Genomic DNA, 57,671 nt, shown 5'->3' on the forward strand with positions numbered 1-57,671 from the left:
TATCAATCACCGGACAGCGGCTTTCACCAACTACCGAGTAATACCAGTTCCAGGCTTCCGGGTTAATCGGCTCACCGACCGAACCTAAAATTCTCAGGCTGCTACGATCACTTTCCCGCACATAAGCATCCCCCTCACGCATCATGGCACGAATGGCTGTCGGTGCAGTATAGAGAATGGTCACATTATGCTTGTCGACAATATGTCCGGTACGTGCCCAGCTCGGATATTGCGGCACCCCCTCAAACATGACCGTAGTTGTACCATTAGAGAGCGGACCATACAGTACATAGGAATGCCCGGTAATCCAGCCGACATCGGCAGTACACCAGAACACATCATCCTGTTTGATGTCAAAAACTTCACGGAAGGTGCAATTCACATAAGTCAGGTAACCACCTGTGGTATGCAGTACGCCCTTAGGTTTTCCGGTTGAACCCGAGGTATACAGGATAAATAAAGGATCTTCCGCATTCATCGGCTCAGGCGGACAGATCTCATTGACGGTCATAATTTCCATGTGATACCAGAGATCACGCCCCTGTTGCATTTCTACCGGATTGCCGGTGCGATGTACAACGATGACATGTTCAACCGATTCGGTGCCAGCAATTTTCAGGGCTTCATCGACATTGGCTTTCAGTGGAATAGCTTTGCCACCACGCATGCCCGAATCTGCGGTAATCACCATTTTGGCCTGACTGTCTTCAATCCGGCTGGCCAGAGAATCAGGTGAGAAACCACCAAATACCACACAATGCACTGCACCAATCCGGGCACAAGCCAGCATGGCAATTGCGGCTTCCGAGACCATTGGCATATACAGCACCACCCGGTCGCCTTTTTTAATCCCGTTCTTTTTCAGGACATTGGCGAAACGGCAGGTTTCATCATAAAGCTCGTGAAAAGAAATAATCTTGTGACGGGACGGATGATCCCCTTCCCAGATAATCGCCGGTTTATAAGGATGTTCCTTAAGATGGCGATCCAGACAGTTGGCACTGACATTGAGCTGGCCATCTGCAAACCATTCAATTTTAAAATTGTCTTTATCAAAACTGGTATTTTTAACCTGGGTAAAAGGTTTGATCCAGTCCAGGCGCTGTGCCTGTTCAGCCCAGAACTGATCCGGTTGTTCAATGGATTGCTGATAACGCTCAAAATACTCTGTATCAGTGGTACGTGCGGTTTTCTTAAATTCTGCTGGTACTGGATAGATTTCTTTCATTGTTCGCTTCCTTGATCTTGTTCTATCTCATCACGAGAGCTTGATGGCATTTTGTTGATTGTTTTTTATGCATAATGGCAGTATGTACTGCATATTTCAAATCCGACAATCATGCTTTCGTCGTAGATTATTTATTCAAATTCAATCAGAATAACTTCGGATAATGCTCAACTATGGCCAAAGTCAGCTAGATATTGCTATCGTCAAATAAAATGAGTCTCCCACTCTCGCTGTATTTTATACAGGCTTAGGATCTTGCCCATGAATTCAACTGAACCTTCCTATTTCCCTCCTCCTTTTCCTGCAGCAGATCATCCCTTATCGATCAGGGGCCGATTTGGACGTTTGAGTTTTATTGCCTGGTCTGCATTTTTACAGTTTATTTTCTTATGCAGCAGTATTGCGCTAGGTTTAAGTATTGATATTGTGAACATTGCCAGCCTATCGGTAGATTCGAACTGGCAAATTTCCCTACATGGCCTGTCCAGCCTGTTTGCCTTGGCAATCATGCTGGTCTACCTGTATTTCGGTATTGTGATTACGGTACGGCGCTTACACGATCTGGACCGTAGTGGCTGGTGGATGCTGCTATTCTTTGTGCCTTTGATCAATCTGTTTGTCTGGATCTATATCCTGCTTTTTCCAGGAACAAGAGGCAGCAATCAGTATGGCCCAATACGTACAAGCCCCGTCTGGGAAAAGATTGTAGCTTGGCTGGTAATCATTTTTACCGTATTGAGCCTGTTGGCGACGACTGCATTATTCTCTTATATGAGTGAAGGTGAACCTTCAAGAATCCCAAGTGAAGTGAAACAAAAAACGACTGAGTTCTTTTAAACCAATTGTGTCTGTTTTGCATAAATATATTGTGTATAAACTTCGCTGTTGTTAATTTTTTGCTGTAGTTGAGGCAAAATAAGCGAAATTTAAATTGTGGAGTTTTTGTGGCTGAGCAAGAGAATACTTTAAGCCAGGTAACTGAAGGGACGACTGAGCTCCTGCATCAGGCGACTGAAAAAACTGCCCAAACTGTGATCGAACATACCTCCAAGTACAATGATGCCTATAGCACCATTGACAAGATCATGGAGGGTTTCTGGGAGCGTGTGCCTTATTTCTGTATTGCGCTAACAGTCATTGTCATTTTCTGGTTACTGTCAAAACTGTTTAAGTTTTTTGTCCGTAAGACTTTAGAAAACCGTACTTATACCCGACAGAATCTGGTGCTGGTGCTGAACCGTGTCGGTAGTACCGTGATTGTTTTCTTCGGTGTTTTAATCGGGCTGGTGATTGCGATTCCAGGTTTCACCCCAGGTCAGCTGATGAGTGCGCTTGGGATTGGTTCGGTGGCGATCGGTTTCGCATTTAAGGATATTTTCCAGAACCTGCTCTCAGGTGTACTGATTTTGCTGGGTGAACCTTTCAAGATTGGCGATGACATTATCGTGAATGGTCTGGAGGGTACCGTAGAAGATATCCAGATTCGTGCAACCTTTTTACGCTCGCCAGATGGTCGTCGTATCGTAATTCCAAATGCTACGGTCTATACCAGTGCAGTCACAGTGAATACTGCTTATACCCGTCGCCGCTGTGAATTTTCGGTCGGGATCGGTTATGAAGATGATATCCAGAAAGCCAAGGATATTATTACTGCAATTCTGGATAAAGATCCGACCATCCTGAGTCAACCTGCATTTAGCGTCAATGTGATTGCACTGGCAGACTTCTCGATTACCCTCAAAGCCTTATGGTGGGTCAATACCACTGAAACAGGCATAGGCACCTCAATCAGTGCCGTTCAGGAACGGGTGATTCAAGCCTTTGCTGAACATAACATTTCGATTCCATATCCGGTGCAGGAAGTGAAAGTCTATCGTGGCGATGGCCATGAGGATGCCTCAGCTCGCGCTAAACAGTCGACCTAAAACATACGAAATCGCCGTTTCAGTACGGAGAATACGGTTGCCAAGGCTCACTGCCTGGCAGCCGTTTTTTATGAGCAAATCGACCTCATACGGAATAAAGCCACCTTCCGGACCAATGACAATCGTGCAAGGATGCTGAAGTGCATATGGCATCGGCTGTTCGGCATAAGGATGTGCAACAAAGGCTGGACAGTCTGCTGTAATGAGTCCAGACAAGATATCTTCGACAAAAGGTTTAAAGCGTTTATACAGCTCAATTTTCGGAGCAAGCGTATCTCCTGCCTGTTCTAGCCCAAGATCTACATAATGGTTTAATTGCTGCAAAAATGGGGTCTGCCAATAGCTTTTATCCACCCGATAGCTATGCAATAAAATGATTTTCTCTACGCCCATGGTGACAGCATCCATGATCAGACGGCGCAAAACTTTAGGGCGTGGCAAGGCCACAATCAAGGTAACAGGCAGCTTTGCAGGGACTGATTCTTCTTGAATCGGTTTCAATAAAACTGCTTTTTCAGAAATTTCGACAACTTCAGTTAAATACCGTTTCCCTTCCCGAATCCCAACTTTTAATGTGTCACCAACCTGAATCTCAAGATGCTGTTGCAAATGCTCCAGTTGTCGCTTTGAGCTAATCGGCCATAGTTCAGATTCGGTTTGGCGGGGATCAAGCAGGACGATATTCATAAAAAATTAACTCAACAAATCCATCACTGGATACGCGGAAACGTCATCCACAACTGTCCGAGGCAGGACTCTTTTTGCCTTATATAGGTTCTGCGATATCTCTGCAAAAAGATGGTATATGACGAGTTTTGTGGATGACAAATGGTTTTGTTACTTTTGCCGAAACAAAAGTAAAAGAAAGAAGAGTTCCTAGCATTAAATCTATAAAGATAAAGCCTAGTTTTAACCTTATACAGTCAATCCATGAAAATCGGCTTCTTCACAAATCAGAATATAATCAAAGATATTGATCAATCACTTGAATATGCCTTTCAAGTGAACCCTGATTTTGCTGCATAATCTTTTGTGCGTCGGCATTCAAACTTTCAGCTTTAGCTGAATTATTCAGAATTTCTAGCAAAGTCTCAGCAGCTTGCTTGGCATCCTGCACCACTTCTATCGCATGCGCCTGAGCAAACTCATCCACAATCGTCTGAAAGTTAAAATAGTTTTTACCCAGAATCGTTGGAACATTCAGCGCAATCGGCTCCAGAATATTATGACCACCACCCGGCTCATTTAGGGAACCGCCGACATAACAGGCTTGGCTCAAGGCATACCAGAGCCACATCTCGCCCATGGAATCCGCCAGATAAACCTGAGTATCTTCTTCGATACGTTGCCCCAGACTACGACGTTGGGTTCTTAAACCTAAGGACTGTGCAGCTTGGAACACCTCATCAAAACGTTCCGGATGGCGCGGCACCACGATACAAACTAATGCTGGATTTGCATCTAACGCAGCTTTAAGCTCAGCCATTAATTGCTGTTCTTCAGGCGCATGCGTACTGGCGAGAGTAATGATCTTCCGGCCTTGCAGAGACCATTCCTGTTTCAATTGGGCAGCATGATTAATAAATTGCTGCGGTGCCGTGATATCAAACTTGATATTGCCCAAGACCTGAGTTTTTTCTGAAGCTATACCTAGATCAATATAACGCTGCTGGGTTGCTGTATCCTGAGCCAAAAGGCCGGTTAAATTCTTAAGCATGCCACGGGTTAGGCCTTTGACTTTGCCATAGCCTTTGGCAGATTTTTCAGAAAGACGGGCATTCAATAATAGGCAACGCACATTAAAATTCGGTGCCTGGTCAATCAGATTTGGCCAGAGCTCAGTCTCCATCAATAACAGCAATTTAGGCTGATATTTTTGATAAAAATCACGAATCAGGGTTTTCTGGTCAGCTGGCAAATATACAGCTTGGAATAAGTCTAAATAAGGTTCTTTTAAGAAGAGAGATTTGGCACGTGCCTGTCCGGTCTTGGTGGTATTGGTCACTAGAACCGGATGCCCAAGTTTTAAGTAATGTTCAATTAAAGGTTGAGCGGCATTGGTTTCCCCTACGGATACTACATGAAACCAGATCGCCTGCAGATTTTTAGGGGACTGGAAAGGACCAAAACGTTCCAACAGTTCTTGTTCTAATTGTTCCGGACTGGTCGCACGTTTACGTATACGGGATTGATAAAGCGGTTTCGCTAGCGCCAAGGCTGCGTTATACCAGAATGGAGTAGCCACATTGCGCCCCAAAACAGATTCAATCGGCAAAATATAACAGAGCCACATCGACATGTTAATCGATGTGGCTCTTATTTCGAATTATTCTATGGTGCTTAATACTCTAACTTCTGCCAAAGTTGGATAATCAATATAACCTTCAGCCACCTGACTGCCGATCATATTTTCCATTTTCAGCTCATTAAGCGGTGCATTATCAAGCAGACGTTCGTATAGATCAGGATTTGCAATGTAGGCTTTACCAAATGCGACTGCATCTGCCTTTTCAGCTGCCAACAGCTCAATCGCATCTTCACGACTCAGTTGCATATTGGCAATATAAGGTACTCCACCTGAACGCTCTTTCATATATTCGGAAATACTGTCTTCAGCCAGATATTCACGGGTAAAGAAGAAGGCAATCTTGCGCTTGCCCAGCTGCTCCATGGCATAGCCAAATGTTTCACGTGGATCATTATCCCCCATGTCATGGTCATCACCACGCGGCGCAAAATGTACCCCTACACGATCCGCACCCCATACTTCAATCAGTGCATCAGTTGCTTCTAGCAGGAACCGTGTACGGTTTTCAACTGAACCGCCGTATTCATCTTCACGCTGATTGGTTTTGCTTTGCAAGAACTGGTCAATCAAATAACCATTGGCAGCATGTAATTCAACACCATCAAAACCGGCTTCTTTAGCACGAATCGCGGCTTGCTTATATTGCTCGGTAATCGCGTGAATTTCAGAAACTTCCAAGGGACGTGGCGTAACGTATGGACGTTTTGAACGTAACAAGCTGACATGACCCGCCTGTTGTACTGCACTTGCAGAGACTGGTGTTTCACCATTTAACAGATCCGGATGTGATACACGACCAACATGCCAAAGCTGGGCAACGATTAAACCGCCCTTCTCATGAACCGCTTGAGTGACCTTTTTCCAGCCTTCGACCTGAGCATCGGTAAACAGTCCTGGAGTATTTAAATAGCCATTGGCTTCTTCAGAAATCACTGTAGCTTCAGAAATGATCAGACCAGCACTTGCACGTTGCGCATAGTACTCAACCATCATTGGGGTTGGAACACGATCAGCAGTTGCACGGCTACGGGTCAGCGGCGCCATGATGACACGGTTTTTAAGCTCTAACGCACCGAGCGTTAAAGGAGAATTTAATTCAGCCATCGTTACTCCCACCTGTTAAAGGTGTTGTTGTAGGTGTTCGATAAATTGCTGAATCAAAGTTTCATTGCGGGAGAAATATGACCACTGTCCATGCTTGGTCGCAGTGATCAGGCCAGCCTGCTGTAATACCGACAGGTGATTGGACATGGTGGACTGTGAAACCTGGCCTAAACGTTCAATTTGACCTGCACAGACCCCACGTTGAAAGCCACCACACTCTTCCGCAGACAGATATTGCTCCGGCGATTTTAACCATTCCAGAATTTGTCGACGGGTCGGATTGGCTAAGGCTTTAAAAATTAGATCAAGGTCCATAGGCACATCACAATCAGTAGCGCAACGAAACTTCATTCAGCATCTGCGACTATTATATCGTATTTTTTCGATTTATATATCGAATAATTTAGATATAAGAGTCACAGTCTGTTAAAGCTTTATTACGCCAGCTTTTAAACGATTTCTTACAGGCCCTGTTTCAGGCTTGCTTCGATAAATTTGTCCAGATCACCGTCCAAGACTGCGCCAGTATTGGAGTTTTCTACCCCTGTACGCAAATCCTTGATACGTGAATCATCCAGGACATAAGAACGGATCTGGCTACCCCAGCCGATATCAGACTTGGAATCTTCCAATGCCTGTGCAGCTTCATTACGTTTATTCATTTCCAGCTCATATAGCTTGGCACGCAATTGCTTCCAGGCATGGTCACGGTTGGCATGTTGTGAACGCTGGTTCTGACATGCCACCACAATACCGGTTGGAATGTGGGTTAAACGCACTGCAGAGTCAGTTTTGTTAATGTGCTGACCACCCGCGCCTGATGCACGATAAGTATCGGTACGGACATCTGAAGGATTGATTTCAATTTCGATATTGTCATCTACTTCAGGTGAGACAAACACGGCAGAAAATGACGTATGACGACGGTTGCCCGAGTCAAATGGTGATTTACGCACTAAACGGTGTACACCAGATTCGGTACGTAACCAGCCATAGGCGTACTCACCTTCCACACGAATCGTCGCAGATTTAATCCCGGCAACATCACCGTCAGATTCTTCCATCAGTTCAGCTTTAAAACCATGACGTTCGATCCAGCGCATGTACATACGTAGCAGCATAGACGCCCAGTCCTGTGCTTCAGTACCGCCGGAACCTGCCTGAATCTCCACATAGCAAGGGTTTGGATCCATCGGGTTGCTGAACATACGGCGGAATTCAAGCTTCGCCAGTTCTTCTTCAGCCGTATTCAGCTCAGTCTGTACATCTTCCAGCATGGCCTCTTCATCTGCTTCAACCGCAAGGTCAAGCATTGCCTGGGCATCTTCAAGCTGGGTGGTTAAGCCGTCCAGTACATTGAGTACATTCTCAAGCTCGCCTTTTTCTTTGGCCATGGCCTGAGCACGACTCTGGTCATTCCAGATCGCCGGGTCTTCTAATTCACGCAGGACTTCTTCTAAACGCTCTTTTTTCAGATCGTAGTCAAAGATACCCCCGTAGTGTTTGACCACGTTCGTTTAAGTCTTTTAATTGGTTTAGATACGGATTAATTTCCACGTGAATTACTCTCAATCAAAATTAGGTATAAATTCTTAGGTCAATATTATATCACAGTCTATTTCGCCAATTTATAGCGATAAATCCATCTTTAAGGCTAAGCAAGAAAATGTCACTAGCACATTTTTTAATTACAAAATTTGTCAGCCCGATAAAATAGCTAAATATTATTTTTAATACTTTCTCATTCTATTCTTAAATATATTTCGCTGTATTTTTATACTCAATTTTTTATTCATTTTAAAACCCTAAAACCCCTACAAAATAAGATAAAAAATAGCATTTTCAATACATTCCACAATATCTACACACTTTTAATAAAACAAAACATTTCATTTTTAGTTTTTGAATTCAATTAGTTATTAAATGAAAATTACATAATATTACCTTACTCACAATGTAGTAACTTTCCTTTGATTGACGATTATTAGAATTGGTCTAGACTTAAAGTTGTAACAAAAAGTGTATTAATTTTAGCCATATTTTTCAGAGGGGAGTATCCGCATGAAAAAACTAGCAATCGCTTCAGCATTACTTTCAGCCGTAGCTCTTACAGGTACAGCAGCTCATGCTTATCAAGTAGAAGTGGGTGCATCTGCAGGCCTAACAGACCCGGATAATGGTAGCTCAAGCGGCTCTTTTGGTGTTGATGGCACATACTACTTTAATCCAGTTGAAACACGTAATGCACCATTAGCCGAAGCAGCTTTCCTTGATCGTGCAAGTAATGTGAAAGCTCAATATCAATATGATGATTACGACTCTTCAGAACGTCACCGTTATGGTGTAGGTGCTGAATACTTCGTACCAAACTCAGATTTTTATTTGAGTGGTAGCGTAGGTCGTGATGATTCTAAATACGACTATGCACCTGATTTTGACGAAACCGTTTATAGTGCCGAAGTCGGTTATTTACCTGCACCAGGTCTGTTAATTGCAGCAGGTGTAAAAGGTTATGACAATGACTATGATGACGGTGTAGATCCAACTTTACGTGCTAAATATGTGACCACTTTAAGCAATGGTAAAGACATTAACCTTGAAGCTGGCGCTGCCTTTGGCGACCTGGATGAGTACAACTTAAAAGCTGACTACTTCATCGACAAAACTTTAAGTGTTGGTGCTGATTATCAAAGCAAAGACAATGGCCCATATGACTCAAATGAATTTGGTGTAAGTGCACGTAAATTCTTTAATGAACAAGTGAGCTTGGAAGGTCGTGTAGGTTTTGGTGAAATTGGTAACCAAGACTACAACAAATTTGGTCTAGCTGCGAAATACCGCTTCTAATCCCTACAAAAAGTAAGTCAATCTTAAAAAGCCCATCCTCGCATGGGCTTTTTGCACTTTTAAAAAGCATTTAGGTAGTTTTTGCACATTGACGGGGCGGATATAAACTGTACAATTTGTTACAACTGTTCATGAAACAGTCATATTTTTATAACAAAGAGAGAAATCTAAATGCTTAAAAAACTTGCTCTTGCGACTGCACTTATTGCTAGCCTAGGAACTGCACACGCTTACCAAACCGAAGTTGGAGGTACAATTGCTTTTGTAGATCCAGATAATGGGGATACTTCTACTGGTTTTGCAATTGATGGCACTTATTACTTCAATCCAGTTCAAGTAAAGAACTCGCCTCTTAATGAAGCAGCTTTTTTAAACCGAGCTAGCAATATTAACGCAGAAGTTTCTTATATCGATTACGATGTAACCGATGTCACAACTTTCGGTGTAGGGGTTGAATATTTTGTTCCAAATTCAGATTTCTATGTAAGTGGCTCTATTGGACAAGCATCTACTGATACACCAGCTGGCGATTTTGACACTACATTTTATAGCGCAGAATTAGGTTATTTACCCGCACCAGGTTTATTAGTTGCGCTTGGTCTTGCTGGTGTTTCTGAAGATGATGCAGATGATGAAATTGATCCAACTTTACGTGCTAAATATGTGACTCAATTCGGCCAATACGACATGAACTTTGAAGGTGGTGCAAGCTTCGGTGATATTGATGCTTATAATCTAGGTGCAGACTTATACCTCGACAAAACTTTCAGTGTCGGTCTTGGATTCTCTGATTCCGACGTCGAAGGTACTGATGTATTTACCATTCGTGCCAAGAAATTCTTTAATCAGCAAGTTAGCCTAGAAGGCTCAATTAATTTTGGTGACAATGCTGATATCTTCGGTGTACGTGGTGCATACCGCTTCTAATACCTCCGATGAAAAGCAAAAAAAACCGCTCACTTGAGCGGTTTTTTATGGTCTATTGTTCTAAATATATAATTCGCATCTGCAAGCTGACATTACCATTAAAGACATTTTTATCCAGCTCATAAACCAAACGCGTGTCTTTCATCGGGTCAAATTGATATTTATCTGCTGCATTGAAGGCGATCGCATCTACGACCTGGCCATTTTCCAAAGCCACGCGTAATTTAAGATGCACATCTTTGAGCCAGCGATAGTCCATGATTTTAAACACGCCGTCAAAAATCGGTTGCGGAAATTTTTGTCCCCATGGACTTAAATTCTGCAATAAATCGACTGTTTCGATTTGAAAAGCAGAATCTGGCAGTGCGCCATCGGTCCATAAAGTGGCAGTGAATAAATCCTCATCCATCGCAGCAATCAGTGCCTCAAAGACCTGCTTAAACTCAGCAAAATTTTCTTTTTTCAGGGTTAAACCTGCTGCCGCTGCATGGCCACCAAAATGGCTAACTAAATGTGGATATTGCTCCGCCACCTGTTCAATCGCATCACGGATATGAATCCCTTCGATGGAACGTGCCGAACCTTTGATATGAATCCCATCTTCATCTGCTGCAAACACAATACTTGGACGATGGAACTGTTCTTTTAAACGCCCCGCTACAATCCCGATCACACCCTGATGCCAGTGCTGTTCAAACATGATCAGTGCGGCAGGCAAAGTATTCTCATCGAGCTGGATTTTTTCCAGTTCAGTCAAAGCTTCCTGCTTGATTTTGCCTTCGACCTGACGACGTTCGACATTCAGTTTATTCAACTGTTCTGCGAGTGGATAAGCGGTTGCCAGATCCGGAGCGAGCAAACACTCAATCCCGATATCCATGGTTTCCATACGACCCGCTGCATTAATACGTGGACCAAGTACAAAACCCAGATCCTGCGCTTTGAGCGTGGCAGCATCACGACCAGCAATTTCCAGCAAAGCACTGATACCAGGTCGGCAAAGATGCTGCTGAATCCGTTTTAAGCCAGCATCCACCAGAATACGGTTGTTATAGTCCAGACTTGCAACATCTGCATAAGTACCTAAAGCGACCAGATCCAGATAATTGGTAATAACCGTTGAAGATTTACCGAGCTTTTTACGATGAGTCGATAGATTCGCCAAGACATAAAAAGCTACCCCTACACCCGCCAAGGCCTTACTTGGAAAATCACAGCCCAGCTGATTGGGATTGACCACAGCCTCTGCTACAGGGGTAGGCTTGGTAGTTAAGTGGTGATCGGTAATAATAACCTGCATGCCATGATCCTGCGCCTGCTTCACACCTTCATGACTGGAAATCCCGTTATCCACTGTAATTAAAAGATCCGGCGTAAAATTGGCAAAAGCCAGATCCGCAATCGCAGGTGTCAGGCCATAACCATACTTAAACCGGTCAGGAACCAGATACTCAACATGGGCACCCATATCACGCAGGGCGAGTACCATTAGTGTTGTACTGGTCGCCCCATCAGCATCATAGTCACCGACGATTACGATTTTCTGGCCAGTATCTATAGCCTGATCAATCAGCTGGATCGCTTCTGTTAAGCCTTTCATGGTCGGTGCCAGTAGATGCTTGAGTTTAAGCTCCAGCTCCTGTTCAGATTCCACACCACGGCGTGCCAAAATTTCGGCTACGAATGAAGGCACGCCCTGAAAAGATTCAGGGCGTGTCAGTAAAGGTCTTTGCTTGATTTCAAGTTTAGGCATTGTTATGGCATCAATCGTTGTAGTTTCCACGCCCCATCGATTTTTTCATAACTCAGGCGGTCATGTAAACGGTTGGGACGGCCCTGCCAGAATTCATAATAATCCGGCTGCAAACGATAGCCGCCCCAGAATCCCGGCTTATCCAGTTCTTCCTGATTAGCGACCTGCTGATGCAGATCCCAGAAACGTTGCTGTAATTCTTCACGACTCGCAACCACACCGCTTTGCGGGGTACTGATATGCGCAGCGATCTGACTTTCGCGCGGACGTTTATGATAATAGTCAGTTGATTCTTCTTCCGAAATTTTAATTACCTTACCGCTAATCCGGATCTGACGTTCCTGTTCCTGCCAGTAAAACAGCAGTTCAGCATACGGGTTTTCGGCCAGATCCAGACCTTTTTGACTATCATAATTGGTATAGAAATCATACCCTGCTTCAGTCGCACCACGCAGCAACACTGTGCGCACATGCGGACGACCTTGTGCATTTGCGGTTGCCAATGACATGGCATAAGGTTCATGCAGCTGTGCAGCAAGTGCATGGTTAAACCACTGCAAAAACTGCATATGCGGATTGGGATTGACCTGATCTTCATGTAGCTCGCCTTTTTGGTAGTTCAGACGCAGTTCACTCAGATCCTTAATCAGATCGCTCATTCACTCTTCCCCCATTTAAGCGGCGTTGGCACGTACCGCATCAGCCAATGAATTTGCCAGTGTGGTCACTTCAGCAAGATCCTCGCCTTCCACCATGACACGGATCACCGGTTCAGTCCCTGATTTACGGATCAGTAAACGGCCACGACCTTTGAGCTGCTCTTCAGCTTTGTTAAATTCTGCAGTCAAAGCAGGCACTGAGTACGGGTCAAACATGGTATTCAGACGTACATTCACCAACACATTCGGCAATAATTTAAAGTCAGCCACTAACTCGTGCAGTGCTTTCTTCTGCTCGACCATCACGGTTAAGACTTGCAGCGCAGCAATAATCGCATCGCCTGTAGTGCTCTTGTCTAAAGTCAGGATATGACCTGATGGCTCGCCACCAATCGACCAGCCTTTTTCTTCCAGACCTTGCAGTACATAACGATCACCGACTTTAGCGCGCAACAATTCTACTCCGGCTTTTTCGAGGGCCAGTTCTAGTGCCATATTGCTCATCAAGGTACCAACAATCCCAGCTGGCTTATTTTTTGCCTGAGTCGCGAGGATATACAGAATATGATCACCAGTAATTTGCTCACCGTTTTTATCGACCATAATCACGCGGTCAGCATCACCATCAAAGGCTATGCCTAAATCAGCACCATGCTCAACCACTGCTTTTTGCAGATTTTCCGGATGAGTCGAACCACAGTTCTCATTGATATTCAGACCGGTCGGTTCATCATAGATGGAAATGACTTTAGCACCCAGCTCACGGAAAACCGCAGGACCTACGCTATAGGCTGCACCATTGGCACAGTCAACGACAATGGTTAAATCATTCAGGTCTAAATGGTATGGGAAGGTCGATTTACAGAATTCGATATAACGGCCATTAGCATCCTTGACACGGAAGCTTTTACCCAAGTTCGCTGTATCTTCAATCACCAGTTCTTTTTCCAGTTCCTGGTTGATCTCATCCTGCAAAGCATCAGGCAGTTTTTTGCCTTCACTCGAAAAGAATTTAATGCCGTTATCAAAGTATGGATTATGCGATGCTGAAATCACAATCCCGAGATTAGCATGCAGAGCACGAGTTAAATGGGCAATAGCCGGCGTTGGCAACGGTCCAAGCAGATGCACATAAACACCTGCCGCATTGAGTCCTGCCTGTAGCGCAGATTCCAGAATATAACCCGATAAACGGGTATCTTTACCCAGTACTACCAATGGTTTGTTTTTTTTGCTATTTCGTTTTAATACTTTTCCTGCCGCAAAACCTAATTTCAGGGCAAATTCAGGTGTAATTGGTAACTCACCAAATTTTCCACGAATACCATCGGTACCAAAATAACTCATGCTTTGTCTCACTTCTTAGCGGGTGATTTACATCATCCTTTTTCATTGTGCAACACTGTACACCAAAACAAAAAAGCCGTCATGAGGATGACGGCTTTTTTAGAGTAAACAATCAGCGAAAGTTAGCCCATACGATAGTTCGGTGCTTCTTTGGTAATGGTTACATCATGCACGTGTGATTCAGACATACCCGCAGATGTAATTTTTACGAATTTCGCATTTTGACGAAGATCATCAATCGTTGCAGAACCGGTATAGCCCATAGAAGAACGCAGACCGCCCATCATCTGATGCACGATATTGCCCATTGGGCCTTTGTACGGTACGCGACCTTCAATACCTTCTGGAACCAGTTTTTCAGCACCAGCTTTAGAGTCCTGGAAATAACGGTCAGCAGAACCAGTCGCACCTGCCATTGCACCCAAAGAACCCATACCACGGTAAGCTTTGTAGTAACGACCCTGGAAGAATTCAACTTCGCCTGGTGCTTCTTCAGTACCGGCCATTAATGAACCCACCATGATGGTACTTGCACCAGCGCCAATCGCTTTGGCCATATCACCAGAGAAACGGATACCACCATCAGCAATTAATGGAATCTGCTCTTTCAATGCACGCGCAACAGAATCAATTGCAGAGATTTGTGGCATACCAATACCAGCCACAATACGAGTTGTACAGATTGAGCCAGGACCGATCCCTACTTTTACTGCGTCCGCACCCGCATCAAGCAATGCAAGCGCAGCATCACCAGTAGCGATGTTACCGCCAATCACTTGAACTTGTGGGTAGTTCTGTTTGACCCAGCGTACACGCTCAATCACACCCGCAGAGTGACCATGTGCAGTGTCCACAACAATCACGTCTACACCAGCATCAACCAGTGCTTCTACACGGCTTGGTGTTTCAGCGCCAGTACCGACTGCTGCACCTACACGTAGACGACCTAAATCATCTTTACAGCTATTTGGATAAAGTTCCGCTTTACGGAAATCAGTCACCGTGATCAAGCCTTTTAATTCGTTGTTTTCGCCGACAACGATCACTTTTTCAATACGGTTTTTTTGCAATAAGGCCTGAATGTTTTCTTTCGATTCACCTTCACGCACAGTCACCAGACGGTCTTGACCAGTCATGATATTGCTGACCGGCTGTTCCAGATTGGTTTCAAAGCGTGTATCACGGCCTGTCACGATACCAACCACTTTACCGTCTTTAACCACGGGTACACCGCTGATGTTATTCGCTTGAGTCACAGCGATCAGTTCACGTACTGTAGTTTCTGGAGTAACTGTGATCGGATCTTTCACCATACCGGCTTCAAATTTTTTCACACGGCGTACTTCTGCGGCCTGGGCAGCAATATCCATGTTCTTGTGCAGAATACCGATACCGCCATTTTGTGCCATCGCAATTGCCATACGTGACTCAGTCACAGTATCCATAGCTGCTGAAACAAGTGGGATATTCAGGTTAATGCCGCGAGTCAGGCGTGTCTTTAGAGAGACATCTTTTGGGAGAACAGTAGAGTAGGCAGGGAGTAATAGGACATCATCGAAGGTTAACGCGTCTTGAACGATGGTCAACATAACAGTCTCACTGGTAATTTCCGTGCGCTATTATAAACAAATTTAGCTCTAAATTTCATTGCAATTGCAAAATTTATTTTGTCTAAATCTGGACTTAGATTTAATCCGAATATCTAAACCTGTAAATTTGACTATTCAATCAACAATTTAAATATGCCAGAGTAGTCATCATATTTATTCGGTTTACAAAATCCCTTACTAATTTTTTCTCTCATAAAAAGCAGAGTCCATACCCTGCTTTTTAAATCTTGAGTTCGGAATTAGCTCACCCGTTCGAAATTATCATCATTTTCGGCTTCATCCGGCTCAATCTGGATGAATGGAATCATATTGTGTGCCATTCGTGCTTTATTGCACTGGGCATCAGCGATCTGAACTTCTTTACAGGATGAGCTACGTAGTTCGTACATGCCACAACTCACCTGTTCGCCAATGCTACCTTCGAGCGCAATACAACGCGGATTTTTTTGATTGGTTCCCACCATGCATGAATAGACGGAAGTGACAGGTTCAGTATAGTGCTCAGGCATGGGAATCCCCTCTGCCCAATAAAATGAAACCCTGAAATAGGCGCAACATGCGCCACAACTTAAACATGCATCTTGTGTAGGAACTTGAGACAACATTTCTTATAAATTCTCGTCATCAAAAACAGTTTTTTGCAGGCGGAAAATATAAAAAATGTTGTTTTTCTACTCAAGAAAAAATTTAAAATTTTCTTGAACTATTCAGGACAAGTAAAAACAGTTTCATCCATTAAATCAGTGCCGCATTCCAGTGTTTCAATCCAGTCCAGGAACTGGTTAATCTGTTCTTTACCCACGAACGGTGTTCCATGTTGCGGCACAATCATGTCTACCTCCATGGTACGTACCATTTGTACCCATAAACGAATCACCTTGTTATTGCACATATAGCGCTGGTGAAATCCCTTCATTTTCGGAATGTGCGCCGCAAAATTTTCCAGTGGTTTTGAAGCATCCTCGACCATTGACGCGCCCATATCACCAGAAAACAGGATCTTGGCAATGGGGTCATAAAACTGGAAATTACCGACTGAATGTAAAAAGTGCGCTGGAATAGCAATAATACTGGATTGACCGAGTGGAATGATCTGACCATGATCCGGCAATTCAACCAGACGATCCAGCCAGTTACCTTTCATACGGTCACTCATAAAGGCTGAATTCAGATGTGGCAAGAAACGCGCCCATAGCTTGGAAGCGACGACTTTGGCTTCAGTATAGACCAGCCAGCGCGGCATGGAGGTAATAATGTCCGGATCCTGATGCGATGCCATCACATAATCCAGATTGCTCAACCGGGTATAGCGGTTCAGTTCCATCGTCAACGGTACATAGGTTAAATCACCACCCGGATCAAGTACTGCAGCACGCTCATTGTCTAAAATCAGAAATTGGTTTGCCTGGACGCCTTCACCTTTAACGAGACTGGTAAAACTAATACATTTATGTGTCCCATTATCAAACAAGACTTGCGATGTGGTGCGCTCGAAGGCCATCAGTAATCCCCAATTTTATTCGTTTAGGATAGTTTTTCTATAGGCATATAACATATAGGGAATTAAATGAACTTACAATCAATAAAACTGGATATATCACTTTATTTATCAGCAAATTGAGCACAATTTATTAATAAAAAATCCCGAGTTTTTAGCTCAGGATTTATACGAAATTGATTTTTATTTTTAAAATAAATAATGTTGTGCCAAGGTGCCCACACCGATGATCAAGAAAATACTGGCGCCAATTTTATGAATCAGACCGATTGGAAGTTTATTCGCCAGTTTGTCACCGATAAATACCGCAGGTGCATTGGCAATCATCATTCCGACGGTAGTACCCATCATCACCCAAAGCACACTGTCAAAACGTGCTGCCAGTGCCACTGTCGCAATCTGGGTTTTATCGCCAATTTCAGCCAGGAAGAACAGCACAAAAGTCGCACCAAACACGCCGTACTTTTGCCATTTATTGATACTGTCGTTTTCATCCCCTAGTTCATCCGGAATCAGCATCCAGATCGCCATCCCAATAAAACCGACTGACACAATCCACAGCAAAATTTCTGGCCCAATAACGGTAGTGACCCATTGCCCCAGGGCTGCTGAAAGACCATGGTTAATCAGGGTTGCCAGTAAAATTGCAATTAAAATCGGTGTTGGTTTACGGAAACGTGCTGCAAGAAGCAAAGCCAGTAACTGGGTTTTATCACCCATTTCGGCAAGTGCAACGATGGCCGTGGAAAGCAGGAATTCGTACATGCGGTCTTTCTCTGGCTGGCATTTTCTACCGATGATTCACCCTTCCCGCCAGCCAAAATCTGCAGAATGGTAAATCAAAGGTCTTGCCAACAAAAGAAAACTTCGAGAAGCTCATTTGGTTCTTTGCTATGATGACCATGCCCTGTTGAGCAAATATGTTGACCATCACCCTTCTGCTTTGCGCAAAAGGCGGCTACTCCCCAATGAAGTGCGCCCATTATAGCCAACCGTGTTTATATTTACAAATTGTCATATAAAAAACCCTGCCGGAGCAGGGTTTTTATTTTCATACATTCATGAATCAGATCAAGAGCGTACGAATATCCTTTAACAGCTTGGTTAGCTTATTGGTAAAGCGTGCAGCATCGGCACCATTAATCACGCGATGGTCATAAGACAGTGACAGTGGCAGCATCAGACGTGGATCAAAGCCCTCCCCATTCCATACCGGTTGCATGGTTGCTGGAGAAATGCCCAGGATCGCCACTTGCGGCCAGTTCACCAACGGTGTAAATGCTGTACCGCCAATTGAACCCAAGCTGGTAATCGTGAAGTTCGCACCTTGCAGATCTTTAGGTGACAATTTCTTATCACGCGCTTTCTGGCTTAACTCACCCAGCTCAATGGCAATCTGCTTGATCGACTTCTGGTCCGGGTTACGTAATACAGGAACAGTCAGACCATCTGGCGTCGCAACCGCAATGCCCATATGGATCTCATTACGTAGCAATACCGATTTACCGTCATCAGACAGGTGACCGGCAAAATCGCGCTCTTCTTTGAGCAGATAAGCCACAGCCTTGATAATGAAAGCCATGATGGTCAGGCCAATACCTTCTTTCTTGAAGTTGCCTTTTAGCTCATTACGCCAAGCTTCCAGCTCAGTGATATCGGCTGCATCAAACTGGGTCACTTGTGGGATGTAGTTATTTAGCGATAACTGCGGAATCGAAACCTGTTGCAGACGCGTCAAGGCTTTCTCTTCTACCCCACCAAAAGCACTGAAATCAGGCAGTTTTGGTAAGCCAGCAGGAGCTGCAGTTGCCGCAGGTGCGGCTGTTGTTTGCGGTGCAGTCAGACGATCTTTCACATACGCAAACAGGTCTTCTTTCATTAGACGCTCATGCGGACCAGAAGCTTTCACTTCTGCCAATACCACACCCAGTTCACGAGCCAGTTTACGCACAGCAGGACCAGCATAAACTTTGGCATTGGCAGCGTTCTGCTCTTTACTAAGCTTGTCTGCACTATGCGTTTCAGGCGTCGCAGCAGCAGTGTCAGCTTTTGGAGCTGCCACTGCTGCAGGCGTAGCTTTAGCTGTAGGTGCTTCTGATTTTTCCGCTGGAGCAGCAGCATGTGATGTCTGTCCCTCAGCTTCAATCGTAATCAGTGCCACGCCTTCAGAAACATTCTGGCCCAGCTCAACATGAATCGCCTTAATCACGCCGGCAGTCGTGCTTGGCACTTCTACTGTCGCTTTATCTGACTCGACCACGATGATACTCTGGTCTTTCTCCACCGTATCACCGACCTGTACCAGAATTTCTGCTACAGCAGCCTTGTCGACACCCAAGTCAGGTACTTTTACTTCAATATCACCTACAGGGGCTGCCGCCTGTTGTGGTGCTGTTTCAGTTTTGGCCTCAGGTGTTGCTTGAGCTTTTGGCTTTTCTTCCGCTTGAGGCGCTGCTTGCTCAGCAGCTTGTGTCGAATCTGCAGTTTTCACTGTTAGAATCAGCACTCCTTCTTTGACTGAATCGCCCTCCTGAATATGAATCGCTTCCACAGTACCTGCAACCGTACTTGGTACTTCAACTGTCGCTTTATCCGATTCAACCACGACTAAGCTTTGATCAACTTCAACTTCATCGCCAACCTGAACCAGAATTTCACCCACCAGGGCTTTTTCTACACCAATATCCGGTAATTTCACTTCTACAGTAGATGCAGAAGCCGATTGAGAGGACTGTTCACTTTGGCTAGAGGCTTTAGACTGATGTGTCGCCACTTCCTGCAGGATTTCTTCATCAGGTAATTCAGTTGGAGTATTTTCCGAAGTTTTGTCAGCAGCATCAGCTTCCTGACTTTCTACCGTACTGGCATCATCTTCAGCCTGCAGTTCAATCAGGACAGTACCTTCAGATACTTCATCACCCTGATTGATCAGGATGCTTTTAACTACACCTGCTGAAGTGCTTGGTACTTCAACAGAGGCTTTATCTGATTCCAGCAGCACAATACTTTCATCTACAGCAATGGTATCACCCACCTTGACCAGGATTTCTGCCACAGTTGCCTTATCTACACCAATATCTGGAGTCGTAATTTGCATGATTAGTTCTCCTCTTTGTAGTCAGCAACTGGATGCAATTCAGGAGTCGCCTGAGGTGCCCAAGCCACCGGACGATCAGTATCTAACTCAAAGCTAGAGATCGCGTCTTTCACTAAACGTGCATCGACTTCGCCTTCATCTGCCAGCTTCTTCAAGGTTGCCACGACAATATGTGCGGCATCGACACCAAAGTAGCTACGCAGGTTGCCACGCGTATCTGAACGACCATAACCATCAGTACCCAAGGCTACGAACGGACGGCTATCTGGAAGATAGGCACGGATCTGTTCGCTATAGGCACGCATGTGATCGGTGGCCGATACTACGATACCGTCCTTGTCACGTAACTGCTGAGATACCCATGGCTCTTTGGCTTCTTCGGCCAGTGGATGCAGGCGGTTATATTCCTCACATGCCATACCATCACGAGCCAGTTCATTAAAGCTGGTCACGCTCCAGACATTGGCATGAATCTGATATTCCTCACGCAGGATTTTCGCGGCCTTGATGACTTCACGCAGAATCACACCTGAACCCATTAACTGAACCGTAGCTTTCTCGTCTTCTTCCAACAGATACATACCACGCTTAATGCCTTCTTCTGCACCTTGCGGCATTGGTGGATGTTCATAATTTTCGTTCATCAGGGTCAGGTAATAGAACACACGTTCCTGATTCACATACATACGTTGCAGACCATCATGCACAATCACGGCAAGCTCATAGCCAAAGCACGGGTCATAAGAGACACAGTTCGGAATGGTATTGGCCAGAATGTGTGAATGACCATCCTGATGCTGCAGGCCCTCACCATTTAAGGTAGTACGGCCAGCGGTTGCGCCCAGCAAGAAGCCTTGCGCCTGTGCATCACCTGCGGCCCAGGCAATATCGCCAATACGCTGGAAGCCGAACATCGAGTAGTACATGTACATCGGAATCATTGGCAGGTTATTGGTTGAATAACTGGTCGCCAAGGCTGCCCATGCGCTCATCGCACCGGCTTCATTAATCCCTTCCTGCAGCATATGTCCGTCTTTGGCTTCACGGTAATGCATCAACTGTTCCTGATCTTCAGGGGTATATTGTTGACCATGCGCTGCATAGATCCCCAATTGACGGAACATCCCTTCCAGACCAAAGGTACGTGCTTCATCCGGAACAATCGGTACTACACGGTCCTTGATTGCTTTCTCTTTTAACAAGGCAGAGATGAGACGGACCATGACCATGGTGGTGGACTGTTCTTTACCGTTTGAACCTTTAAGCACAGCATCAAAAACAGAAAGCTCAGGAATCGGTAAAGATTCGCTTTCTTTGCGACGTGCCGGCAGATAACCACCCAGTGCCTCACGGCGTGCCTTCATATATTTAATTTCAGGCGAGTTTTCACTTGGACGGTAGAATGGAATTTCTTCCAGTTGTTCATCAGTAAATGGCAAGTTGAAACGGTTACGTACGTATTTCAACGATTCCAGCTGCATTTTCTTGATTTGGTGGGTCTTGTTCACCGCTTCAATTTCATCAGACAGACCATAACCTTTTACGGTTTTCGCCAGAATCACCGTTGGCTGACCTTTGGCCTTGGTCGCTTCTGCATAGGCAGCAAAGACTTTGTACGGGTCATGACCACCACGGTTCAGATTATCAATATCTTCATCGCTCAGGTCTTTAACCAAAGCTTCTGCTTCTGGATATTTACCAAAGAAATGTGCACGTGCGTAGGCACCACCTTTCACCTGATAGCGCTGGTAATCACCATCCACTGCTTCTTCCATAATCGCTTTGAGTGCACCAGATTTGTCTTTATCCAGTAGTGGATCCCAATGACGACCCCAGACGACTTTAATGACACGCCAGCCGGCACCACGGAACAATGACTCAAGTTCCTGAATGATCTTGCCATTACCACGTACCGGACCATCCAGACGCTGCAAGTTACAGTTCACCACCCAGATCAGGTTATCCAGCTTCTCACGACCCGCCAGTGAAATCGCGCCCAAGCTTTCCGGCTCATCCATTTCGCCATCGCCCAGATATGCCCAGACTTTACGGTCTTCTTCCTTAATCAAGCCACGGTTCATCAGATACTTTTGAATATGCGCCTGATAGATCGACATGATTGGACCCAGACCCATCGATACCGTCGGGAACTGCCAGTAATCTGGCATCAAGTAAGGATGAGGATAAGAGGGTAAGCCTTTGCCGCCGACTTCACGACGGAAATTATTCAGATGCTCTTCAGTTAAGCGACCTTCTAAAAATGAGCGGGCATAAATCCCCGGTGCACAGTGACCTTGATAGTAAATCAGGTCGCCACCGAAGCTGTCGTTATTGGCACGGAAGAAATGGTTAAAACCCACATCGTATAAAGTGGCAGATGAAGCAAAGCTGGCCAAGTGACCACCTAAGTCATCACCAGTTTTATTTGCGCGAAGCACCATTGCCAAAGCATTCCAGCGAATCAGTGCGCGAATACGGCGCTCCATGTCCTGGTCGCCCGGCATCGCAGGTTGTTCTTCTACAGAAATAGTGTTTAAGTAGGGAGTATTTAAACGCTGAATAGGAACATGTTTGGCAATTGCGCGTTGATAAAGTTTTTCAAGTAAAAAGGCGGCGCGCTCGGTTCCCATGTGCTGCAAAACGGAGTCAAAAGCGTCTTGCCATTCTTGGGTTTCTTGAGCGTCGGTATCTCCATAAAACGCCATAATCTACAGTTCCTGAAAGCCAAATTGATCACTTATATGTATCATATTTACGGCTTATGCAGGTATGGCTCTGACTGAATGCGGTTCTGGAGTACTATTTATTATCTAAATATCCATTGACACTTTATTACACAAAGTAACAAAAAGAAGTCAATAATGGCGATTTTTTATACGACAGTTATAATTCCGGGTGATAATATAATATCTAAAAGCAATTAGACCGAACTCCTTCTCTACTCCCTGGAAGAAATGTTCAGCCTAATTGCCTTAAAAGCGTTTTGATTGATTTTTTATGAGTATCAAGTATCAGACGTATTAAAGTATTTCAGTTATTTTGAGCAAAGCTACGCTTAAGGCAACATTGCTAAATAAGTTGAAGGATTTTTACGTTGACCGTCTTTTACTACTTCATAGTGTAGATGAGGACCTGTACAACGACCTGTACAACCTACATTCGCAATATGATCACCAGCTTGCACCTGATCTCCCACACGTGCAATCAAGCGTGAAGCATGGGCATAACGAGTAAGGTATCCATTACCATGGTTAATTTCGACATACTGACCATAACCTGTACCCCAACCCGATTTGGTTACGATACCAGGACCAGTTGCGTAGATCGGAGTACCGCTTGCAGCAGCCAGATCTAGGCCTGAGTGATTTTCAGCACGACCACCCATGGTACGGCCGCCAAAATTTGAGCTGACACGTTTCATGTCGGGTAATGGATGAGCTACTAACCACGAATAAGGGTTATTTGAAGATGCAACTTTGCTGGATGAAGAATTGCTATATTTTTGAGCAATGGTCTGATTATTCAGTTCAACCGGTTTTTCACGTAGCTGAACATTTAATTTGGTTTGTGCGGGAATATCAATATCTTCAGGATGGGTATAAGAACCCTGCGATAAAGTACGTGTTAACTGCTCAAGACGGTCAGGTGTAGCATCTTGTTGATTCAGATCCACTAAATCTGCAAAAGCTACTGAAGCAGCTGAAACCGAAATAGAAAATGCCAATAGGATACGTCGCATAGGCATATGCATAAAAAACCTCTCTAAACTGCTAATCGAGTTTCTTGAAGATCTCTTCCTTGATATCCACTTTAAGAAGCGCATAAGATTAAGACATAAACATGTAGGAATTATGTATGTCGGAACCTGTCAACGTCTTTCAAAAAACAAGAAAACAGATAAAAACAGGAAACTTTTCGTTTCTCTCATCACAAGTTTCTGCATGGCAGAAGCTTACGAAACTCGTACAACCGCTATTGCCTCAACCCGAACAATGGCAAGTTGCCTGCTATCAAAATGGTGTGTTAACGATTACTGGTGAAAACCAAGCCATGATTTCTCAATTGGCTTATCTTCAAAAGCAATACATCTCACAACTCTCTCAAATAAACGAATTAAAAGATCTCACTAAAATCCAGGTTTGCTTAAGGAATCCATCCCCTGTTCAACCGGTTCCAGAAAAATCTGAAAGAGCCTTGAGTCCAGAAACACAGGAATTACTTCGCGGTGCTGCTGACTTTATAAGCGACCCTAAGCTTAGCCAAGCTTTACTACGTTTGGCAAGCAATAAAAAGTAACATTGCAATGAGATGTAATAAATTCCAATGTTGTTTTTATGTGACAGGTGTCACATTAGATGCAGCTAAGTTATAACACAAAGACACAAAGACAAGGACTTATGTCACAGTTACATAACTAATTGGACATTGAGTTACGTCATCAAATGTTACAATTTCATAGCTGCTTGGGTCACTTTTCACGTTACGCAATAGTTGATTATTCAAAGCATGCCCTGATTTGTAACCATCAAATTTGGCAATGATCTGGTGGCCTAGCAGGTATAAATCACCTACTGCGTCCAGAATCTTGTGACGTACAAACTCATCCGAGAAACGCAAACCTTCTTCATTGACCACGCCGGTTTCATCTACACCGATCGCATTTTCCAAGCTTGCACCCAAAGCCAGATTATTGGCTTTCAAGTAGTCAAGGTCTTTCATAAAGCCAAATGTACGCGCTTCACTGACTTCATAAACAAAGGTTTCTGTAGAAAAATCGATGCTGGCAGACTGATGTTCTTTTTTAAAGGCAGGATGATCAAAATCAATAGTGAAATTTAGTTGAAAGCCGTCATGTGGGCTGAAAATCGCCCGTTTATCATCGATCAGGGCTTCAACAGGTTTAATAATTTTAATAAATTTCTTTGGTGCATCTAGTTCTTGCAAGCCGCCCTGCATGAGCAGATAAATGAAAGGTCCGGCACTACCATCCATAATGGGAACTTCTGAAGCTGACACTTCAATAATCAGGTTATCAATACCCAGCCCCGCAATGGCGCTCATCACATGCTCAATCGTACCCACTTTGGCATTTGACTGAACCAGATTCGAACACATGAAGGCTTCTTGGATCAATAAGGCATCCGCAGGAATATCGACAGGTGGATCCAGATCAATACGACGAAACACAATGCCCCCATCGGCGTGGTGTGGCACAAAGTTAATCATAACCTTCTGCCCACTATGAAGACCGATTCCGCTCGCTTTCACGATACGTTGCAGGGTACGTTGTTTCAACATGCTTTTTATCATCTGTTCACCAATAAAACCGCTATACGTTAGCATATTTGGCCATTGATAAAAAACAAAAGGTGGCTCTAAAGCCACCTTTTCTGTGCAATCATCGTAAACACATGCTGTTACATATTATTTGCGCTGTTGATTTTTAAGATAATCTTGGATGCTCATTGGCGTTGGACGCGGACTAGAAACTGAAGCGGCAGGATTAGCTGCTGCACCTGCTTCATTTTGCTGGCGCTGAATTGCCGGTACATCATCATCTTCAACTACTGCCTGTGATGATGATGGACGTGCTGCCTGTACATTCGCGCGTTTAGTCGGCTCAACCGAATCTGCAGCATGGCGAGTCAAACCAGTCGCAATCACCGTTACACTAATTTCATCACGAGCATCCGGATCAAATACTGTACCGTAGAAGACCTGACCTTCGTCCAGATCCACGATCTGGTTTACAACATCAGTAATTTCTTCAATTTCACCGAAGGTTACGTCATCACCGCCAGTCACGTTAATCAGAATACCTTTAGCATTCATGATGGTGACGTTATCCAATAATGGGCTGCGAATCGCCTGCTCTGCTGCCTGACGTGCACGGTTTTCACCACGACCCAAGCCTACACCCATCATGGCATAACCACGCGTACTCATTGCAGTTTTCAGATCGGCGAAGTCAAGGTTAATGTGACCAGGACGTACCACCAGATCAAAGATACTACGTACTGCATTCAACAGTACATCATCCGCTTTTTTATACGCATCCTTCATTGAAATATCACGGAAGACTTTCAATAGACGCTGGTTTGGAATGATGATCAGAGAATCTACGTGCTGTTCTAGCGCTTCAATCCCCTTCTCGGCAGATTGCAAACGGCGTTTACCTTCAAAGTTGAATGGCGTAGTCACGACACCAACAGTCAGGATACCCATTTCTTTGGCAATTTCAGCAACGACTGGCGCAGCACCGGTACCTGTACCGCCACCCATACCGGCAGTAACGAATACCATATCGGTACCTTCAAGCTGCTGGCGGATCAGTTCACGGCTTTCTTCTGCTGCCGCTTGACCGACCTGTGGATTTGCTCCAGCACCCAGACCACGTGTACTTTGCTCGCCCAGCTGAATTTTAAATTCGGCTTCCATGCGATCCAGTGCCTGTTTGTCTGTATTGGCACAGACGAACTTTACGCCCTGGATATCGGACTGCAACATATGCTGTACAGCATTACCACCCGCACCACCTACACCAAATACAGTGAAACGGGCTTGACCATTGCTATCGCTATGATCTTCTTCGAAAAATTCAAATGAGGCCATGACCTATAAAATTCCTAATTCATAATTGGCAGTCACTAAGCCCGTATACTGCCTTAATCTTGATAAAAATTGTTTTTAAGAATGCTGCTCAAGCAGGCACTTGTCAAGTACAAGCCCGATTAACTACAACTTCCCAACAATATTCACAATAAAAATCGCTTAAAAGATCGCTTTTAACGTTTCGTTAAAACCTGACCATGCCCGTTTAATGCGCTGTGTTACTGATAATTTGTCCCCGTCTTCGGTTTCAACGAGGGTTTCCTGGGTATCACTCTGACTAAACATCAGCAAACCAGCCACTGTTGCGTATTGGGAACGACGTAAAGCCGCCTGGTGCTGTTCATCCGCATAGACCTGTACCGGCGGATTGCCCAGATGTGCAGACACACCCAAGGTACGGCGTACAAAGCTGACCATACCTTCAATCTGACTGGCATCACCAGTCAGCACCACACCATGATACAGTCCCTGCATTGCGCCATGGTTCACCAGTTCATCACGCACCAGCCCCATGATTTCTTCATAACGCGCCATGATAATTTCAGTCAGTTCAATCCGGCTGATGGTTTGTGGTCCATCAATGCCCTGGAACTGAATCATATGCTCTGGTTTAACCACTTTCAGGTCAACACAACCATAGAGCAATTTCAGACGTTCTGCTTCTTCTGTCGTAGTCTGTAAAACTGCTGCGATATCACGGGTCACATGTTCACCGCCACGCTGAATGGTATGGGTTAATGCCAAACGGCCATCCAGATAAACAGCGACATTGGTGGTTCCCGCACCGATATCCACCAGACACACGCCATATTCTTTTTCATCTTTGAGCAGGCTGGCTTCAGCGGTAGCCAGACAGGACACCACCATTTTCTCCACACCGATATTGGCCCCTTTTAAAGCGCGGTCAATATTCTGCATGGTGCTGATCGGTAACATCATCAAGTGATAATGCCCGGTCATGCTATGTGCCGACATACGGATCGGGTTGAGTACCCATTCCGGTGCATCATCCAGCTCGAAGCCCAAAGGTACCGCACTCACCAGATAATGATCTGAGGTGACATGACTGGCTTTGGCCAGCTCAAGTGCCCGCACCACTTCACTGGTCGTAATTGAATGTTCACTATTATCAATGGTGGTACGACCCGAGGCATAAAAGCTTTTTAGTTCAGCACTTGGGATCGAAATCCACGCAGAATGCACACGACATTCAGCCATATCTTCCGCTTCTTGTACGGCGTTTTTAATGGCGGTAATGACTTTATCGAGACTGACAATTTTTCCTTTATTCATGCCTCGGTTACGAGCGGTCGCCATCCCAATCACTTGGATATTGTCTGGCGCGTGTACCTTACCAATCAAAACTGAAACTTTGTGTGTCCCAATGTCAATCGCCACAACCGAGGGAACAGCTTCACTCATTATTAACTACTACCATTACGTGTTTGTTAGATTTATGGCTTTATAAGGCCTCTAGTTTTTAAAGCCGGTCATTATGGCTTTACTGTTACATTATTCTCAACGCCCGTGTCATTAATGGTTACAATAAATTGACCATTTACAATTTTAGGCGGAATTGAATTTTTCCATTGAATCGCCAATCCATTGCGATAACGCAGGTCGATCGCTGAAATTTTCGACCATACCGGTTTTAGTTCGCTATAGGACAGATGACTCAAACGTTGCAACTTGCTCATGGTCTGGTCTTTATCGACAATTACACGCAAACCTGAATCAAACTGCATAAACCATGTCATTCGTTCAGTTAAATATAATTCTTTTAAACGAATACCTTGTGGTAAAAATAACTGATTGATTTCATTATAACGTCGCATCATGGTATTTGCATGAGTAGAGGGTCCATGCAGCAACGGTAAAGCTGAATAATCTTTAGGACTGACTTCAGTGAAAATAATGCCGCTATCACTTAGCAGTCGTCCTGTACCCCATCGGGCAATAGCATGATGCGGCATTACCCGGACATGAATCTTGTCTGGCCAGGCACGAGATACAACCACACGGTCCACCCAAGACAGTTCCAGTGCGCGGTCACGAATTGATTCCAGGTCCGAAGTAAAATAGTTTTCAGTCACAATCGGTGAAACGTACTGCATGACCTGGCGCTCTTCAGCTGCTGAACGCGTTCCTGCCACTTTCAGCTCTGCTACCTGAGCATCAGTCATCACCTTGTATAGGCCAAAAATCCCAAAAGCCAGCACCACCAGCGCGACACACAACAAGACCCAACCACCCAGGTTGGTCAGTTTTTCTTTGCGTGTCGGCGGCTTGTCGTGAATTGAGGTAATCGCAGCACGTTTACGGCGCATGGTTGCTGGGAGTTGAGCCATAACTTAGTGTGCCGCACCGTTTAATGTTTGTTCCAGAATCGCTACACAGAGCGCGTCAAAACTATAGCCAACGGCTGCAGCCGCTTTTGGTACCAGAGAATGACTGGTCATACCTGGAACTGTATTCACTTCCAGCAACCAGAAATTACCCTGTTCATCCTGCATTGCATCAATACGACCCCAGCCACTTGCACCCACTGCCTGGAAAGCACGTAGAGCCAAAGCTTGCAATTCTTTCTCTTCAGACTCGCTCAAGCCACATGGAATGCCATACTCCACATCATTACGTTGATATTTAGCTTCGTAGTCATAGAAAGCCACATCTTCTGGCGGTTGCAGGCGAATAACGGGTAAAGCCTGACCATTCAGAATCACAATGGTAAATTCACGGCCTGTGATCCATTTCTCTGCCATAACAACGGCATCATGTTCAGTCGCTTTGGCAATCGCATCGGCAAAGTCTTCTACTTTTTCAACTTTACTCATGCCAATACTCGAACCTTCATGTACAGGCTTAATGATCAGCGGCAAATCTAAAGCAGATACAATTTCTTGCGCATTCGAGTTCTTGGTCACGATACGGTATGGCGCAGTAGGTAATTCTGAACCCTGCCAAACCTGTTTGGTTTTGACTTTATCCATACCAATGGCAGAACCCTGTACGCCTGTACCGGTATATGGAATATTCAACCATTCCAGCGCACCCTGAATCTGGCCGTCTTCACCGCCACGACCATGCAATACCACAAACGCACGATCATAATTTACTAGCTCGGTAACACTACGCTCTTGTGGATCAAACGCTTCTGCATTGACCCCAGAACGCACTAATGCCTCAAGTACGGCGGTTCCACTATCTAGCGAAACCTCACGCTCTGCAGATTTACCACCCAGCAATACGGCAACTTTTCCGAATTTTGAAGCATTTGACACGTTTATATCCTTAAACTTTTTGAATCTGTTCAATCAGTCATAACATGACTATTTTACTTTACATATAAATGATTTTGAGCAAGTTCGATTGAGATTGCTCCAACATTACCTGCGCCTTGGGTTAATAACAAGTCATTTGCTTGCAATACCTTTTTCATCACCTGGCTCAGGTTCCCCTCGACCGGATCAATTAGGATTGGTTCAACTTCCCCACGTAAACGGATACTACGTGCCAATGCGCGGCTATCTGCACCTACAATTGGCTTTTCCCCTGCCGGATACACTTCAAGTAAAAGCAGTTGATCGACTTGCGACAGCACTTCTACGAAGTCATCAAAACAGTCACGGGTACGGCTAAAACGGTGCGGCTGGAACATCATCACCAGACGGCGATCTGGATGGCTGGCACGAGCTGCTTTAATAGTGGCTTCTACTTCTTTTGGATGGTGACCATAGTCATCGACCAGTTTCACATCGCCGCCTTCAAGCTCGAATTGACCTTGTACCTGGAAACGGCGACCTACACCACTAAAGCCTTCCAGTGCACGGCAAATGGCTGCATCAGATACGCCTTCATCCGTTGCAATCCCAATCGCAGCCAGGGCGTTGAGCACATTGTGCAGACCCGGCTGATTCACAGTCACGCGTAGCGGCTCACGATCTTTACGTAATACGGTAAAGTGACTGCGCATACCTTCCTGTACAACATCGACAGCACGAATGTCATTGTCTTCATTAAAACCATAAGTCAGTAATGGGCGACCAATACGAGGCATGATTTCACGGATATTGGCATCGTCACCACACACAACCGCCAAACCATAGAATGGCAGTTTTTGCAGGAACTGGATAAAGGTATCTTTTAAAACATCGAAGCTACCGCCATAAGTATCCATATGGTCAGCATCAATATTGGTCACCACGGCAGCCATTGGTTCTAGATACAGGAATGATGCATCTGATTCATCGGCTTCTGCCACGATATAACGACTTGCACCCAAAGCGGCATTCACACCAGTACGGTTCAGCAAACCGCCGATCACATAAGTTGGATCCAGATTTTCTTCTGCCAGCATACAGGTAATCAGACTGGTGGTCGTGGTTTTACCGTGAGTACCTGCAACCGCGATCCCGTGACGGTAACGCATCAGCTCACCCAGCATTTCTGCACGGCGGACCACAGGTGTACGGGTTTCAAGGGCTGCCTTGATTTCCGGGTTTTCCTTATCAATCGCGGTAGATACCACGATGACATTGGCACCTTTGATGTTGCTGGCTGCATGGCCGATATAGACCTTAATGCCATTTTCTTCTAATTGAGCCGTGGTTTTTGAGGCTTTGATGTCTGAACCAGAAACTTTATACCCCTGGTTTTTCAGCACTTCTGCAATCCCGCACATCCCTGCACCACCAATCCCTACAAAGTGGATATGCTTGATCCGGCGCATTTCCGGGACTTTAATTAATTTCTTTGCTTGGTCTGCTGGGGTTACTGGAGACATAATTTACTCGGATTACAATTCTTGAATTAAACGGACCACATGCTGGGTCGCATCGGGTTGAGCCTGACGGCGTGCTTTTACCGCCATTTCCATCAGTACCTGACGGTCAAGCATCGGCTCTAATAAGGTTTTTAAACTGTCTGGCGTCAAAGTAGCCTGCGGGCAGATTTTGGCTGCCTGCTGATTGGCCAGGAATTTGGCATTCGCAGTTTGGTGGTCATCAACTGCACTTGGTAGCGGTACAAAAATCGCGGCTACACCGGCAGTTGCAATTTCAGTAACCGTCAGTGCACCGGCACGGCAAATGACCAGATCGGCATCGCTATAAGCTTGAGCCATATTTTCAATGAAAGGCTGAACTTCAACCTGCAAAGAGGCTGGTTTGTCTGCATAACGTGCGCGCGTTGCTTCAGCATGATTTTGACCACACTGGTGATAAACATTTAACGGCACATTCAACTGTTTCAAGGCTTCCGGCACACGTTCATTTAAGGCTTGTGCCCCAAGTGAACCACCAACTATCAGAATTCGTAACGGCTGGCCAGCTTTTTTCCGCTCCTGATAACGCCAGGACGGATTTAAAATTTCTGTAATTTCTTTACGTACCGGATTACCGGTGGTCACCACTTTATCTTGTGCTGGGAAAGTATTAGGAAAAGCCTGACATACCGTTTTAGCGACCCGTGACAATTGGGTATTGGTAAAACCCGCAACTGCATTCTGTTCGTGAATAATCACAGGAATACCCAGGATCCGTGCTGCCAGACCACCCGGCCCTGCCACATAACCGCCAAAGCCTGCAACAGCTTCGACTTTGAGCTGTTTCATATGCTTCATGGCACTAAGAGTAGCTTTTAAAATTTTAAAGGGTGCCAAGGCTTTACGCACAAAACCATTGCCACGCACACCTTGAATATCGATTTGATAAATTGGAATATTATGGTTTTTTAATAATCGGTTTTCCATGCCTGCTGGCGTTGCCAACCAAGACACTTCAATTCCTTGTTGTTGTAAATCTTTTGCAACGGCTAACGCTGGAAACACATGTCCACCCGTACCTGCGGCCATCATCATGACATGTTTAGGCTGTTTTTGCTGAGCGTCGGTCACGGTCTAATTCTTCAATTTAAAAAATGAAACAGGAGGTCTAATTTAAGTCATCAATTGTAATCACAAACGCTTAGCCTTGAAAGTTTATTTACCTTATTTCAACAAGCGTTTCATTGTTTTTTTCATACTAATTTGAAGTTTAAACTAGTTTTATTATAAGGTCTGCATTTTTCCTTAGACTTAAGTGAAATATAAGCATAATTTTTGAATATTTTTCATTTAATCTTTTTATACCTACTTGCTAAATCTATACATTTTTCACTAATTACTGGCTATTTTTCCATTTAATTCATCCTATTAACTTATGCCTAAATCATATAAATCTGAATAAAATTTTATGTTATCCCTATATCTATATAATTTTTTTCAAATTGATCTGCATATTCCTTAAATGGACTCAAGCATTATAGATGTCAAAAATATCAATACGTGATCTATGGATTATTTTAGCCGGTTATCTGGCTGCCATGCATGTCGGTAAACTATCTGCTGTTATTCCCATTCTGCAACAGGATTTAGGCTTAAGTTTTACACAAGCCGGGTTTTCCCTGTCTTTAGTACAAGGAGCCGGGATGCTATTTGCCCTTTGTATTGGTGCTTTTTCGGAAAAAGTGGGTTTAAAGCGCTGCCTGATTTTGGCATTAATCATTTTAGGACTAAGCAGTATAGCTGGCCTCTGGATTCAGCATGCCACAGCCTTATATTTCTTCCGCTTTACCGAAGGGATTGGATTTTTAACTATTTCCTTGTGTGCGCCTGCAATTTTAAAACGGATCAGTCGGCCTGAAACACTGAATTTTAAAATGGGACTCTGGAGTTCCTATATGGGCGTGGGTGTCAGTGTTGCTGTTTTTAGTATTCCTGTTTTACTCGAATACCTGAACTGGCAAAATATTTGGGCCATTCTCGGCAGTCTATGCTTGATTATTGCAGGCATCATTAAACGATATCTACAAATAGATTCAGCGGCATGTGCACCCAACAGGACGACTCAACCAGTACCGTCAAATACTTCATTCTGGCAGATTATCAAAGTCACCCTTACCCATCCTCCCATCCTGTGTTTAGCTATTATTTTTGCCTGTTATACCAGTCAGTGGATTACCGTGACCGGGTTCCTGCCCAGCATGTACGTCGAACACGGCATTGATTTAAAAGTTGCAGGCGTTCTGGTTTCAATCGTGGTACTTGCTAATCTGGGCGGCACTTTTGGTGCAGGTATGTTGTTACAACGTGGCTGGAAACCCAAGACGCTATTCAACACCGGATTTATAGCCATGCTGTGTAGCAGCTTTTTGGCTTTTACAGCCAGTTCATGGCTCATGTTCGAATTACAGTTTATAAGTGCTGTACTGTTTTCACTGATTGGTGGAATTATCCCGACCACCATTTTTGCCATTACTTTGCAGTATGCCCCGCACGCCAATGCCGCAGCAGCCAGTGTGGGTCTGGTTTTACAGCTTTCAGCCTGTGCTCAGTTTCTTTTACCGCCTTTGAGCGCAGCACTGGTTTCGACCACACAGAATTGGGCTTATATCGCGGCAGTTACCGCCAGCCTTTCTATATTAGGAATCTTAATGACCTTGCTTTTATTCAAGCGTTATGCCCAATAAAAAGAGCCTCAGACGAGGCTCTTTTTATTATTGAAAGCTTAGGCTTGATCCAGACCGGCTTCCAGTACATCAAACAGATCATCTGCAATGGAGGTACCAAACTGGGTATCAATTTCACGGATACAGGTTGGACTGGTGACGTTAATTTCAGTGACATAGTTGCCAATCACATCCAGACCAACAAATACCAGACCTTTTTCTCTGAGATAAGGACCTACTTGCGCTGCAATGGCTCTATCATTCTCAGTTAATGGACGTGCTTGACCTAAACCGCCTGCCGCCAGATTGCCACGCACTTCACCATTTTGCGGAATACGGGCCAGACAATACGGCACGGGTTCGCCATTGATCATCAGGATACGCTTATCCCCTTCTACAATTTCAGGAATATAACGCTGTGCCATAATCGGCTGGTTACCATTGTTGGTCAGAATTTCAATGGTTGAGCCAATATTGATACCATCCTGATAGAGACGGAAAATTCCGGTGCCGCCCATACCATCCAATGGTTTTACAATGACATCGACATGCTCTTTTAAAAATTCACGGATCAGGCTTTGTTGCGACGTTACCAAAGTCGGAACTTGCAGATGCGGGAACTGAGTAGCAAACAGCTTTTCATTGCAGTCACGCAGACTTTGCGGTTTGTTAATAATCCATGCCCCTTCCCGTTCTGCCTGTTCCAGAATATAAGTGGTATAGACAAAGTTCATGTCGAATGGCGGATCTTTACGCATCAGCACCACATCATAAGCTGCAACCGATTCTTTTTTCTTTTCACCCAGTTCGTAGTAATGGTTATAGTCTTCAAATACCTGCAAAGGCGAGATCAGACCAAAGGCCTTCCCTTGATCGATATATAAATCTTGCTGTAATGCATAACCCAGTTCATGTCCACGGCGTGCAGCTGCCCATAACATGGCCATGGTTGAATCTTTTTTCAGGTTTACATTTTCGATGGGATCCATCACAACAAGTACGCGCATGTCTCTGTGCTCTTTCTTAAAAATACATTAGCAAGGAGTATAGCCTGTGCAGTTTCTTTTGTTTATGGTGATTTTGCATGACTAATTTTGTATAAATGCTTAAATACTTTAATCAACAAGAGCATTTATCATGCAGCAGGCAATTGTCGGCTTTCATCTGGATGAAGAAAATCACTGGGTCGCTGAACTGGCCTGTGGCCATGGTCAGCATGTGCGGCATAATCCCCCTTGGCAAAACCGTCCCTGGGTCATGACCGAACAAGGCCGTAAAGAAAAACTGGGCGTCTTATTGGACTGCAAAAAATGTGAAATACACGAGGATTAATATCTTCTAAATCAAATCAGTATATATACTCACCCTGAGTATTTTATCTCGTTTAGAAAATTGATTAAAACCTGAATAAAAATAATAATACCTGGCTTATAAATGCATTATCTTTCAACTAAATACATCTAATTTTATGATTTAACGATTATTTTTCGAAATCATGGTTCCCAGCATAATAATAAAGGTACTGACCCCGCCAATCAGTAAGCTCATCAGAGCAATTTCCAAAGTGATCTTATGATGCCAGCTCTGATCAGGAATCCAGGGCAAATTCAGATTTTCCCCAAAGATAAAGTTAATAGTACATATAATCAGAAAGCCAATCGTTGTAGAGATCAGTAAAGTCACCACCAAGTTTTTCCACATCTTGTAGCCTACCAGCATGACAATAATGGCTAAACCTACCACCGTTATAATCGATATAAATAAAACACTGTTCCAGTAATCCATTCCTAGTACTCTTATTTTAAATCAATTAAAATTATGAAATTCTTATAATTAATTACGTAATGTTTATTTTAATATAGGCAGATTACAATTTGTAAACAATGACCATAACTACCTTATTCATTTTATTTGTAAAGGGACTTTATGGGGGGGGTAATTCATTCTTTAATGAGTTTCTTTTAAAAATATTTTTCTTTTTAGATAAAATAATTTTGATCAAGATTTATATATTGAGAAGAATATTTATATAAAATTTAATTTTGAAGAAGATAATATAACTTATCAAATTTAAAGTTTATCCAGATCAGAATTTCTATCTTATTATTTATATTTCTTTTAAATACAGTCGCCTGAACAGAATCTTTCTTCCCATAAAAAGTAAAGCCTTAGATTACTAAGGCTTTACTTTTTATCTGGTGAATCAGGTTTTAGATTCCGTATTTCACACGATAAGCTTCCATTTTCGCCAATGCTTCGCTATCGCCTTTTGCATCTAGGTAATTCATTAAATCTTTCATGGTAATCAGTGCATGTACTGGAATTTCCAGTTCTTTTTGTACTTCCTGAATAGCAGATAATTCACCTTGGCCTTTTTCCTGACGATCAAGAGCAACCAGTACACCTGCAATTTGCGCACCGGCATTTTTCAGGATGGTGACCACTTCACGAATGGCAGTACCGGCGGTGATCACATCATCAATGATCCAGACTTTTTTCCCTTCGACTGAAGCACCCACTAGCACACCACCTTCACCGTGATCTTTGGCTTCTTTACGGTTAAAGCCCCATGGCACGCTCACGCCATGATTTTGAGACAGTGCCACTGCTGTAGCTGCTACAAAAGGAATGCCTTTGTATGCTGGTCCAAAAATCACTTCAACATTGTCACATTCAGTTAATTTTGCAGCATAGCCAGAAGCCAGTAGTGACAAGGCCTCACCGTCATTGAGCAAGCCAGCATTAAAAAAATAAGGACTCACACGTCCTGATTTTAAAGTAAACTCACCAAATTTAAGCACACCACGTGATAATGCGAGTTCGATAAAAGCTTTCGGGTTAAACTGAGCTGGCGTTGACATGAGGTGCTCCTAAATCCATTAATTAAGGGTAAGATTTGCGCATGATACCAAAGAGTAGCTATCCAGGTGATCAAAAAATTCTTCGTGTCGTTTCAATTAATGTCAACGGTTTACGTTCCTCTGTCAGCAAGGGCTTGCTAGAGTGGATCGAACAGTCTGATGCCGATGTGATCTGCATGCAGGAAAGTCGGATTACCCATGCGCAGTGGACTGACAAATTCAAGCCTGAAGGCTGGTATACTCACCTGTTCCCTGCCGAGCGTCCAGGTTATGCCGGCACAGCGATTTACAGCCGCCTGCCTTTTGTTTCCATTACCGATGGTCTGGGTTTTGAACTGGCTGATTCTCAAGGTCGTTTTATCTCGGCAGAATTTGACTTGGGTCTGGAAAAAACAGCACATATCTGTTCCCTGTATTTACCTTCAGGTTCTTCGGGCGATGAAGCGCAGGCACGTAAAGATCACTTTCTGGAAGAGTATAAAAAGATCCTGAAACAATGGCGCGATGAAGACAAATCCATCATTGTCTGTGGTGATTACAATATCGTGCATAAACGTATCGATATTAAAAACTGGTCCGGTAACCAGAAAGCATCGGGCTGCTTGCCGCATGAACGTGCCTGGTTAGATCATATTTATGATGAGCTGGGTTATGTCGACACATTCCGTGAAGTCCGTAAAGAAGCCGAACTGTATTCCTGGTGGTCAAATCGTGGTCAAGCCCGCGCCAAGAACGTGGGCTGGCGGATTGACTATCAGGCTTGCTCACCGGACTGGAAAGACCGTACTGTAAATGCCTGGGTCTATAAAGATGAATGGTTTAGTGACCATGCACCCGTGATTATTGACTATAAAATCTAAAACCGCCCTAAAGATTGAGTGAACAAATGTTCACTCAATTAAGGTTTATTACCTACACTACATGACGTATTTTCAGGTTTATCTTCCAGTCCGAACAGCGCATGATACTCACACGGCACAGGGATATGTCAGGATGACACTATAAGGACAGGACGCCGTAGGAAGAAAATAAAACAAACTATCAGATTTAGCTTGTTTTTCATGGATGTGACAACGGACGTTGTATTGAGACCCGCATAATCAGGATGATTAGATGCGGGTTTTCTCATTTTAGTACCTTCATTTTTTCTTATTCTTAAACTTCACCACTTACTTTTTAATACCCCTTCTGATCTTAAACGATGTCAATCGGATGATATGTCTTTTAAATATTGCTTAAAAACAAGCCTCTTGAAAGCACATAGGCGATCGGCATAAATTCAGCTAAGCTAAGCCATCAATAAATAAACTGTTGGGGATACAGCGAGCATGCTCAAGATTTATGGCATTAAAAACTGCAATTCAATGAAAAAAGCTTTTGATTTACTTGATGAATTAGAACTAGTTTACGAATTTCATGATTATAAAAAACAGGGGATTGATGCGGATACGGTTAAAACCTGGCTGGATGCTTTAGGTCAAGATGTGGTGCTGAATAAGAAAGGCACTACCTGGCGTAAACTTACTGCAGAAGAGCAGGAAAATGCGCTGGCCAGTGAAGATAATCTGATTACTGCCTTAACTACTCATACTAGCTTAATCAAACGTCCGGTATTAAAGACTGCAACTGGTTTTATCGCTGGTTTTGACGAAGCCACTTATCGGAAGCTAAAAGACTAATTGTCTCAGATGAGCTGGAAGAATAAAAAAAGCCTGACAGAGGTCAGGCTTTTTTTATGGTAGTTTTTAGAGAACGGTTCTGATCCATTATTTGGCACGAATCCAGGTCTGGTTACGACCTAAAGCAGACACGCCGATATAACCGCGTAGCTCAAGCTTCTTGCCACCATCTGTCAGGTTGCCTTTCAATTTGTAAGTTTTACCAGATTTTGGATCTAGGATCGAACCACTGTCATAGCTGGTTCCGCCTGTATTTTTCAGGCCTTTCACAATCGTTAAACCTTTCAGCGATTTATTGTGATACGGACCTTCACATTTTGTACAAGCATTTTCTTCACCCGGTGTTAATACCGATTGGATGCTTGCAGATAATGTCCCATTTTTTTGCTCAGTAAATTTTACTATAGCCTTTGGTTGTTTGGTTTCGTCGTCAATCGTTTTCCAAACGGTACCATTTAAAGGATCTGCAGCATTGGCCAGCGCAGATAAGCCGAGTAGTCCTAACATTAGCGTAATTTTTTTCATTTTTCTTCATTTCCCTAGTCTGAGATAGACCGATGTAGTATTAAAAAGTCACAACATTTTTGCAATTTTTACCTGTGACTATTTAGTGTAACCTTGTAAATATTGTTGGTAAATAATCCACATAATCAATAAAAGCAGAAAAAGATGGAAAGAAGATGAAGATGAGCCCCGTGACGAAACAATTAATTACAGAAAGTCTTTTAAAAGCGACCATCCGTGCGCCTAGTCGGTTCAATCTTCCTCCAAGCTCCTTACGGGTCGCACTGGAGCAGATGTGCAAGATTTTTCCGCAAGATAAGTCCGTACAAATCCGTTCGCTCCGGCTGGCAGGTGTACATGCCGAGGAAATCAAACCACAGCAGGAATCCAGCCAGCTGATTTTCCATATTCATGGCGGTGCTTTTTATCTCGGTTCCTTAAATACCCATCGTGCCTTTATGACCCAGATTGCCGCTCGCACCCAGATGCAGGTACTGCATATTGATTATCCTCTGGCACCTGAATCTGCTTATCCTGAACCTTTGGAAGCTATGTTTGATGTCTATAACCTGTTATTAGATCAGGGCATTCAGGCCAAGGATATTATTCTGTCCGGAGATTCGTGTGGTGCTAATCTGGCATTGGCATTGGCACTCAAGTTACAGCAGGAAGACCTGCCACAGGTGAGTGGACTGATTCTACTTTCCCCTTTCCTTGATCTGACCCTGACCAGTGAATCACTACGCTATAATCAGAAACATGACGCCTTGCTGTCGATTGAAACCCTAAAGACCGGGATTCAGTATTATGTACCGAGTGCAATGGATCGTGGCGATCCGGAAATTTCCCCATTTTTTGCCGATCTCAGTGGTTTGCCACCGATGCATATACAGGTGGGGTCTAAAGAAATTCTGCTGGATGATGCCACACGCTTCAAGGAAAAAGCGGAACAGGCTGGTGTCGAGGTTGAATTCAAGTTATATACCGGCATGTGGCATAATTTTCAGATGTTTAGTGCCTGGTTTGAAGAGGCCCGACAAGCGCTGGCGGATCTTTCAGAATTTGCTCATCGTCTGGATCAAGACTAGAAATTTAAAAGAAGCCATAAAAAAGATCAGCGATTGCTGACCTTTTTTTGTTCATTCATTTTCTATCGAATTTTAGATCTGGCTTACCTGCGCCATCGCAGTTTCAATTGCCTGCTGTTTCGCTACATCACCCATATTGACGCCTTCAGCGCGAATTACGTGCACATCAGTTACGCCAGTAAAGTTAAACACAGTTTTCAGGAAAGCTTCCTGGAAATCGACTGGGCTTTGTTCGCCATAAACACCACCGCGGCTACTGGCAATATAGACTTTCTTTTCACCTGCCAGACCCACTGGGCCATTTTCTGTATATTTAAAAGTACGCCCTGCCACACTAATGCGGTCAATCCAGGCTTTTAAGGTAGAAGGTAGACCGAAGTTATACATAGCGGCCCCAACCACCACGATATCCGCCTGTAAGTACTGCTGTAAAATCTGTTCTCCTAAAGCCGCCTGCTCAAGATTTTGACCCATCAAAATTTCGGCAGTTAAATGTGGAATCGGCTGTGCAGCCAAATCCAGATATTCAAGCTCAACTGCCTCACCATGTTTCTGTTGAAGCTGTCCCACAATAGCTTGAGTCAACTGACGGGAAATAGAGGCATCGCCTAAAATACTGGAATCAATCTGTAAAATTTTCATTGCTTAATCTGGTCCGTTCATTGTTCGGGAATGAACATAGCTTAATAAATTTTAAATAATGAAATAATGGGTTTAAATAAAACACTTCATTGCGTATTTAGAACAATAAATTTCCAGCTTAATTTTTTCTCCTTTTTTTTAATTTTTGATAAATATTACTGATTATCAATGAATTAATTTTATGTTATATTTCTGTAAATAATTAAAGCAATATTTTTCCATCTTTTAAAAACTTAGCAATAACAATAAAGGTCAGACCTGTTGTATGAAGCGAATGTCAGCAGTATTACAAAAATTCCAGAATCATCGACTCAAGAAATATCTGATCGAAGATGAAGTAGTGATGAACTGGGGGATTTTGAAAAAGTGTATCCTGATGCTGGCACTTGGCTGTGGCATACATATCAGCTGGCTAAGTTGGGATCTTTTTGTCCTGTCACATCCGCAATACTGGCAGCATGTCCATATTGACGTCGTTCGTTCACAAGTTCACATGAATGGCCTGTTTTTACTGGCGCTGGTTCTTTTGATTTATCCCTGTTATAAATTTCAAGGCAATGCACTGATAGAACGATATTTTCCCTATCTGGCAGTGGGTATCTTTGTGGTTTCCCTGTGTCGGGATGCGTATATCGTGGGCGTGATCAGCCCGGTAGCCACAATTGCCTATGTTTGCCTGATGACGGTAGGTCTGGTCCTGTTTCACCGGAGACTGGTCTATAGCATGCTGATTCCGGCCTCACTGTTTCTGGTGACTTGTGCCTATCTAAGCTTTAACCAACAACTGCCTTATTCACCACTCTTTAATATTCAGGACCAGTTTTTCCATAATAGCTTCTGGCTATTATCAATGCTGTATTTTATCCTGCCAATTCTTGCTGTCTGCATGATTTTATTTGAGATTTTACTCAGTCAATGGCGTTATCGCGAACAGCTAATCAACCATCTCAGCCAGATTGATCCTCTGACCAATCTGTTTAACCGCCGTAGCATTAATCAATGTCTAGATCAGTTAAATAGTACTGCGACTTTTAACTATGCACTGGTGCTGCTGGATCTGGATCATTTCAAAAAGATCAATGATTACTATGGACATCACAAGGGCGATGAAACACTGGTACAAGTCAGTGCGGTACTGAACCAGCAATTACGTGAAAGCGATGTCGTCGGACGGTTCGGCGGTGAGGAATTTATTCTGGTCCTGAATAATTCCAGCCTGGAAAAAGCTCAGCAGGTTGCAGAGCGTTGCCGAAGCGCGATCCAGCAACTACAGATTTTTAGTGATGAAGGACAATTGATCCCAGTGACTGCCAGCTTTGGCATTGCTATTTCCAAGCCTGAATTACGCCCGCAACAACTTCTGAGCCAGGCCGATCAAGCCCTTTATCAGGCCAAAGCCGGTGGGCGTAATCAGGTGAAATCTTATCTGGAACCTTTGAAAGTTCAACCGGCCTGATATTTTCATCGGCCTTATTTACTTTAAAGCGCGTACCAGAAAAGCTTTAAAGTGAATGCTAGAGCTGTTCTAAACGCTGTAGCTGTGCCAATAATTCTGCTTCACTAAATGCGCCGGTCAAACGTAAGCTGCGAATCTCCTGCTGCTGAGTATCGAGAAATAAATAAGTCGGTGGTCCCAGAATTTCCCATCGGTTAAGTAAAGCCTGATGGGTAGCATCATACTGACTAAGATCAAGCTTGATCAGAAAATAAGGAGCTAAGGCCTGCTGGACAGCAGCTGCCTTTAATACTTTATGTTCAATCGGCTGACAGGCCACACACCAATCAGCATAGACATCAATAATGACCTTCTGCCCTTTCGGTACTGTAGCCAATAACTGTTCAAATTCAGTGGCTGTTTTTGCTATATGCCAACTAGTCTGTTGTTGGGCAGTTTCAACAAAAAAGCGCTGACTATGCTGATACTGACTATATGTAATATAAGGCACAGCGATAGCCAAACAGATGATATAAAGCCAGCGCAGTCCGGTATTTTTCCAGAATAATCGTGCCAGAACATAAGCAACAAAGCTTAAGCCCAACCCTAGCGACAGCCACTGCAATGCAGCTTCTGAAATCAGCGGACGAATAAAATACAAGGCCAAAGCCAGCATGATGAAAGCAAAGAGTACTTTTACCTGATTCATCCAGTGCCCGGCTCGAGGTAGGATGCGTGCCCCCATAATACTGGCCAGCAGCAACGGGGTACCCATACCGAAACCTAAAGTAAACAGCAGCACTGCGCCTTGCCATTGGTTCTGGGTCTGGGAAATAAACAGTAATGCACCAGCTAATGGTGCCGTCATACAAGGCCCGACCAATAAGGCAGAAACAGATCCCATGACCGCAGCGCTAACTAGAGTTCCTCCTTGCTGCATCGCCTGAACCCGGTCCAGACACTGCGTTAGACGCTGTGGCATTTTAATTTCAAACAGGCCAAACAGGTTGAGGGCAAATACCACAAATAATGCACTAAATGCCATCAGGGTGGCAGGTTGCTGTAACCATCGTTGAAAGTTGAGTCCGGCTGAAGATGCAATCAAGCCCAGTACCGCATAGACTGCGGCCATACTGCTTACAAAGCTTAGGGCAATCATCCAAGCTTTGATGCCTTTGCTGTCACGAACAATCAGTGAAGTTAAAATTGGCAACATCGGCAAAGAGCATGGCGTAAATGCCAGCAAAATGCCCAAGCCAAAAAATAACAGTAATCCGTAAGCCAGTGAACTTTCAGCCAGACGTGCAGACCATTGCTGGTCTTGTGCCGAGTCGCTGCTGGATCGGGTAGAAATGACTTCAACGATTTTACTGTCTGTATTTCCTGATTCTAGATCATCAGCAGAATTCTCCAGAATCCGGTTGTGCTGTGAGGAAGAGCTACTTAGATCCAGTAACCGTTTATTACCCGAGCCAGTAGATTCATATTGCACCAGACCAGATAGGTCAGTTTTGAATTCAATGGTTTGGGGTGGGTAACAAAGCCGGTCTTTGGCACAGCCTTGCCAGCTGACCTGATAAGTTTGACCCGCCTGTGTCGGAATTTGAACTTTTAATTGCTGATAATAAACCTGGGTATGACCATAGTTTTCATCATATAGATCTTTAGCGGGTGGCAATTGCAAGGTCATCGGCTGACTTCCCTGCTTTAGCTCTACCTTATGCTGATAAAGATAATAGTTTTGCGGAATTTCCCAGCTAAGTTCGGCCTGTTGCTGAGTGACTGAACTGATACTCAGAGGAAAAGCCTGCTCAGGCGAAAGCAAAGGTGCTTCTGCCTGAGCAATATTGCTAAGCAACACTGTGCCCAATAAGACTGGAGAAAAAAATTTTCTCCCGATCTTAAACTGTAATGCTTTGGTCATATCGGAATAAGAGCAGCTTAGAATAGGAACGATACGCCCAAGCCTGAGAAGTAACCTTTATTCTGACCTTCCAGATCTACCCCGATACTGGCATCAAGTTGTACCTGATCATTCAACGCATACATGACGCCAGTGCCTAGCGCATATTCATTATCCTGACTTTCAGCTTTGCGATAAATCAGTTCAGAATAACCTGACCAGCGATCAGCAATCTGATAGCTTAAAGCTGGAATTGCAGTAATCGCCCAGTTGCTATCCTGCCATTCATAACGCATGGTCAGTGCAGTATTCACCAAATCATTATATTGATAAGCAACTGCTGAGCTCAGGCTATAAATATCTTCTTCATTACTAAAATTAGCATTACCTGTGGCAATAATAGCTTCAGCCATCAGCGCCATACTGAGTTTTTCATCATCCAGATCAATGGCTTTTTTCAGGCCAATACTGACATCGCCTAAACCATCATCCTCTTCAGTCTGACCATTGAACTTGGTTTGTGACCAGGCCGGACCAGCCCAGCCTAAACGTAATTCCAGATCATCAGTCAAACCGGTACGCAACAAGACGTCGGCATTTAAAGTGGTTTGTTTCAGCTTGCTTCCATCCACAGTCGCTTCGCTATAAGAGAAACTCGGTAAACCCTGTTCCCAAGCTAACTGACCCACTGGAACTGTACTGGTGCCCAGACCTTCACCTGGTCGGTCAAACTCTACCGCTGCACAAAGCTGTGCACTGACACCCGTCAGTGCCATTAAACCCAATATTCTTAAAGTTGTCTTCATCTTGCTGGAGCTCTTTCTTAAAATTTAATGTAATTCCTTGGTCATTTTTGCGCCATGACTACGCAATAATTCTAGGGTCTGTTTTTCTTCTTCCAGTGCTTCTGCCCAGTTAATTTCATCAAAATCACAATCAAAGAATAAATCACTAATCGATGACAGAATGGTTAATCCTTCTTCATCCTTGCTGTTCGGATTGACTTTTTCTTCTAATAGGCGCTGCACTGCAGGTACACAGGCTGCACTGGCCGCATCCCAAAGCGGGCCATAAACTTCTTCAGCATCCCAAAGATGCAAATTGACTTTGGCCTGGATCAGCGCTTCCAGAATCTGTAAATGTACATCCAGACGTTGCTGTTTTTCTTCAGCAGTTAAGGGACTGCCCGCTTCATAAGCTTCGCAGACTTCTTCCCACCATTTGAACAGGCCATCTGACCAGATGGAAATAACAGGGCCTTTTTCCAGATCAATAAAATTCGGGTTAAGTCCATCTGCCAAAAGCTGTTTGACCTGACCCAGATTAAGTTCTTCGAGTGCTTGCACAAAAAGCTGTTGTTGCGCAGTTAACATGATGGAGCTCACTTCAAATTCGTTTTTCACTATTATGCCGAATAAAGCGGGATTTGTTTTGTTCTCATTCGTTTATTTTATCTAAAATTGAAAAAAGCCCCGTAGGGCCTTTTTCATCTGCGGATTATTTATTGTTCTAGATCTGTACCTGTATCTTCTTCCGCAAGTTTTAGCGGAGTGCTACGTACGTTATCTTTTTTCTCAATCACATGTTCCAGACTGCGTTTTAAACGGTCAATGGCTCCATGAATCGCAGTATCAACATTATGACCATGATGGTTCACGACAATTGGCTTCAAGCCGGCAGGACGTGCTTCGATCATGCAGCGAATATCGTCATCGCCTCCTTTGGCGGCATTTTCATCGCTAAGATGCACTGAGAAATGGGTTATACGCTCACTGTGGCGCTGGAATTCCTGATTTAATTCGGTACGAACGTAAGTAATTAGACGATCACTATTGCGAATGTTTTTATCGGTACGGAGTTCAATGTTCATAAAATACCATCCTCAAATCATTTTAACTTTTTAGTGCAGAATTTTTATCTTGGCACGTGTATAGCTTGCTGTTTTATATTGCATTTCACATCTTCAAATCGCTTTGGATAAAACCCTCCAGATTGAATGATGAACACATTTTTGAGTCTGCAGAACCGTGTTCCTATACTTCGAATATCGGTCCTCTCTTGAAAATATGCAAGTGATATTTTGATTTTTTTAGCAAAAGGACAACCGATCGTGACAACTGCTTACAGGATCGTGATTGATCTTCCAGATTTAGAACAATCGAATTACTATTCACATGACCTTCCCAAAATTAAAGCAGTCTTTGCCCTGTTCATAAAAGATCTATGTAATTACTTTAATCAGCTTCAAAATTGAGTCTCAATTCTTAAAATTAATTTAAATATAAAAATTTAACTCGCTTCAAATATCCTATAAACCTTCTTCTCCCCATATCTCAAATTATCATCAGCTCAGGACGATGAAATATTTCTGTCAGTGATCAATTTTGACTTTATTTTTACTTATTAATCTGTATCCTTAAGCTGCTTTCTCGGGGGAGATATTTAAATGAAATTTACACAAATCGCGGCACTTTGTGCATTGGCTTCAACAGCAGCTTTCACTCAGGCAGCAGTTTGGCAGGATTTTAGTCTGTCAGCTTTATATGGTGAAAACTATAAAGCACCATTTGAAGCTGGTAATGAAAAAATTGATCAATCAACCATTACGGCTGAATATGCAGCTGGTTTAAAATATGGTGATATCTTCGCCTTTGCTGACCGTACCAATAATGATTTCGGTAATGAAACTTACTTCGAAGTTGCACCGCGTTTAAGTTTAGGTGCAGTCAGTGGTCAAAAGCTTGAACTTGGCCCAATTAAAGACGTACTTATTGCGACTACGTGGGAAGGCAATAGCGGTGCGAGTGACTTTAATAACTACTTATACGGGATCGGTTTTGCGCTTGATATTCCATATACTAGCTATGCGAATATTAATTTCTACAAAGCTGACAATGATCTGCAAAAAGATGATTATCAAATGACGATCACTTATGCAGTTCCATTTAAAATTGGTGGCGAAGAGTTCCTGGCAGATGCTTTCCTGGACTGGTCAACCGCTGAAGGTCCTGATCACAAAAGTGAATTGAACTGGACTTCACAATACAAATGGAACGTTGGTAAACATATCTCTCCTGAGACTAAACTTTACCTTGGTATTGAACATTCTGTTTGGAATAACAAATTCGGTACTGACGTTGATCAACACGATGTCAGCGCATTGGTTAAATACCACTTCTAAGTTTTTAGAATGAATAAAGCAGGACTTCGGTTCTGCTTTTTTATTGCCTAAATTCAGGTTATGGTTAGATATTCTCTTTCTTTTTTGGCATCTGCTTATGAGCTTTGTTATTCGTCCTGCTCAAATTCAAGATTTGGAACATCTACTCCCGATCTACAATGCTGAAATCTTATACGGAACCTCAACCTGGAATAGCACGCCAAAAACGATCCAGGATTTTCAGAACATGCTGAATGAATTAAATGCTCAGCAATTTCCTTTATTAGTAGCTGAGCATTCAGCATCCAGGCAAATTGCAGGTTATGCGGATTATTCTATATTTCGACCCATTCAGGGCTTTAAACACACTGTTGAACATTCTGTCTTTCTTCATGCAGATTTTATAGGGCAAGGTCTGGGCAAAGCCTTGATGCTCAAGCTGATTGAACATGCCCGGCAAAATGCTATCCATGTCATGGTCGGTGCCATTGACCATGAAAATCAGGCATCAATTGCCTTACATGAGAAATTAGGCTTTAAACAAACCGGTTATATGCGGGAAGTTGGACAGAAATTTGGACAATGGCGCGATCTGGTATTGATGCAACTCAACCTGAATTAAACCAAAATATTTTATTTTTTATGTAAAAATTAATCTAATTAGATCAATAATCTGTTAGAAAAATTGCGGAGAGATAAAATTTTCTATTAAAACCAGAATAATATCAGTTGAGTAAAATTATGAATAAATGGTTTATCTTTATCAGTATTCTCCCTCTGAGTAGTTTCAGTTTCGCCAATTCAGACTTTGAAACTGAACTCCGATCCGAATGTGCCAAGGTGAAAAGCTATGCCAACTCGGGAAGAAAATTTTATGATCAGAAACAGTATCAAAATGCGCTAGGACAATTTCAACAGCAAGCTTCCTGGTCTGCCTTTTGTGCAATGCATAGTGAAAATAGCGGTGTATCTTTTTCCGAGAATGCCATTACCACTGCTTTTAATAATGTCGGGTTAAGCTATTTTAAATCAGGAAAGCCACAATGGGCACGGGCCTGGTTTTCAGTCTTTCCTCAGGCCAAAAGCAGTCAATTTAATTTAAAACAGCTTCCTCCTCCGCAAAAAACTCAAAACTTGGCAGGCATTTATATACGGCATGCTGGCTTCGGTCACTGGAATACCATTCAAGTCAAACGGATTAAAAATTCTTATCAGATTCATTTTAATGGCCTCTATATGGGAGTAAATAGCATGATTTATGGTCCAAATATAGGTGAATTTGAAACCACAATGCCTGTTAATAAAAATCAAACGACCTATCGATCAGATGACTGCAAAATTAATCTCAATTTTGCTTTTGATCCTAAACAGGGGCAGCAGGTGATTTTAAAACAGGACAATGGCAGTTCAGGTTGTGGCTTTGGACATAATGTCTATGCAGATGGACACTATTTAAAAGTTGAGTCTTAAATTGAGTTGTTAAAAAAGCCCGCGATTGCGGGCTTTTTAATAGGTATTAGCAGCAAATCATTTTAAACAACGATATCTGCCAGATTACCTTTCTGTTCCAGCCAGTCTTTACGGTCACTGGCACGTTTTTTAGCCAACAGTTTATCCAGTAAGCCTGAAGTCAGGTGCACATCATCCAGATCTAGCTGCACCAGACGACGAGTATTTGGATCCAAAGTAGTTTCACGGAGCTGGCTGGCATTCATCTCGCCTAAACCTTTGAATCGGGTGATTTGCGGATTCTTGGTTTTACATTTTTTCAGGATGCCTTCCAGTTCATCTTCATCCAGCGCATAGTGCACATCTTTACCATCATCAATACGGAATAGTGGTGGCATCGCTACAAACAGATGCCCTTCCTCGACCAGAATCGGAAAGTGTTTTACGAACAGCGCACATAACAAAGTCGCAATATGCAAACCATCCGAGTCGGCATCGGCAAGAATACATATCTTGCCATAACGCAGTTCAGACAGATCATCTGAACCTGGATCGACCCCAATCGCGATTGCAATGTTATGTACTTCCTGAGAGGCCAGCACTTCATCCGAAGAGACTTCCCAGGTATTTAAAATTTTCCCGCGAATCGGCATGATCGCCTGGAAATTTTTGTCACGTGCCTGCTTGGCCGAGCCACCCGCAGAGTCTCCTTCCACAATAAACAGTTCAGACTGATCCAGATCATGTCCAACACAATCTGACAGTTTCCCAGGTAAAGTCGGACCAGCGACAATTTTCTTACGCTCAACTTTCTTAGCTGCTTTTAAACGGCGACCCGCTTTGGAAATGGCCATTTCTGCCAGTTGCATAGCGATGTCTGAATTCTGGTTCAGCCACAGTGCAAACGCATCTTTGGCAATATTCTGCACAATGCCTGAGGCTTCACGGCTAGATAAACGTTCCTTGGTCTGACCAGAGAATTGTGGCTCTTGGAATTTCAGCGACAGGATATAGTTCACCCCATCCCAGACATCTTCTGCAGACAGTTTCATATTCCGTGGCAACAGGTTACGCAGCTCACAGAACTCACGCATGGCATCGGTCACACCTGAACGTAAGCCATTCACATGAGTACCGCCCTGTGCGGTTGGAATCAGGTTGACATATGATTCCTGAATACTTTCTCCACCTTCCACATTCCAGCAGATGGCAAATTCTGCACTGGCACGCTCAGCATCACCTGTCGCCACAAAAGCAGGGGCCGGAATGATTTCACGGTCTTCCAGCTCATCCATCAAATAGTCGACCAGACCATTTTCAAACTGCCAGGTGATCTTTTCATCATTAATCTGGTCGATATAGTTAATTTGTAGACCAGCAGCCAATACTGCTTTGGCTTTTAAATTATGTTTTAAGGCTTTAAGGGCAAATTTGGGCGAATCAAAATATTTGGTTTCCGGCCAGAAATGAACAGTTGTCCCTGTGGCACGTTTCGGTGCCTTGCCTTCCAGCACTTCTAGTGGTGCAGTCGGTTCACCATTTTCAAAGGCCATTTTATACAGGTTGCCGTGACGCTGAACTTCAACTTCTACGCGGCTAGAAAGCGCGTTAACGACCGAGATCCCTACCCCGTGTAGACCGCCAGAAAATTGATAGTTATCAGTACTAAACTTACCACCGGCATGCAGTTTGGTCAGGATAATTTCGATCCCGCTCTGACCATATTCCGGGTGAATATCAACCGGCATACCACGACCATTGTCTTCGACCGATAATGAACCATCCTTATACACCGTGACCGTGACTTTATTGGCATGTCCCGCCAATGCCTCATCGACCGCGTTATCAATCACTTCCTGCGCCAAGTGGTTTGGACGAGAGGTATCGGTATACATGCCCGGACGACGACGCACCGGATCTAGACCAGATAAAACTTCAAGAGATTGAGCCGTATATTGAGACACGTTATTCGGTTTCCTTTTTTATGCAGTCGGATAAAAACTGTAAGAGCAGCGGAATTTTCTCCGCAAAATCATCCATACCATGGCTGCCATTGGCCTCTGTCATCAGCAGTGCAGGTGGACGAGCTGAACTATAATAGCTATGTGCTTCACGATAATCCAAAACTTCATCGCCTTGTTGTAACAGCACTAATATTTTGTCTGCATCTTGCGCAGTTGGTAGCGCCATAGCTTCGAGCTGGCCAAGATCTGCGTCATTCAGGCACCAGTTCGGATGAACCTGCAGAGGCAATTCATCATCAAACAGTTCACGAAACAGCTGCCATGGTCGCATTGCCGGATTGATCAGTACAGCCGGCACATGCGCTTGAGCGACCAGATATGTCGCATAGAATCCCCCGAGGCTACTGCCGACCAATGCCACCTGGTCCATCGACTGGATCAATTTAGAAATCTTCTGAATTGCAGCCATGGGCGGCATGTTCAAATCTGGTAAATGCACCTGAATATCCGGGTACTTGGCACAGTATTGTTCCAATAACTGGCCTTTAATCGAGTTGCTACTACTCTTGAACCCATGCAGGTAAATGATATTCATCGGCAATCAATAAAAAACAAACAAAATGTCAAAATTTAATTTAAAAGTGTGAAATACACTTCATTTTATAACCACTTAATTGCTTAAATTGTCTGACAAAAAAGCCTTTAATGTTATGCAATTCTCGCTATTTTAAGAGTATTCCGAATAAATTGAGAATCAAGAATACTGAAAAAAGAATTTATACCGCGAAGTGCTCAAAAAAGAAAGATGTCTACGGCTCATATAAAGGATAGGATCAAATGCCAAGTTTAACGCCATTGCATGAAACCTATTGTCGATGGGACCGAACTCCGCTTAGCCAGGCAGATGTCCTGGAAGGCCTGGCACAATTGGTCACCATGCGCTTTAGTGATGTAGTACAGGAGCTGATTAAATCGATTCAGCGTGAAATTTTAATGAGCGTATTCGGGCTGAGTGAAAAAAATTCCAAAACTTTCCAGAATATTCCTTATATCGTACGTCTGTATCAAATGTCTTATGACATGATCTTTCATTATGGCAATACCCTGATTGCGCCTGGACTACGTCGTATTATTGAAAGATTTCCCAAATTACATAATAAACCTCTGACCCCGACCATGCATTTTATGGTCAGTACCCTGAACGGGATTATTGGCGATTATCTGCTGAAATATCAGAATCCTCTCGCCCTGCCGATGCTCATTTACGATCATTATGGTTCTCTACAACAAGGTGAGCTAACTGGACGCATTACCCTATTTGTGCATGGTCTATGCATGAACCATCTGGACTGGTCGACCCGCAAATATCCGGGTATTGGGGAAAAATTGCTGGCTCAGCGTGACCATAACACCATGCTGTACCTGAACTACAATACCGGACGCCGCATTTCAGCCAATGGCCGCAGTCTGGCCAATGCCTTGCAAGATCTGGTCAAACGTAATCCGGGAATTACCAGTATTGATCTGATCGGACACAGTATGGGTGGTCTGGTGTCACGCAGTGCCCTATTCTATGGCAAACAGAATGTCTATGACTGGATTCCGATGGTGGAAAATCTGGTCTGTCTGGGTTCACCGCATCATGGTGCGGTACTGGAACGTTTTGGTTTTAGCTTGCAGGAAAAACTTGGACATTTTCCTTTAGTGAAAATTGTGGGGCATGTGGTGAATATTCGCAGTAACGGGATTCTGGACTTACGTCATGGCAGTGTCCGGGATGATGACTGGGAACATAATCCGGTACGGATTGGCTTTATGGACGACAACCGTAAACCAGCCCCGATTCCTGCGCATATCGATGCCTATCTGGTGGCAGGTACGATCGAGTTTGAACACCATACCAACAAAACGCTTAATGTGATCGGCGATTATCTGGTCAGTGTCAAAAGTGCCTTGGGCGAACATCCCCACCCGCGTTTTGACCTGAAAGTACCCGACGCACATAAGGCGATTTTCTATGGCTTGAACCACTTTGAAATTCAGTATCATCCGTTGGTGGCTGAACAGATTGTGCGCTGGTTCTATCCAAGTGTGGAAGATGAAGCCTATACACAAATTCATGAATACGTGACCGATCTAGATAGTATTGAAGGCATTGCCCTGACCTGATTGAAGATAAAAAATTTGGTTCGCCTCTAAGAGAGTGATAAAAAAAGCCAGTCTGTAGACTGGCTTTTTGATTCCAATTTTGAAAATCAGTATTTATCTCTTAAACGTTTGACGGGCGCAGTCTGATATTTGCGAAATAACTGCCACAGGCTGATCAGCAATAAGATACTGAAGAACACCAATGACCAGACCGGTAAAGATTGCCCCAAGAACGTCCAGTCAATTGCGGCACATTCACCTGAACCATTTAATACCTGCTGTAATACCGATTTCATCGGCAAAGTTTCCAACCAGTAATCCAGACCTGGGCCACAGCTCGGCACTCGATCCGGTGGCAGGTTCTGTAGCCAGACATGCCGTGCAGCTACACCGACTGACCATAAGATACTGAGCGAGCCTAAGAAAGCATATACGCGCTTCATGGCATTGGATTTCGGATTATGCAGCAACGCAATCAGGGAAATAATCCCTAGTCCGATCAATCCGATTCGTTGAAACACACACAATGGGCAAGGGTTCAGGCCCTGTCCATGCTCAAGATATAAAGCAAATGCCATCCCGGCAATAGATGCCAAAAACAACACACCACTCACGAAGCGATAACCCCATTGCATGGTTAATCCTCTTATTTATTATCGATATTGGGCTAAATATTCAGTAAAACTGATCGTGTTATCTTGCTCGAGCTGGTGTTGTTGCTGCAATGACTTTTGTGACAATTCATTGAAATATTTAAGTGTTTCTTTGCTTAATCGATGTGATTCATAGAGATTGCTATGCTGATGGGCCAAATGCTGGCCAAATTGCCACATGCTGCTGTGGCTACGGATATCTCCGACAATCAGGGCTGACAAGGTCGCATCGACTTCATCGACACGGATCTGCATCGCTTGCATGGCGCTACTATATAAATCAGTGTCATAAGCCTGATCGAGCAATTGAGCCAGTGGCTGCATACGTTGCAAATGTAGATTACACCAGTCTTCAATCATATAACGCTGACCATTTTCCATAATTGCAGCGTTATAGGCGCGACCACGATTCACCACTTCTGCCTGATTCTGGTCAATGATTTCCTGTTCTGCATCCAGCAATGCCGGGCTGTCTTGCAATAAGCAGTACAGTGCCACTACTTCCAGGAAGCCGGCAGTATCTTCATTGATCCCGATCGCGCTATACGGATTGACATCGACAGCACGCAGCTCGACATAGCCGATCCCGCGATTTTGCAAGGCTTGCGATGGAGTTTCACCTTCTTGAGGTACCTGCTTCGGACGCACCAGACTGTAGTATTCATTTTCAATCTGTAGCACATGGTCATTGATCTGAATTGGCTGACCATTGGCATCATCCAGACCCAGACGGGTAAACTGTTTATACGGTGTTCTGACCGCTTTTTGCAGACCTGCCAGATAATCCTGCAGATTATTGTAGTGAATACCCAGCTGTTTCTGTGCCGAATTCTGGTAGCCAAAACGTCCCATCCGTAATGCAGTCGAATAAGGCGTATATAAAGTACCGCGCACCAGCGGGAATAAGTGGTGATCACGTCCAGTCATAAAACACTGACAAACTGCTGGACTGGCACCAACCAGAAAAATTACCAGTGGCGTCAAACGAATAAAGTTACGGATCAGCCCCATATAACGATGGCTGCGATAATCTTGCAGGCTTAAAGCGCATAGCTCTTCATCGGCTTCCTGTTCTTGTAGCGCTGTAAAGAAATGATCCGGGAAAGACAGATTATAGTGAACCCCGGAAATGGTCTGCATACGGCGACCATAACGCACGCCTAAACCATGACGATACAGCGTTTTAAATAAGCCAATATTGGAACTGCCATATTGTGCTAACGGGATATTTTCATCCTTGCTGTCGAGCATGCACGGCATGGACATCGGCCAGAGCTTTTCATCATTTTTCAGATGACGGTGTACAAAGGCATGAATATCAGTCAGGTAGTTGAGAGCTTCATTAATACTCTCTTTCGGCGGAGTAATAAACTCCATTAAGGCTTCAGAATAATCAGTCGTAATATGCGGATGTGTCAGAGCTGAACCTAAGGCATGAGGATGCGGTTCCTGCGACAGAAAACCATTGCTTTGCATACGCAAGCTCTCACGCTCGATACCGCGCAGCATTCCTTTGATGAGCGACGAATCTACCCATTCCGGTAATACATCATGGGCAGTCGATTCAGGTTGACTCATTACAATCTCGCTTAATGGGGGTAACTATTAAAATAGAATCATCGGTTTAGCTTAGTATACCGCGATTTCCAGACAGCACATGCTGCCCTGCCTAGTTTTCAAGCAAACCATTGATTTTTAGTTGGGCAAATTTTTAACACAAAGTTTCTCTATAAGACATGTGAAATTTGTGATTTTATTGACAAATAAATGCTAATAAATTGTAAACATTATGAATTATCAAGATATTTTAGACTTCTGGTTTAGTCCTGAAACACAACCCAACTGGTTTGCCAAAAGTGACCAGTTCGACCAAAGTTTGAAGGAAAAATTTGGCGATATTCTGGAACAGGCGAGTAAAGCTGAACTGTGGTCATGGCGCAAGAATGCTGACGGCCGTCTGGCAGAAATCCTTGTTCTGGACCAGTTTTCACGCAATATTTTTCGGGATACGCCGCGTGCTTTTGCTCAGGACAGTCTGGCTTTGGCACTGGCTCAGGAAGCCATCAGCCAGGATCTGGACAAGCAGCTGAGCCCGGAGCAACGTTCCTTCCTTTATATGCCTTTCATGCATAGCGAATCTAAATTAATCCATGAATTTGCGCTAAAATTATTTCAGCGCCTCGGCAATCCAGAAAACCTTGAATATGAAATCAAGCATAAAATCATTATTGACCGTTTCGGACGCTACCCACATCGCAACCAGATTCTGGGCCGTGAATCCACCGAGGAAGAATTGAGTTTCCTGACCCAGCCAGATAGCAGCTTCTAGAGGTCTGTAACTCGCTGGATCATCCTATCAGGAGAACGAAGATGAAAAAAACCGTCATTGCCCTGACCCTTGCGACGACTGCCCTGCTTTCTGGCTGTGCAACGACACCGTCCAAGCCGCTTACCTTTGACCAGCTCGGCCAGTACAGCACCACCCCACTGAACGCCAACACCTACCGCATCAGTTTTCAGGCGCGACCTAATATGAGTTTCGGTACGGCCGAAGAAATCACCCTGCTGAAAGCTGCTCAAACTACGGTACAAAATGGCTTCCAGTTTTTCCGGGTACTGAACGATCCTAGTAACCGTACCCAGCAACCACCGCGTCAGGCGATTGTCTATCCGGCGCCTAGCGTCTATCCATACGGCTATTATCGTCCTTATGGTTATTCCCGCCGCTATCCGGGATTCTGGCCCGATCCATTCTATGACCAGCCCTATACTGTCACTTTAGATCCTGCTCAAGTGGCTTATACCATTGAGTGCTTTAAAGCCGGTCAGGAGCCGAAAGATGCTTTTGATGCGCGCTTGATTTTACAATCACTTGGCGCTAAATATGGAGTAAGTCCATCCGGCCAAGTACTCCAACCGCAGCCGGCCACGCCCCAATAACAGGATGATTTATGCAGAAAGAGCAGCCGTCACCAAGCTTACAACGCAGTAAACGTTTTGCGACCATTGCACTGGTCGTCGCAGTACTGGCTTGGCTGGCGCTGATGATTACTGCAAAACTGCTGCCTGAATATGTCTGGCTGATTCATATTTTAATGCTCTCTGCTGAGGCGGGTGTAGTCGGTGGTCTGGCAGACTGGTATGCAATTACTGTGCTGTTCCGTAATCCTTTTGGCCGGCTGCCGATTCCGAAATTTTTACGTGACCATACTGAAATTATTCCACGCAATAAGGCCCGGATTGCCGAATCTATGGGTCGCTTTGTGCAGGAAAATTTCCTTTCCCCGCAAATTGTGCAGCGCAGTCTGGCCAGTACCGATTTAAGTCTGGCTGCCGGCCGCTGGCTGGCCAATCCACAGAATAATGCTCAGGTCACACAAGTGATTCAGCAGACTGTACCTAAAGTATTTGAATTTGTCGGGCAGGAACAGATCGCCGGATTTATTCAGAGCAACAGTGTGCAATGGGTCAAAAATACCCAGATCAATACCTTGGCCAGCGAAATGTTACGCGCTGTTTTAGAAAATGATTTCCATCAGGATGTGCTGCAACGCGGCCTGGATGTGGTGCATGCCTGGATGACTTCACATCCGGAACAGACCCGTGAGCTGACCCGCACTTTATTCAAGGAAATGGGGGTCTGGCGTCTGGCCAAAGGCGCGAGCTGGATCGGCATTGATGTGCAGCAACGCAGTATCGATTCGGTGATTCAGCGGGTGGAAGCCATGCTGGCAGATCCCGATCATCCATGGCGGCTTAAAATTGAAGAAACTGCTCAAGAACTG

At 44.1% G+C, this 57,671-nt stretch carries 54 protein-coding genes and 1 riboswitch (2 of these 55 cut by a window edge); of the genes, 18 read left to right on the plus strand and 36 right to left on the minus strand.

Going from position 1 to position 57,671, the window contains the following annotated elements:
- Positions 1 to 1,228, minus strand: the 5' portion of a protein-coding gene (gene acs, locus AC4MCD_RS13645; RefSeq protein ID WP_104426735.1) for an acetate--CoA ligase. Its footprint begins 719 nt before the window's first position; 1,228 of the gene's 1,947 nt are visible here — the first part of the coding sequence; its start codon is at positions 1,226 to 1,228; its stop codon lies off the left edge, out of view.
- 261 nt (positions 1,229 to 1,489) lie between these two features.
- Between acs and AC4MCD_RS13650 the strand changes: the two genes are divergently transcribed.
- Positions 1,490 to 2,065 carry a DUF805 domain-containing protein gene (locus AC4MCD_RS13650; protein WP_034170236.1) on the plus strand — a complete coding sequence of 192 codons (576 nt, stop codon included), beginning with the start codon at positions 1,490 to 1,492 and terminating at the stop codon, positions 2,063 to 2,065.
- 107 nt (positions 2,066 to 2,172) lie between these two features.
- On the plus strand, positions 2,173 to 3,153 hold the full coding sequence (locus AC4MCD_RS13655) for a mechanosensitive ion channel family protein (RefSeq protein ID WP_159123798.1): 981 nt from the start codon (positions 2,173 to 2,175) through the stop codon (positions 3,151 to 3,153).
- Here the strand turns inward: AC4MCD_RS13655 and AC4MCD_RS13660 are convergent.
- The 5 genes from AC4MCD_RS13660 to prfB all read right to left on the minus strand — a co-directional run bounded on the left by AC4MCD_RS13660 (position 3,127) and on the right by prfB (position 8,122).
- Positions 3,127 to 3,840 (minus strand): 16S rRNA (uracil(1498)-N(3))-methyltransferase, encoded by a 714-nt coding sequence (locus AC4MCD_RS13660; protein ID WP_419365477.1) that lies wholly within the window; start codon positions 3,838 to 3,840, stop codon positions 3,127 to 3,129. The two genes, AC4MCD_RS13655 and AC4MCD_RS13660, sit on opposite strands and share 27 nt — an antisense overlap.
- 277 nt (positions 3,841 to 4,117) lie before the next feature.
- Positions 4,118 to 5,398, minus strand: coding sequence for a 3-deoxy-D-manno-octulosonic acid transferase (locus AC4MCD_RS13665; RefSeq protein ID WP_491876866.1), 1,281 nt, complete (start codon positions 5,396 to 5,398; stop codon positions 4,118 to 4,120).
- Positions 5,399 to 5,479: 81 nt separating this feature from the next.
- A complete protein-coding gene (locus tag AC4MCD_RS13670) occupies positions 5,480 to 6,565 on the minus strand; it encodes an alkene reductase (RefSeq protein WP_491876285.1) in 1,086 nt (361 codons plus the stop codon).
- Between the two features lie 15 nt (positions 6,566 to 6,580).
- Entirely contained in the window at positions 6,581 to 6,880 is a 300-nt protein-coding gene (locus tag AC4MCD_RS13675; RefSeq protein WP_121979733.1) for an ArsR/SmtB family transcription factor, read from the minus strand.
- A gap of 146 nt (positions 6,881 to 7,026) precedes the next feature.
- Positions 7,027 to 8,122 (minus strand): peptide chain release factor 2 gene (gene prfB, locus AC4MCD_RS13680; RefSeq protein ID WP_180139362.1). Its coding sequence is split into 2 segments (ribosomal slippage): positions 7,027 to 8,049 and positions 8,051 to 8,122, totalling 1,095 coding nucleotides; the frame shifts between segments, so codons are not numbered across the junction.
- Positions 8,123 to 8,626: 504 nt separating this feature from the next.
- Here prfB and AC4MCD_RS13685 point away from each other — a divergent pair.
- Together AC4MCD_RS13685 and AC4MCD_RS13690 are read left to right on the plus strand one after the other, a co-directional pair.
- Positions 8,627 to 9,412: a putative porin gene (locus AC4MCD_RS13685; protein ID WP_034703585.1), complete on the plus strand. Its 786-nt coding sequence runs from the start codon at positions 8,627 to 8,629 to the stop codon at positions 9,410 to 9,412.
- A gap of 171 nt (positions 9,413 to 9,583) precedes the next feature.
- Positions 9,584 to 10,339 carry a putative porin gene (locus AC4MCD_RS13690; RefSeq protein ID WP_419374868.1) on the plus strand — a complete coding sequence of 252 codons (756 nt, stop codon included), beginning with the start codon at positions 9,584 to 9,586 and terminating at the stop codon, positions 10,337 to 10,339.
- Between the two features lie 52 nt (positions 10,340 to 10,391).
- Here the strand turns inward: AC4MCD_RS13690 and recJ are convergent, their stop codons facing one another.
- The 10 genes from recJ to AC4MCD_RS13740 form a co-directional block, all read right to left on the minus strand.
- The gene (gene recJ / locus AC4MCD_RS13695; RefSeq protein WP_419374905.1) at positions 10,392 to 12,092 is read right to left on the minus strand and encodes a single-stranded-DNA-specific exonuclease RecJ; all 1,701 of its coding nucleotides are present in this window, start codon (positions 12,090 to 12,092) and stop codon (positions 10,392 to 10,394) included.
- 2 nt (positions 12,093 to 12,094) lie between these two features.
- Positions 12,095 to 12,751, minus strand: coding sequence for a pyridoxamine 5'-phosphate oxidase (gene pdxH / locus AC4MCD_RS13700; RefSeq protein WP_180011091.1), 657 nt, complete (start codon positions 12,749 to 12,751; stop codon positions 12,095 to 12,097).
- A gap of 15 nt (positions 12,752 to 12,766) precedes the next feature.
- Positions 12,767 to 14,098: a phosphoglucosamine mutase gene (gene glmM, locus AC4MCD_RS13705; RefSeq protein ID WP_419374869.1), complete on the minus strand. Its 1,332-nt coding sequence runs from the start codon at positions 14,096 to 14,098 to the stop codon at positions 12,767 to 12,769.
- Positions 14,099 to 14,220: 122 nt separating this feature from the next.
- Positions 14,221 to 15,687 carry an IMP dehydrogenase gene (gene guaB / locus AC4MCD_RS13710; RefSeq protein WP_034170242.1) on the minus strand — a complete coding sequence of 489 codons (1,467 nt, stop codon included), beginning with the start codon at positions 15,685 to 15,687 and terminating at the stop codon, positions 14,221 to 14,223.
- A 260-nt stretch (positions 15,688 to 15,947) separates the two neighbouring features.
- Positions 15,948 to 16,313, minus strand: a complete 366-nt coding sequence (locus AC4MCD_RS13715; RefSeq protein ID WP_180034015.1) for a YkgJ family cysteine cluster protein — start codon at positions 16,311 to 16,313, stop codon at positions 15,948 to 15,950.
- A 98-nt stretch (positions 16,314 to 16,411) separates the two neighbouring features.
- Positions 16,412 to 17,209: an oxygen-binding di-iron domain-containing protein gene (locus AC4MCD_RS13720; protein ID WP_419374870.1), complete on the minus strand. Its 798-nt coding sequence runs from the start codon at positions 17,207 to 17,209 to the stop codon at positions 16,412 to 16,414.
- Between the two features lie 186 nt (positions 17,210 to 17,395).
- A complete protein-coding gene (locus AC4MCD_RS13725; RefSeq protein ID WP_159123792.1) occupies positions 17,396 to 17,971 on the minus strand; it encodes a TMEM165/GDT1 family protein in 576 nt (191 codons plus the stop codon).
- 72 nt (positions 17,972 to 18,043) lie between these two features.
- Positions 18,044 to 18,185: riboswitch (yybP-ykoY riboswitch) on the minus strand.
- Positions 18,186 to 18,272: 87 nt separating this feature from the next.
- Positions 18,273 to 20,303 carry a 2-oxo acid dehydrogenase subunit E2 gene (locus AC4MCD_RS13730; RefSeq protein WP_419374871.1) on the minus strand — a complete coding sequence of 677 codons (2,031 nt, stop codon included), beginning with the start codon at positions 20,301 to 20,303 and terminating at the stop codon, positions 18,273 to 18,275.
- A gap of 2 nt (positions 20,304 to 20,305) precedes the next feature.
- On the minus strand, positions 20,306 to 23,008 hold the full coding sequence (gene aceE / locus AC4MCD_RS13735) for a pyruvate dehydrogenase (acetyl-transferring), homodimeric type (RefSeq protein WP_125279167.1): 2,703 nt from the start codon (positions 23,006 to 23,008) through the stop codon (positions 20,306 to 20,308).
- A 350-nt stretch (positions 23,009 to 23,358) separates the two neighbouring features.
- Positions 23,359 to 24,048, minus strand: a complete 690-nt coding sequence (locus AC4MCD_RS13740; protein WP_419365471.1) for a M23 family metallopeptidase — start codon at positions 24,046 to 24,048, stop codon at positions 23,359 to 23,361.
- Between the two features lie 110 nt (positions 24,049 to 24,158).
- On the opposite strand from AC4MCD_RS13740, the gene AC4MCD_RS13745 reads away from it, so the two are divergent.
- Entirely contained in the window at positions 24,159 to 24,599 is a 441-nt protein-coding gene (locus AC4MCD_RS13745; protein WP_004781492.1) for a DciA family protein, read from the plus strand.
- 99 nt (positions 24,600 to 24,698) lie between these two features.
- Here the strand turns inward: AC4MCD_RS13745 and lpxC are convergent, their stop codons facing one another.
- The 7 genes from lpxC to murG form a co-directional block, all read right to left on the minus strand.
- The gene (lpxC, locus tag AC4MCD_RS13750) at positions 24,699 to 25,601 is read right to left on the minus strand and encodes a UDP-3-O-acyl-N-acetylglucosamine deacetylase (protein WP_034170289.1); all 903 of its coding nucleotides are present in this window, start codon (positions 25,599 to 25,601) and stop codon (positions 24,699 to 24,701) included.
- Between the two features lie 126 nt (positions 25,602 to 25,727).
- Positions 25,728 to 26,915 carry a cell division protein FtsZ gene (gene ftsZ, locus AC4MCD_RS13755; protein ID WP_125279164.1) on the minus strand — a complete coding sequence of 396 codons (1,188 nt, stop codon included), beginning with the start codon at positions 26,913 to 26,915 and terminating at the stop codon, positions 25,728 to 25,730.
- Positions 26,916 to 27,074: 159 nt separating this feature from the next.
- Positions 27,075 to 28,337, minus strand: coding sequence for a cell division protein FtsA (ftsA, locus tag AC4MCD_RS13760; protein WP_034170249.1), 1,263 nt, complete (start codon positions 28,335 to 28,337; stop codon positions 27,075 to 27,077).
- Between the two features lie 71 nt (positions 28,338 to 28,408).
- The gene (locus AC4MCD_RS13765; protein WP_491876286.1) at positions 28,409 to 29,263 is read right to left on the minus strand and encodes a cell division protein FtsQ/DivIB; all 855 of its coding nucleotides are present in this window, start codon (positions 29,261 to 29,263) and stop codon (positions 28,409 to 28,411) included.
- A 3-nt stretch (positions 29,264 to 29,266) separates the two neighbouring features.
- On the minus strand, positions 29,267 to 30,196 hold the full coding sequence (locus AC4MCD_RS13770; protein ID WP_179991918.1) for a D-alanine--D-alanine ligase: 930 nt from the start codon (positions 30,194 to 30,196) through the stop codon (positions 29,267 to 29,269).
- A 53-nt stretch (positions 30,197 to 30,249) separates the two neighbouring features.
- Positions 30,250 to 31,698: a UDP-N-acetylmuramate--L-alanine ligase gene (murC, locus tag AC4MCD_RS13775; protein WP_005232692.1), complete on the minus strand. Its 1,449-nt coding sequence runs from the start codon at positions 31,696 to 31,698 to the stop codon at positions 30,250 to 30,252.
- A gap of 12 nt (positions 31,699 to 31,710) precedes the next feature.
- Positions 31,711 to 32,808, minus strand: coding sequence for an undecaprenyldiphospho-muramoylpentapeptide beta-N-acetylglucosaminyltransferase (gene murG / locus AC4MCD_RS13780; protein ID WP_419374872.1), 1,098 nt, complete (start codon positions 32,806 to 32,808; stop codon positions 31,711 to 31,713).
- Between the two features lie 410 nt (positions 32,809 to 33,218).
- Here murG and AC4MCD_RS13785 point away from each other — a divergent pair, with 410 nt between their 5' ends.
- Positions 33,219 to 34,421 (plus strand): MFS transporter, encoded by a 1,203-nt coding sequence (locus tag AC4MCD_RS13785; RefSeq protein ID WP_419374873.1) that lies wholly within the window; start codon positions 33,219 to 33,221, stop codon positions 34,419 to 34,421.
- A gap of 38 nt (positions 34,422 to 34,459) precedes the next feature.
- On the opposite strand, the gene gshB is transcribed toward AC4MCD_RS13785, so the two are convergent.
- Positions 34,460 to 35,407, minus strand: a complete 948-nt coding sequence (gene gshB, locus AC4MCD_RS13790) for a glutathione synthase (protein ID WP_419365468.1) — start codon at positions 35,405 to 35,407, stop codon at positions 34,460 to 34,462.
- Between the two features lie 130 nt (positions 35,408 to 35,537).
- Between gshB and AC4MCD_RS13795 the strand changes: the two genes are divergently transcribed.
- A complete protein-coding gene (locus tag AC4MCD_RS13795) occupies positions 35,538 to 35,732 on the plus strand; it encodes a DUF3565 domain-containing protein (RefSeq protein ID WP_286740185.1) in 195 nt (64 codons plus the stop codon).
- A 141-nt stretch (positions 35,733 to 35,873) separates the two neighbouring features.
- Here AC4MCD_RS13795 and AC4MCD_RS13800 read toward each other — a convergent pair whose 3' ends face one another.
- Positions 35,874 to 36,185 (minus strand): hypothetical protein, encoded by a 312-nt coding sequence (locus AC4MCD_RS13800; RefSeq protein ID WP_159124191.1) that lies wholly within the window; start codon positions 36,183 to 36,185, stop codon positions 35,874 to 35,876.
- Between the two features lie 425 nt (positions 36,186 to 36,610).
- Positions 36,611 to 37,261: an orotate phosphoribosyltransferase gene (pyrE, locus tag AC4MCD_RS13805; RefSeq protein WP_180178870.1), complete on the minus strand. Its 651-nt coding sequence runs from the start codon at positions 37,259 to 37,261 to the stop codon at positions 36,611 to 36,613.
- 41 nt (positions 37,262 to 37,302) lie between these two features.
- Between pyrE and AC4MCD_RS13810 the strand changes: the two genes are divergently transcribed.
- Positions 37,303 to 38,121, plus strand: a complete 819-nt coding sequence (locus AC4MCD_RS13810; protein ID WP_159124217.1) for an exodeoxyribonuclease III — start codon at positions 37,303 to 37,305, stop codon at positions 38,119 to 38,121.
- A gap of 468 nt (positions 38,122 to 38,589) precedes the next feature.
- Positions 38,590 to 38,940 (plus strand): Spx/MgsR family RNA polymerase-binding regulatory protein, encoded by a 351-nt coding sequence (locus tag AC4MCD_RS13815; protein WP_419374874.1) that lies wholly within the window; start codon positions 38,590 to 38,592, stop codon positions 38,938 to 38,940.
- Between the two features lie 87 nt (positions 38,941 to 39,027).
- On the opposite strand, the gene AC4MCD_RS13820 is transcribed toward AC4MCD_RS13815, so the two are convergent.
- Positions 39,028 to 39,465, minus strand: a complete 438-nt coding sequence (locus AC4MCD_RS13820) for a DUF2147 domain-containing protein (protein ID WP_004781465.1) — start codon at positions 39,463 to 39,465, stop codon at positions 39,028 to 39,030.
- 155 nt (positions 39,466 to 39,620) lie between these two features.
- On the opposite strand from AC4MCD_RS13820, the gene AC4MCD_RS13825 reads away from it, so the two are divergent.
- On the plus strand, positions 39,621 to 40,532 hold the full coding sequence (locus AC4MCD_RS13825) for an alpha/beta hydrolase (RefSeq protein ID WP_491876287.1): 912 nt from the start codon (positions 39,621 to 39,623) through the stop codon (positions 40,530 to 40,532).
- 72 nt (positions 40,533 to 40,604) lie between these two features.
- Here AC4MCD_RS13825 and AC4MCD_RS13830 read toward each other — a convergent pair whose 3' ends face one another.
- Positions 40,605 to 41,174, minus strand: coding sequence for an FMN-dependent NADH-azoreductase (locus AC4MCD_RS13830; RefSeq protein WP_159124195.1), 570 nt, complete (start codon positions 41,172 to 41,174; stop codon positions 40,605 to 40,607).
- A 265-nt stretch (positions 41,175 to 41,439) separates the two neighbouring features.
- On the opposite strand from AC4MCD_RS13830, the gene AC4MCD_RS13835 reads away from it, so the two are divergent.
- Entirely contained in the window at positions 41,440 to 42,630 is a 1,191-nt protein-coding gene (locus AC4MCD_RS13835; protein ID WP_159124196.1) for a GGDEF domain-containing protein, read from the plus strand.
- Positions 42,631 to 42,688: 58 nt separating this feature from the next.
- Here AC4MCD_RS13835 and dsbD read toward each other — a convergent pair whose 3' ends face one another.
- The 4 genes from dsbD to AC4MCD_RS13855 all read right to left on the minus strand — a co-directional run bounded on the left by dsbD (position 42,689) and on the right by AC4MCD_RS13855 (position 46,382).
- Positions 42,689 to 44,533 (minus strand): protein-disulfide reductase DsbD, encoded by a 1,845-nt coding sequence (dsbD, locus tag AC4MCD_RS13840; protein ID WP_491876288.1) that lies wholly within the window; start codon positions 44,531 to 44,533, stop codon positions 42,689 to 42,691.
- Between the two features lie 17 nt (positions 44,534 to 44,550).
- On the minus strand, positions 44,551 to 45,318 hold the full coding sequence (locus AC4MCD_RS13845; protein WP_432242904.1) for a transporter: 768 nt from the start codon (positions 45,316 to 45,318) through the stop codon (positions 44,551 to 44,553).
- 24 nt (positions 45,319 to 45,342) lie between these two features.
- The gene (locus tag AC4MCD_RS13850) at positions 45,343 to 45,885 is read right to left on the minus strand and encodes an ankyrin repeat domain-containing protein (protein ID WP_004781453.1); all 543 of its coding nucleotides are present in this window, start codon (positions 45,883 to 45,885) and stop codon (positions 45,343 to 45,345) included.
- A 128-nt stretch (positions 45,886 to 46,013) separates the two neighbouring features.
- Positions 46,014 to 46,382, minus strand: coding sequence for an HPF/RaiA family ribosome-associated protein (locus AC4MCD_RS13855; protein ID WP_005232722.1), 369 nt, complete (start codon positions 46,380 to 46,382; stop codon positions 46,014 to 46,016).
- A 576-nt stretch (positions 46,383 to 46,958) separates the two neighbouring features.
- Between AC4MCD_RS13855 and AC4MCD_RS13860 the strand changes: the two genes are divergently transcribed.
- The 3 genes from AC4MCD_RS13860 (at position 46,959) to AC4MCD_RS13870 (ending at position 49,142) form a co-directional block, all read left to right on the plus strand.
- The gene (locus tag AC4MCD_RS13860) at positions 46,959 to 47,693 is read left to right on the plus strand and encodes an outer membrane protein OmpK (protein ID WP_419374879.1); all 735 of its coding nucleotides are present in this window, start codon (positions 46,959 to 46,961) and stop codon (positions 47,691 to 47,693) included.
- Positions 47,694 to 47,790: 97 nt separating this feature from the next.
- On the plus strand, positions 47,791 to 48,294 hold the full coding sequence (locus tag AC4MCD_RS13865) for a GNAT family N-acetyltransferase (RefSeq protein ID WP_491876289.1): 504 nt from the start codon (positions 47,791 to 47,793) through the stop codon (positions 48,292 to 48,294).
- Positions 48,295 to 48,413: 119 nt separating this feature from the next.
- Entirely contained in the window at positions 48,414 to 49,142 is a 729-nt protein-coding gene (locus AC4MCD_RS13870) for a hypothetical protein (RefSeq protein WP_491876290.1), read from the plus strand.
- Positions 49,143 to 49,204: 62 nt separating this feature from the next.
- Here AC4MCD_RS13870 and parE read toward each other — a convergent pair whose 3' ends face one another.
- Together parE and AC4MCD_RS13880 are read right to left on the minus strand one after the other, a co-directional pair.
- Complete coding sequence (gene parE, locus AC4MCD_RS13875) at positions 49,205 to 51,085, minus strand: DNA topoisomerase IV subunit B (protein WP_180167917.1); 1,881 nt, start codon at positions 51,083 to 51,085, stop codon at positions 49,205 to 49,207.
- Between the two features lies 1 nt (position 51,086).
- Positions 51,087 to 51,680, minus strand: a complete 594-nt coding sequence (locus AC4MCD_RS13880; RefSeq protein WP_419374883.1) for a YqiA/YcfP family alpha/beta fold hydrolase — start codon at positions 51,678 to 51,680, stop codon at positions 51,087 to 51,089.
- 242 nt (positions 51,681 to 51,922) lie between these two features.
- Between AC4MCD_RS13880 and AC4MCD_RS13885 the strand changes: the two genes are divergently transcribed.
- Positions 51,923 to 53,254, plus strand: a complete 1,332-nt coding sequence (locus AC4MCD_RS13885; RefSeq protein WP_491876291.1) for a PGAP1-like alpha/beta domain-containing protein — start codon at positions 51,923 to 51,925, stop codon at positions 53,252 to 53,254.
- An 86-nt stretch (positions 53,255 to 53,340) separates the two neighbouring features.
- Here AC4MCD_RS13885 and AC4MCD_RS13890 read toward each other — a convergent pair whose 3' ends face one another.
- The gene (locus AC4MCD_RS13890) at positions 53,341 to 53,868 is read right to left on the minus strand and encodes a disulfide bond formation protein B (RefSeq protein WP_419365455.1); all 528 of its coding nucleotides are present in this window, start codon (positions 53,866 to 53,868) and stop codon (positions 53,341 to 53,343) included.
- Between the two features lie 18 nt (positions 53,869 to 53,886).
- The gene (gene gshA / locus AC4MCD_RS13895) at positions 53,887 to 55,464 is read right to left on the minus strand and encodes a glutamate--cysteine ligase (RefSeq protein ID WP_491876292.1); all 1,578 of its coding nucleotides are present in this window, start codon (positions 55,462 to 55,464) and stop codon (positions 53,887 to 53,889) included.
- 211 nt (positions 55,465 to 55,675) lie between these two features.
- Here gshA and AC4MCD_RS13900 point away from each other — a divergent pair, with 211 nt between their 5' ends.
- The 3 genes in view from AC4MCD_RS13900 to AC4MCD_RS13910 are tightly spaced (at most 41 nt apart) and all read left to right on the plus strand, a layout consistent with a single transcriptional unit that may run on beyond the window.
- A complete protein-coding gene (locus AC4MCD_RS13900; RefSeq protein WP_034703170.1) occupies positions 55,676 to 56,215 on the plus strand; it encodes a DUF924 family protein in 540 nt (179 codons plus the stop codon).
- Between the two features lie 41 nt (positions 56,216 to 56,256).
- Positions 56,257 to 56,826, plus strand: a complete 570-nt coding sequence (locus AC4MCD_RS13905) for a CC0125/CC1285 family lipoprotein (protein WP_291359150.1) — start codon at positions 56,257 to 56,259, stop codon at positions 56,824 to 56,826.
- 11 nt (positions 56,827 to 56,837) lie between these two features.
- Positions 56,838 to 57,671, plus strand: partial view of a DUF445 domain-containing protein gene (locus AC4MCD_RS13910; protein WP_491876293.1) — the 5' portion only. It continues 468 nt past the right edge of the window; 834 of the gene's 1,302 nt are visible here — the first part of the coding sequence; it begins with the start codon at positions 56,838 to 56,840; its stop codon lies beyond the right edge, outside the window.

It is taken from the genome of Acinetobacter sp. CAU_H_78 (assembly GCF_058599365.1).

What these genes read in the sequence shown, in the direction of transcription:
- AC4MCD_RS13880 (WP_419374883.1), bottom strand. Translation starts at nt 51,680, where the DNA reads ATGAATATCATTTACCTGCATGGGTTCAAGAGTAGTAGCAACTCGATT.
- murC (WP_005232692.1), bottom strand. Translation starts at nt 31,698, where the DNA reads ATGTCTCCAGTAACCCCAGCAGACCAAGCAAAGAAATTAATTAAAGTC.
- AC4MCD_RS13860 (WP_419374879.1), top strand. Translation starts at nt 46,959, where the DNA reads ATGAAATTTACACAAATCGCGGCACTTTGTGCATTGGCTTCAACAGCA.
- AC4MCD_RS13670 (WP_491876285.1), bottom strand. Translation starts at nt 6,565, where the DNA reads ATGGCTGAATTAAATTCTCCTTTAACGCTCGGTGCGTTAGAGCTTAAA.
- AC4MCD_RS13830 (WP_159124195.1), bottom strand. Translation starts at nt 41,174, where the DNA reads ATGAAAATTTTACAGATTGATTCCAGTATTTTAGGCGATGCCTCTATT.
- glmM (WP_419374869.1), bottom strand. Translation starts at nt 14,098, where the DNA reads ATGAGTTATTTTGGTACCGATGGTATTCGTGGAAAATTTGGTGAGTTA.
- AC4MCD_RS13720 (WP_419374870.1), bottom strand. Translation starts at nt 17,209, where the DNA reads ATGGCCTTCGAGCGCACCACATCGCAAGTCTTGTTTGATAATGGGACA.
- pdxH (WP_180011091.1), bottom strand. Translation starts at nt 12,751, where the DNA reads ATGAGCGATCTGATTAAGGATCTGAGTGAACTGCGTCTGAACTACCAA.
- AC4MCD_RS13795 (WP_286740185.1), top strand. Translation starts at nt 35,538, where the DNA reads ATGCAGCAGGCAATTGTCGGCTTTCATCTGGATGAAGAAAATCACTGG.
- ftsZ (WP_125279164.1), bottom strand. Translation starts at nt 26,915, where the DNA reads ATGGCCTCATTTGAATTTTTCGAAGAAGATCATAGCGATAGCAATGGT.
- AC4MCD_RS13785 (WP_419374873.1), top strand. Translation starts at nt 33,219, where the DNA reads ATGTCAAAAATATCAATACGTGATCTATGGATTATTTTAGCCGGTTAT.
- AC4MCD_RS13885 (WP_491876291.1), top strand. Translation starts at nt 51,923, where the DNA reads ATGCCAAGTTTAACGCCATTGCATGAAACCTATTGTCGATGGGACCGA.
- recJ (WP_419374905.1), bottom strand. Translation starts at nt 12,092, where the DNA reads ATGCCTAAACTTGAAATCAAGCAAAGACCTTTACTGACACGCCCTGAA.
- AC4MCD_RS13745 (WP_004781492.1), top strand. Translation starts at nt 24,159, where the DNA reads ATGTCGGAACCTGTCAACGTCTTTCAAAAAACAAGAAAACAGATAAAA.
- dsbD (WP_491876288.1), bottom strand. Translation starts at nt 44,533, where the DNA reads ATGACCAAAGCATTACAGTTTAAGATCGGGAGAAAATTTTTTTCTCCA.
- AC4MCD_RS13905 (WP_291359150.1), top strand. Translation starts at nt 56,257, where the DNA reads ATGAAAAAAACCGTCATTGCCCTGACCCTTGCGACGACTGCCCTGCTT.
- AC4MCD_RS13815 (WP_419374874.1), top strand. Translation starts at nt 38,590, where the DNA reads ATGCTCAAGATTTATGGCATTAAAAACTGCAATTCAATGAAAAAAGCT.
- AC4MCD_RS13850 (WP_004781453.1), bottom strand. Translation starts at nt 45,885, where the DNA reads ATGTTAACTGCGCAACAACAGCTTTTTGTGCAAGCACTCGAAGAACTT.
- AC4MCD_RS13675 (WP_121979733.1), bottom strand. Translation starts at nt 6,880, where the DNA reads ATGGACCTTGATCTAATTTTTAAAGCCTTAGCCAATCCGACCCGTCGA.
- AC4MCD_RS13825 (WP_491876287.1), top strand. Translation starts at nt 39,621, where the DNA reads ATGAAGATGAGCCCCGTGACGAAACAATTAATTACAGAAAGTCTTTTA.
- AC4MCD_RS13690 (WP_419374868.1), top strand. Translation starts at nt 9,584, where the DNA reads ATGCTTAAAAAACTTGCTCTTGCGACTGCACTTATTGCTAGCCTAGGA.
- AC4MCD_RS13865 (WP_491876289.1), top strand. Translation starts at nt 47,791, where the DNA reads ATGAGCTTTGTTATTCGTCCTGCTCAAATTCAAGATTTGGAACATCTA.
- AC4MCD_RS13820 (WP_004781465.1), bottom strand. Translation starts at nt 39,465, where the DNA reads ATGAAAAAAATTACGCTAATGTTAGGACTACTCGGCTTATCTGCGCTG.
- AC4MCD_RS13685 (WP_034703585.1), top strand. Translation starts at nt 8,627, where the DNA reads ATGAAAAAACTAGCAATCGCTTCAGCATTACTTTCAGCCGTAGCTCTT.
- AC4MCD_RS13725 (WP_159123792.1), bottom strand. Translation starts at nt 17,971, where the DNA reads ATGTACGAATTCCTGCTTTCCACGGCCATCGTTGCACTTGCCGAAATG.
- guaB (WP_034170242.1), bottom strand. Translation starts at nt 15,687, where the DNA reads ATGTTGACCATCGTTCAAGACGCGTTAACCTTCGATGATGTCCTATTA.
- ftsA (WP_034170249.1), bottom strand. Translation starts at nt 28,337, where the DNA reads ATGAGTGAAGCTGTTCCCTCGGTTGTGGCGATTGACATTGGGACACAC.
- AC4MCD_RS13810 (WP_159124217.1), top strand. Translation starts at nt 37,303, where the DNA reads ATGATACCAAAGAGTAGCTATCCAGGTGATCAAAAAATTCTTCGTGTC.
- AC4MCD_RS13890 (WP_419365455.1), bottom strand. Translation starts at nt 53,868, where the DNA reads ATGCAATGGGGTTATCGCTTCGTGAGTGGTGTGTTGTTTTTGGCATCT.
- AC4MCD_RS13800 (WP_159124191.1), bottom strand. Translation starts at nt 36,185, where the DNA reads ATGGATTACTGGAACAGTGTTTTATTTATATCGATTATAACGGTGGTA.
- AC4MCD_RS13765 (WP_491876286.1), bottom strand. Translation starts at nt 29,263, where the DNA reads ATGGCTCAACTCCCAGCAACCATGCGCCGTAAACGTGCTGCGATTACC.
- AC4MCD_RS13855 (WP_005232722.1), bottom strand. Translation starts at nt 46,382, where the DNA reads ATGAACATTGAACTCCGTACCGATAAAAACATTCGCAATAGTGATCGT.
- AC4MCD_RS13835 (WP_159124196.1), top strand. Translation starts at nt 41,440, where the DNA reads ATGAAGCGAATGTCAGCAGTATTACAAAAATTCCAGAATCATCGACTC.
- AC4MCD_RS13730 (WP_419374871.1), bottom strand. Translation starts at nt 20,303, where the DNA reads ATGCAAATTACGACTCCAGATATTGGTGTAGATAAGGCAACTGTGGCA.
- pyrE (WP_180178870.1), bottom strand. Translation starts at nt 37,261, where the DNA reads ATGTCAACGCCAGCTCAGTTTAACCCGAAAGCTTTTATCGAACTCGCA.
- gshA (WP_491876292.1), bottom strand. Translation starts at nt 55,464, where the DNA reads ATGAGTCAACCTGAATCGACTGCCCATGATGTATTACCGGAATGGGTA.
- lpxC (WP_034170289.1), bottom strand. Translation starts at nt 25,601, where the DNA reads ATGTTGAAACAACGTACCCTGCAACGTATCGTGAAAGCGAGCGGAATC.
- AC4MCD_RS13715 (WP_180034015.1), bottom strand. Translation starts at nt 16,313, where the DNA reads ATGTTGTCTCAAGTTCCTACACAAGATGCATGTTTAAGTTGTGGCGCA.
- aceE (WP_125279167.1), bottom strand. Translation starts at nt 23,008, where the DNA reads ATGGCGTTTTATGGAGATACCGACGCTCAAGAAACCCAAGAATGGCAA.
- AC4MCD_RS13900 (WP_034703170.1), top strand. Translation starts at nt 55,676, where the DNA reads ATGAATTATCAAGATATTTTAGACTTCTGGTTTAGTCCTGAAACACAA.
- AC4MCD_RS13870 (WP_491876290.1), top strand. Translation starts at nt 48,414, where the DNA reads ATGAATAAATGGTTTATCTTTATCAGTATTCTCCCTCTGAGTAGTTTC.
- gshB (WP_419365468.1), bottom strand. Translation starts at nt 35,407, where the DNA reads ATGCGCGTACTTGTTGTGATGGATCCCATCGAAAATGTAAACCTGAAA.
- AC4MCD_RS13845 (WP_432242904.1), bottom strand. Translation starts at nt 45,318, where the DNA reads ATGAAGACAACTTTAAGAATATTGGGTTTAATGGCACTGACGGGTGTC.
- AC4MCD_RS13650 (WP_034170236.1), top strand. Translation starts at nt 1,490, where the DNA reads ATGAATTCAACTGAACCTTCCTATTTCCCTCCTCCTTTTCCTGCAGCA.
- AC4MCD_RS13660 (WP_419365477.1), bottom strand. Translation starts at nt 3,840, where the DNA reads ATGAATATCGTCCTGCTTGATCCCCGCCAAACCGAATCTGAACTATGG.
- AC4MCD_RS13740 (WP_419365471.1), bottom strand. Translation starts at nt 24,048, where the DNA reads ATGCCTATGCGACGTATCCTATTGGCATTTTCTATTTCGGTTTCAGCT.